General features: G+C 68.4%; 49 protein-coding genes. 31 read left to right on the top strand and 18 right to left on the bottom strand.

The window, feature by feature from the left end; genetic code table 11:
* Positions 1-33: 33 nt before the first annotated feature.
* Positions 34-1,230 carry a GGDEF domain-containing protein gene (locus tag UK23_RS20840; RefSeq protein ID WP_045313256.1) on the bottom strand — a complete coding sequence of 399 codons (1,197 nt, stop codon included), beginning with the start codon at positions 1,228-1,230 and terminating at the stop codon, positions 34-36.
* 133 nt (positions 1,231-1,363) lie between these two features.
* Here UK23_RS20840 and macS point away from each other — a divergent pair, with 133 nt between their 5' ends.
* The 10 genes from macS to UK23_RS49730 all read left to right on the top strand — a co-directional run bounded on the left by macS (position 1,364) and on the right by UK23_RS49730 (position 9,450).
* Positions 1,364-2,515 carry a MacS family sensor histidine kinase gene (macS, locus tag UK23_RS20845; RefSeq protein WP_045313257.1) on the top strand — a complete coding sequence of 384 codons (1,152 nt, stop codon included), beginning with the start codon at positions 1,364-1,366 and terminating at the stop codon, positions 2,513-2,515.
* A complete protein-coding gene (locus UK23_RS20850; protein WP_045313258.1) occupies positions 2,512-3,174 on the top strand; it encodes a response regulator in 663 nt (220 codons plus the stop codon). The genes macS and UK23_RS20850 overlap by 4 nt, the downstream gene beginning before the upstream one ends.
* A 20-nt stretch (positions 3,175-3,194) precedes the next feature.
* Positions 3,195-3,704, top strand: coding sequence for a DUF1707 SHOCT-like domain-containing protein (locus tag UK23_RS20855; protein WP_231114597.1), 510 nt, complete (start codon positions 3,195-3,197; stop codon positions 3,702-3,704).
* Between the two features lie 88 nt (positions 3,705-3,792).
* Complete coding sequence (tdh, locus tag UK23_RS20860) at positions 3,793-4,824, top strand: L-threonine 3-dehydrogenase (RefSeq protein ID WP_045313260.1); 1,032 nt, start codon at positions 3,793-3,795, stop codon at positions 4,822-4,824.
* Entirely contained in the window at positions 4,824-6,002 is a 1,179-nt protein-coding gene (locus tag UK23_RS20865; RefSeq protein ID WP_045313261.1) for a glycine C-acetyltransferase, read from the top strand. The genes tdh and UK23_RS20865 overlap by 1 nt, the downstream gene beginning before the upstream one ends.
* Positions 6,003-6,069: 67 nt before the next feature.
* On the top strand, positions 6,070-6,546 hold the full coding sequence (locus UK23_RS20870) for an RNA polymerase sigma factor (RefSeq protein WP_052684859.1): 477 nt from the start codon (positions 6,070-6,072) through the stop codon (positions 6,544-6,546).
* Complete coding sequence (locus UK23_RS20875; protein ID WP_045313263.1) at positions 6,531-7,541, top strand: hypothetical protein; 1,011 nt, start codon at positions 6,531-6,533, stop codon at positions 7,539-7,541. The genes UK23_RS20870 and UK23_RS20875 overlap by 16 nt, the downstream gene beginning before the upstream one ends.
* Positions 7,538-8,386 carry a LysR family transcriptional regulator gene (locus UK23_RS20880; RefSeq protein WP_045313264.1) on the top strand — a complete coding sequence of 283 codons (849 nt, stop codon included), beginning with the start codon at positions 7,538-7,540 and terminating at the stop codon, positions 8,384-8,386. The genes UK23_RS20875 and UK23_RS20880 overlap by 4 nt, the downstream gene beginning before the upstream one ends.
* A gap of 70 nt (positions 8,387-8,456) precedes the next feature.
* Entirely contained in the window at positions 8,457-9,272 is an 816-nt protein-coding gene (locus tag UK23_RS20885; protein ID WP_082114831.1) for a helix-turn-helix domain-containing protein, read from the top strand.
* Between the two features lie 13 nt (positions 9,273-9,285).
* Positions 9,286-9,450: a DUF397 domain-containing protein gene (locus UK23_RS49730; RefSeq protein WP_231114598.1), complete on the top strand. Its 165-nt coding sequence runs from the start codon at positions 9,286-9,288 to the stop codon at positions 9,448-9,450.
* Here the strand turns inward: UK23_RS49730 and ptsP are convergent.
* Both ptsP and UK23_RS20900 read right to left on the bottom strand, forming a co-directional pair.
* A complete protein-coding gene (ptsP, locus tag UK23_RS20895) occupies positions 9,427-11,058 on the bottom strand; it encodes a phosphoenolpyruvate--protein phosphotransferase (protein WP_045313266.1) in 1,632 nt (543 codons plus the stop codon). The genes UK23_RS49730 and ptsP overlap by 24 nt on opposite strands.
* Positions 11,059-11,106: 48 nt before the next feature.
* Positions 11,107-11,952: a Dyp-type peroxidase gene (locus UK23_RS20900; protein ID WP_156213267.1), complete on the bottom strand. Its 846-nt coding sequence runs from the start codon at positions 11,950-11,952 to the stop codon at positions 11,107-11,109.
* A gap of 47 nt (positions 11,953-11,999) precedes the next feature.
* On the opposite strand from UK23_RS20900, the gene UK23_RS20905 reads away from it, so the two are divergent.
* Entirely contained in the window at positions 12,000-13,214 is a 1,215-nt protein-coding gene (locus UK23_RS20905) for a right-handed parallel beta-helix repeat-containing protein (protein WP_063778096.1), read from the top strand.
* Positions 13,211-13,882 carry a hypothetical protein gene (locus UK23_RS20910; RefSeq protein WP_045313267.1) on the top strand — a complete coding sequence of 224 codons (672 nt, stop codon included), beginning with the start codon at positions 13,211-13,213 and terminating at the stop codon, positions 13,880-13,882. The genes UK23_RS20905 and UK23_RS20910 overlap by 4 nt, the downstream gene beginning before the upstream one ends.
* Here the strand turns inward: UK23_RS20910 and UK23_RS20915 are convergent.
* Genes UK23_RS20915 through UK23_RS20935 form a run of 5 tightly spaced genes read right to left on the bottom strand, consistent with a single transcriptional unit; the run spans position 13,860 to position 18,955 of the window.
* Positions 13,860-14,738, bottom strand: a complete 879-nt coding sequence (locus UK23_RS20915) for a ribokinase (protein ID WP_045313268.1) — start codon at positions 14,736-14,738, stop codon at positions 13,860-13,862. The genes UK23_RS20910 and UK23_RS20915 overlap by 23 nt on opposite strands.
* Positions 14,735-15,652 (bottom strand): substrate-binding domain-containing protein, encoded by a 918-nt coding sequence (locus tag UK23_RS20920; RefSeq protein WP_045313269.1) that lies wholly within the window; start codon positions 15,650-15,652, stop codon positions 14,735-14,737. The genes UK23_RS20915 and UK23_RS20920 overlap by 4 nt, the downstream gene beginning before the upstream one ends.
* Positions 15,653-15,681: 29 nt before the next feature.
* Positions 15,682-16,587 (bottom strand): ABC transporter permease, encoded by a 906-nt coding sequence (locus UK23_RS20925; RefSeq protein ID WP_045313270.1) that lies wholly within the window; start codon positions 16,585-16,587, stop codon positions 15,682-15,684.
* Positions 16,584-17,993 (bottom strand): sugar ABC transporter ATP-binding protein, encoded by a 1,410-nt coding sequence (locus tag UK23_RS20930; protein WP_045313271.1) that lies wholly within the window; start codon positions 17,991-17,993, stop codon positions 16,584-16,586. Before UK23_RS20930 ends, UK23_RS20925 begins: the two co-directional genes overlap by 4 nt.
* Positions 17,990-18,955: a LacI family DNA-binding transcriptional regulator gene (locus tag UK23_RS20935; RefSeq protein WP_045313295.1), complete on the bottom strand. Its 966-nt coding sequence runs from the start codon at positions 18,953-18,955 to the stop codon at positions 17,990-17,992. The genes UK23_RS20930 and UK23_RS20935 overlap by 4 nt, the downstream gene beginning before the upstream one ends.
* Before the next feature lie 103 nt (positions 18,956-19,058).
* On the opposite strand from UK23_RS20935, the gene UK23_RS20940 reads away from it, so the two are divergent.
* Positions 19,059-20,948, top strand: coding sequence for a DUF2339 domain-containing protein (locus UK23_RS20940; RefSeq protein WP_045313272.1), 1,890 nt, complete (start codon positions 19,059-19,061; stop codon positions 20,946-20,948).
* Between the two features lie 120 nt (positions 20,949-21,068).
* On the top strand, positions 21,069-22,151 hold the full coding sequence (locus UK23_RS20945) for a PD40 domain-containing protein (RefSeq protein ID WP_156213262.1): 1,083 nt from the start codon (positions 21,069-21,071) through the stop codon (positions 22,149-22,151).
* Here the strand turns inward: UK23_RS20945 and UK23_RS20950 are convergent.
* Positions 22,082-24,160: an MMPL family transporter gene (locus tag UK23_RS20950; RefSeq protein WP_231114600.1), complete on the bottom strand. Its 2,079-nt coding sequence runs from the start codon at positions 24,158-24,160 to the stop codon at positions 22,082-22,084. The two genes, UK23_RS20945 and UK23_RS20950, sit on opposite strands and share 70 nt — an antisense overlap.
* Positions 24,161-24,317: 157 nt before the next feature.
* Between UK23_RS20950 and UK23_RS20955 the strand changes: the two genes are divergently transcribed.
* Both UK23_RS20955 and UK23_RS20960 read left to right on the top strand, forming a co-directional pair.
* Entirely contained in the window at positions 24,318-25,040 is a 723-nt protein-coding gene (locus UK23_RS20955) for a TetR/AcrR family transcriptional regulator (RefSeq protein ID WP_045313275.1), read from the top strand.
* 30 nt (positions 25,041-25,070) lie between these two features.
* Positions 25,071-25,808 (top strand): hypothetical protein, encoded by a 738-nt coding sequence (locus tag UK23_RS20960; protein WP_196777803.1) that lies wholly within the window; start codon positions 25,071-25,073, stop codon positions 25,806-25,808.
* A 20-nt stretch (positions 25,809-25,828) separates the two neighbouring features.
* Here UK23_RS20960 and leuS read toward each other — a convergent pair whose 3' ends face one another.
* Entirely contained in the window at positions 25,829-28,606 is a 2,778-nt protein-coding gene (gene leuS, locus UK23_RS20965; protein ID WP_045313276.1) for a leucine--tRNA ligase, read from the bottom strand.
* A gap of 250 nt (positions 28,607-28,856) precedes the next feature.
* Between leuS and UK23_RS20970 the strand changes: the two genes are divergently transcribed.
* A complete protein-coding gene (locus UK23_RS20970; RefSeq protein WP_052684865.1) occupies positions 28,857-29,261 on the top strand; it encodes an SdpI family protein in 405 nt (134 codons plus the stop codon).
* Positions 29,262-29,290: 29 nt separating this feature from the next.
* Here the strand turns inward: UK23_RS20970 and UK23_RS20975 are convergent, their stop codons facing one another.
* The gene (locus tag UK23_RS20975) at positions 29,291-29,863 is read right to left on the bottom strand and encodes a YqgE/AlgH family protein (RefSeq protein ID WP_045313277.1); all 573 of its coding nucleotides are present in this window, start codon (positions 29,861-29,863) and stop codon (positions 29,291-29,293) included.
* A 237-nt stretch (positions 29,864-30,100) separates the two neighbouring features.
* Between UK23_RS20975 and UK23_RS20980 the strand changes: the two genes are divergently transcribed.
* Positions 30,101-31,441 (top strand): MFS transporter, encoded by a 1,341-nt coding sequence (locus UK23_RS20980; protein WP_082114833.1) that lies wholly within the window; start codon positions 30,101-30,103, stop codon positions 31,439-31,441.
* Here UK23_RS20980 and UK23_RS50415 read toward each other — a convergent pair.
* Together UK23_RS50415 and UK23_RS20985 are read right to left on the bottom strand one after the other, a co-directional pair.
* A complete protein-coding gene (locus tag UK23_RS50415; RefSeq protein ID WP_196777804.1) occupies positions 31,370-31,624 on the bottom strand; it encodes a helix-turn-helix domain-containing protein in 255 nt (84 codons plus the stop codon). The two genes, UK23_RS20980 and UK23_RS50415, sit on opposite strands and share 72 nt — an antisense overlap.
* Before the next feature lie 85 nt (positions 31,625-31,709).
* A complete protein-coding gene (locus UK23_RS20985) occupies positions 31,710-33,146 on the bottom strand; it encodes a CCA tRNA nucleotidyltransferase (protein WP_045313278.1) in 1,437 nt (478 codons plus the stop codon).
* A gap of 42 nt (positions 33,147-33,188) precedes the next feature.
* Here UK23_RS20985 and UK23_RS20990 point away from each other — a divergent pair, with 42 nt between their 5' ends.
* The 9 genes from UK23_RS20990 (at position 33,189) to UK23_RS21030 (ending at position 43,396) form a co-directional block, all read left to right on the top strand.
* Positions 33,189-33,707, top strand: coding sequence for an NUDIX hydrolase (locus tag UK23_RS20990; protein WP_045313279.1), 519 nt, complete (start codon positions 33,189-33,191; stop codon positions 33,705-33,707).
* The gene (locus UK23_RS20995) at positions 33,704-36,001 is read left to right on the top strand and encodes a DUF6049 family protein (protein WP_156213263.1); all 2,298 of its coding nucleotides are present in this window, start codon (positions 33,704-33,706) and stop codon (positions 35,999-36,001) included. Before UK23_RS20990 ends, UK23_RS20995 begins: the two co-directional genes overlap by 4 nt.
* Positions 35,998-37,647, top strand: coding sequence for a murein biosynthesis integral membrane protein MurJ (murJ, locus tag UK23_RS21000; RefSeq protein WP_045313280.1), 1,650 nt, complete (start codon positions 35,998-36,000; stop codon positions 37,645-37,647). Before UK23_RS20995 ends, murJ begins: the two co-directional genes overlap by 4 nt.
* 37 nt (positions 37,648-37,684) lie before the next feature.
* Entirely contained in the window at positions 37,685-39,211 is a 1,527-nt protein-coding gene (locus UK23_RS21005; RefSeq protein WP_052684870.1) for a protein kinase family protein, read from the top strand.
* A gap of 56 nt (positions 39,212-39,267) precedes the next feature.
* Positions 39,268-39,885, top strand: a complete 618-nt coding sequence (sigM, locus tag UK23_RS21010) for an RNA polymerase sigma factor SigM (RefSeq protein ID WP_045313282.1) — start codon at positions 39,268-39,270, stop codon at positions 39,883-39,885.
* On the top strand, positions 39,882-40,619 hold the full coding sequence (locus UK23_RS21015) for a hypothetical protein (RefSeq protein WP_045313283.1): 738 nt from the start codon (positions 39,882-39,884) through the stop codon (positions 40,617-40,619). Before sigM ends, UK23_RS21015 begins: the two co-directional genes overlap by 4 nt.
* 81 nt (positions 40,620-40,700) lie before the next feature.
* The gene (gene trxB / locus UK23_RS21020) at positions 40,701-41,681 is read left to right on the top strand and encodes a thioredoxin-disulfide reductase (RefSeq protein ID WP_045313284.1); all 981 of its coding nucleotides are present in this window, start codon (positions 40,701-40,703) and stop codon (positions 41,679-41,681) included.
* A 28-nt stretch (positions 41,682-41,709) separates the two neighbouring features.
* Positions 41,710-42,039: a thioredoxin gene (trxA, locus tag UK23_RS21025; RefSeq protein ID WP_045313285.1), complete on the top strand. Its 330-nt coding sequence runs from the start codon at positions 41,710-41,712 to the stop codon at positions 42,037-42,039.
* Between the two features lie 217 nt (positions 42,040-42,256).
* Positions 42,257-43,396: an N-acetylmuramoyl-L-alanine amidase gene (locus UK23_RS21030; RefSeq protein ID WP_045313286.1), complete on the top strand. Its 1,140-nt coding sequence runs from the start codon at positions 42,257-42,259 to the stop codon at positions 43,394-43,396.
* Positions 43,397-43,444: 48 nt separating this feature from the next.
* Here the strand turns inward: UK23_RS21030 and UK23_RS21035 are convergent, their stop codons facing one another.
* Positions 43,445-44,077 carry a GNAT family N-acetyltransferase gene (locus tag UK23_RS21035; protein ID WP_156213264.1) on the bottom strand — a complete coding sequence of 211 codons (633 nt, stop codon included), beginning with the start codon at positions 44,075-44,077 and terminating at the stop codon, positions 43,445-43,447.
* Between the two features lie 134 nt (positions 44,078-44,211).
* Here UK23_RS21035 and UK23_RS21040 point away from each other — a divergent pair, with 134 nt between their 5' ends.
* From UK23_RS21040 to UK23_RS21050, 3 genes are all read left to right on the top strand, one after another.
* Complete coding sequence (locus UK23_RS21040) at positions 44,212-45,528, top strand: PLP-dependent aminotransferase family protein (RefSeq protein WP_045313288.1); 1,317 nt, start codon at positions 44,212-44,214, stop codon at positions 45,526-45,528.
* A 16-nt stretch (positions 45,529-45,544) separates the two neighbouring features.
* Positions 45,545-46,489, top strand: a complete 945-nt coding sequence (locus tag UK23_RS21045) for a D-alanine--D-alanine ligase family protein (RefSeq protein WP_045313289.1) — start codon at positions 45,545-45,547, stop codon at positions 46,487-46,489.
* A gap of 70 nt (positions 46,490-46,559) precedes the next feature.
* Positions 46,560-46,898, top strand: a complete 339-nt coding sequence (locus UK23_RS21050; RefSeq protein ID WP_156213265.1) for a hypothetical protein — start codon at positions 46,560-46,562, stop codon at positions 46,896-46,898.
* Positions 46,899-46,983: 85 nt separating this feature from the next.
* On the opposite strand, the gene UK23_RS21055 is transcribed toward UK23_RS21050, so the two are convergent.
* The 3 genes from UK23_RS21055 to rsmG all read right to left on the bottom strand — a co-directional run bounded on the left by UK23_RS21055 (position 46,984) and on the right by rsmG (position 49,558).
* Complete coding sequence (locus tag UK23_RS21055; protein ID WP_045313291.1) at positions 46,984-47,943, bottom strand: ParB/RepB/Spo0J family partition protein; 960 nt, start codon at positions 47,941-47,943, stop codon at positions 46,984-46,986.
* The gene (locus UK23_RS21060; RefSeq protein ID WP_156213269.1) at positions 47,940-48,815 is read right to left on the bottom strand and encodes a ParA family protein; all 876 of its coding nucleotides are present in this window, start codon (positions 48,813-48,815) and stop codon (positions 47,940-47,942) included. The genes UK23_RS21055 and UK23_RS21060 overlap by 4 nt, the downstream gene beginning before the upstream one ends.
* Positions 48,816-48,910: 95 nt before the next feature.
* Positions 48,911-49,558, bottom strand: coding sequence for a 16S rRNA (guanine(527)-N(7))-methyltransferase RsmG (rsmG, locus tag UK23_RS21065; RefSeq protein WP_045313292.1), 648 nt, complete (start codon positions 49,556-49,558; stop codon positions 48,911-48,913).
* Positions 49,559-49,769: 211 nt separating this feature from the next.
* Here rsmG and UK23_RS21070 point away from each other — a divergent pair, with 211 nt between their 5' ends.
* Positions 49,770-50,228, top strand: a complete 459-nt coding sequence (locus tag UK23_RS21070; RefSeq protein ID WP_196777805.1) for a protein-tyrosine phosphatase family protein — start codon at positions 49,770-49,772, stop codon at positions 50,226-50,228.
* Between the two features lie 236 nt (positions 50,229-50,464).
* Here the strand turns inward: UK23_RS21070 and UK23_RS51760 are convergent.
* On the bottom strand, positions 50,465-50,669 hold a 205-nt coding region (locus UK23_RS51760; RefSeq protein WP_231114599.1), incomplete at its 5' end, for a hypothetical protein.

The raw sequence follows: 50,669 nt of genomic DNA on the forward strand, positions 1-50,669 counted from the left end.
GGTCCGTGGCTGCGGACCCTTGGAATCAACCGTCTAGGCCATCGACACGAGGTTGCGGCCGTACGCCTTCGCCGCCAGCAGCGCCGCGTCGGCCGCCACCAGCAGGTCCGGCAGCTCGTAGCCGAACCGCGTCGTGGTCGCCACGCCGATCGACACGGTCAGGCCGCGCAGCTCGTGCGGATTGCCGTCGGTGGCCATCGTCGGCACCCGCAACGCGGCCACGGCCTTGCGGACGCGTTCGGCGACCGACTCCGCCTCGTCCGGCGAAGCCTCTGGCAGCAGGACGACGAACTCCTCGCCGCCGAACCGGCCGACGAGATCACCGCGCCGGACCGTGCCGCGCAGGAGCAGGGAGATGGCGGCGAGGGCGGCGTCACCTGCCAGGTGGCCCACCTCGTCGTTGACCTTCTTGAAGTGGTCGAGGTCGAGCAGCATCACGGCCATCGGCCGGGTGCGGCTGGAGCCCTTGGTGAGTTCGTAGCGGGCGCGGCTGTCCCAGTGCACGGCGTTGGCCAGACCCGTCTTGGCGTCGCGCTGGGCCGAGCGGCGCCACTGCGGGAGCTGGGCCGCGCGTTCGAGCAGCAGCAGGGGCGGGCCGGCGATCAGGGCGTGGATGGAGTTCGCCTCGGCCACGCAGCCCATCAGGCCGCCGATCGACACCGCGACGATGCCGAGGATCACGTCGATCGGTTCGCCGACGTTCTCCTCGAAGGACGCGGCGGGGCGGCGGAGTTTCAGGCCGAGCGCGATCAGGGCCGCGCGCAGGGTCAGCAGCACGGCGGCGCCGAGGACCATGACCGGGAGACCGGCGTGCGGGTTCGACCAGCCCAGCAGGTAGCGGGTGGCGAAGACGGCGAGCGACGTCGCGCTCAGGGTGAACAGCCAGCGGTGGGTCTCCGGGCGTTGCGCGAGCAGGCAGTGCAGCGCTGGGCCGAAGAGCAGGAGCACCAGGAGGTTCGGCGGCAGGGCGAGGATGCCCGCCGTCAGATAGGAGAGGTGTGCGGCCCACGGGTTGCGCTCGGTCTCGCCGAGGCGGTGGCTGTAGATCGAGCTGCCGATGATCACCGCGCCCGCCGTGCCCGCGATGGCGGCGAAACGGCCGATCTCGGAGGGTTCCGGAGTAGGCGTGGAGATGATCACGTAGGTGACCATGCCCAGGGCCACCAGGTCGATGAACAACCAGTAGCAGAGCGCGGGCCGCCGCAGTGTCCACACCGGCCAGTCGCGCACCTGTATGCCCTCCCCACCTGAACCCGGAGAGCGTCGCACATTCCTCCGTTCGGCAGAAGACGGCCACCTGGGGGTTAGCCAGCGCACGTTCACGCGGCAGGATGGTGTCCGAAAGGAGCACAGCGTGCCCAGAATGCCTGCCGAACGTGTGACGAAGGTGATCGACGACCCGGCCACACCGCTGTGGCGCGGGGCGATTGCGCTACGGATAGTCACATTCCTCTTCGCGGCGGCGAACGTGATCGCGAACCAGGCCTGGTACATCCGGCCGTGGCTCGCGTGGACCACGCTCGGGGTGATGGCGCTGTGGTCCGTGTTCACCAGCCGCGCCTACAGCACGACGTGGGGCAGGCGCTGGCCGTTCGTGCTGGTCGACCTGGCGCTGACGTGCGGGCTCATGTCGTTGTCGCCGCTGATCATGTCGAGCCACCAGCTGCTGACCCTGAACGTGCCGCTGATCACCACGATCTGGGCGTGCGTTCCAGCGGTCGCGCTGGGCGCTCTGGGCGGAGCCACGGCCGGGTTCGCCGGTGGCCTGACGGTCGGCCTCTTCACCTACCTGTCGAAGGGTGTGCCGAGCCTCGACCTGCTGCGGGACGTCGTGTTGCTGGCCGGAGCGGGCATGGTCGTCGGCATGGCGTCGGCCACCGCACGGCGTTCGGCGGTGCTGCTCGCCCAGGCGTTGCGCGCGGAAGCGGCCACGGCGGAACGGGAGCGGCTCGCCCGTTCGATCCACGACAGCGTCCTGCAGGTGCTCGCCCGCGTGCGCAAGCGCGGGCTGGAAGTCGGTGGCGAGGCGGCGGAACTGGCCAAGCTGGCCGGTGAGCAGGAGGTGGCGCTGCGGAACCTGGTGGCCGCCGCACCGACAGACTCCACTGTGGACGGAGAGATCGACCTGCGCCCCGGCCTGCAGCTGCTGGCCACACCTCGCATTCAGGTGTCCACGCCGGCCACCCAGGTGATGATCACCGCCGCCACGGCGGGCGAGCTGCACTCGTTGGTCCGCGAAGCACTGTCCAACGTGGACAAGCACGCCGGTGACGACGCGCGGGCGTGGGTGCTGCTGGAGGACTTGGGGGAAGAAGTCGTGTTGAGTGTCCGGGACGATGGACCAGGCATCCCGGACGGCCGCATCGCCTCCGCCGCGGCGGAGGGCAGGATGGGCATCGAGAAGTCGATCAAAGGCCGGGTGGAGTCGCTCGGCGGCACCCTCGAACTCCAGACCGGGCCGGGGGAGGGCACGGAGTGGGAGGTTCGGGTGTTCAGGAAGGGGGCGGCAGGATGACGGTCTCGGTGATGGTCGTGGACGACCACCCGATGTGGCGCGAGGGCGTGGCACGCGACCTCCAGGAGCGCGGTTTCGAGATCGTGGCGACCGCGGGTGATGCCGCGTCCGCCGTGCGCATCGCGAAGGCCGTGCGGCCCAACGTGGTGCTGATGGACCTCAACCTCGGTGAGCTCTCCGGTGTCGACGCGACGTTGATGATCACCAGCGAACTGCCGGACACCCGCGTGCTGGTGCTGTCCGCGTCCGGCGAGCACGACGACGTGCTGCAGGCCGTGAAGGCGGGCGCGTCGGGCTACCTGGTGAAGTCCGCGTCCTCGGAGGAACTGGTCGAGGCTGTTTCGCGGACCGCCGCGGGTGACGCCGTGTTCACCGCCGGACTGGCCGGCCTCGTGCTGGGCGAGTACCGCCGCATGGCCGCCGCGCCCGACGACTCGAAGGACAAGCCCGAACTCACCGAACGGGAGACCGAAGTACTCCGTTTGGTGGCCAAGGGACTGACCGCACGCCAGATCGCCAACCGCCTGGTGATCTCCCACCGCACGGTCGAAAACCACGTCCAGTCGACATTGCGGAAACTCCAACTGCACAACCGGGTGGAGTTGGCGCGTTATGCCATCGAGCACGGTCTCGACGCCGAACCGGAGGCAGAGCAATGACAGACCCCAGGGACTTACGCGTGTCCGACCCCGAACGCGAGCACGTCGTCAGCCTGCTGAACAAGGCAGTGGGCCGCGGCATGATCACGCTCGACGAGTTCACGACGCGCACCGACACCGCTCTCGCCGCTGTGACCAGGGCAGACCTGAACGCCGTGCTCATCGATCTGCCCGGCATGGTCAACAACGAGCTTGCCCACGCGCGGACCGAGCTGAAGAACACGATGGGCACCACCGTGCGCAAGGGCCACTGGGTCGTCCCGCGCGAGCTGGTCATCCGCAACACGCTCGGCTCGACCAACCTCGACTTCACCCAGGCCGAGGTGCCGCCGCTGGTCAACGTCGACCTCGACGTGTCGCTGGGCTCGGTGAAGCTCGTGCTGCCCGCGGGGTCGTCGGTCAACGTCGACGGCGTGGAGATCACCGCGGGCGAGCTGAAGGACAAGGTCCACAACGCCGTCGGCAACCCTCACTTCCAGCTCAAGGGCGCCGTGCGCGGCGGCTCCGTGGTGATCAAGCGGAAGCGCTGATCCGCACGTTCACCTGTGAAGGTGAACTGCACAAGGACTTCAGAAAGTCCTGATGGACTGCACAAGCGGGGAGGGCGACACTTCCCGCATGAAGGCTCTCGTCAAGGTCGCCGCTGGGCCTGGCCTCGAACTGACCGACGTTCCCGACCCCACGCCGGGTCCGACCGACGTGGTCGTCCGAGTGCTGCGCACCGGCATCTGCGGTACCGACCTGCACATCGACTCGTGGGACGACTGGGCGGCGCAGAACATCAAGGCGCCGCTCACGCTCGGGCACGAGTTCGTGGGCGAGGTCGTCGAGACAGGCGCGTCCGTCACCGGTGTCAAGATCGGTGATCTGGTCAGCGGCGAGGGCCACCTCGTGTGCGGGACCTGCCGCAACTGCAAGGCCGGGCGCAGGCACCTGTGTGCCAACACCAAGGGCCTCGGCGTGCACTCCAACGGCGCGTTCGCGAAGTACGTCGTGCTGCCCGAGCAGAACGCGTGGGTGCACCGGACGCCCGTCGACCTGGACGTGGCCGCGATCTTCGACCCGTTCGGCAACGCCGTGCACACCGCGTTGAGCTTCCCGGTCATCGGCGAGGACGTGATCATCACGGGCGCCGGGCCGATCGGCATCATGGCCGCCGCTGTCGCCAAGCACGCGGGTGCGCGCAACGTCGTGATCACCGACGTCTCCGAGCACCGGCTGGACCTCGCGCGCAAGGTCGGCGTCGACCTCGCGGTGAACGTCGCCGAGAAGACGATCGAGCAGGCGCAGGCCGACCTGGGCATGGCAGAGGGCTTCGACGTCGGCATGGAGATGTCCGGCAAGCCGTCCGCCCTGCAGAGCATGATCGCGAACATGGCGCACGGCGGTCGCATCGCGATGCTGGGGCTGCCGGCGGAGGAGTTCCCGGTCGACTGGAGCAGCGTCGTGCTGAAGATGCTGCACCTCAAGGGAATTTACGGCCGCGAGATGTTCGAGACCTGGTACTCGATGACGGTGCTGCTGCAGCGCGGCCTCGACCTCGCGCCGGTCATCACCCACCGGTACGACTACACGCAGCACGCGGAGGCCTTCGCCACCGCGCGCGAGGGCAAGTGCGGCAAGGTCATCCTCGACTGGAGTGGAGCCTGATGTACGGCGAGCTGAAGAACGACCTCCTCAAGACCATCGAGGAGATCCGGGAGGCCGGGCTCTACAAGGCCGAACGCGTCATCGGCACCCCGCAGAACGCCGCCGTGAGGGTCGGCCAGGGTGACGAGGTCCTGAACTTCTGCGCCAACAACTACCTCGGGCTCGCCGACCACCCGCGCCTGATCGAGGCCGCGAAGACCGCGCTCGACGAGTGGGGCTTCGGCATGGCGTCGGTGCGGTTCATCTGCGGCACCCAGGAGCCGCACAAGGAACTGGAGCGCAAGCTCAGCGAGTTCCTCGGCACTGACGACACGATCCTCTACAGCTCGTGCTTCGACGCGAACGGCGGTCTGTTCGAGACGCTGCTCGGCGCCGAGGACGCGATCATCTCCGACGAGCTGAACCACGCGTCGATCATCGACGGCGTGCGCCTCTCCAAAGCGCGCAGGTTCCGGTACAAGAACCGCGACATGGACGACCTGGAGCGCCAGCTCAAGGACTCGGCCGACGCGCGCTACCGGCTGATCGCGACCGACGGCGTGTTCTCGATGGACGGCTACCTCGCGCCGCTCGACGAGATCTGCGACCTGGCCGAGCGGTACAACGCGCTGGTCATGGTCGACGACTCGCACGCCGTGGGCTTCACCGGCCCGACCGGCCGCGGCACCCCGGAGCTCTTCGGCGTGCAGGACCGTGTCGACATCGTCACCGGCACGCTCGGCAAGGCGCTCGGCGGTGCGTCCGGCGGCTACACGTCCGGCCGGAAAGAGATCGTCGAACTGCTGCGCCAGCGCTCGCGCCCGTACCTGTTCTCGAACTCGCTCGCGCCGTCGATCACCGCCGCCGCGATCGCCACGCTGGACATGCTGTCGAACTCCTCGGAGCTCCTCACCCAGCTGCGCTCCAACACCGAGCTCTTCCGCCGGCGCATGACCGAGGAGGGCTTCGACCTGCTCCCCGGCGAGCACCCGATCATCCCGGTGATGATCGGCGACGCGGCCGAGGCGGCACGACTGGCCGACCTGCTGCTGGAACAGGGCATCTACGTGATCGGCTTCTCGTACCCGGTGGTGCCGCACGGCAAGGCTCGTATCCGCACGCAGATGTCCGCCGCGCACACGACGGAGGACGTGAACCGGGCGGTCGACGCGTTCGTCGCCGCACGAGCCAAGATGTGACCCCGGTCACTCGCCGGTAAGAATCGGCACGGTCGGCGCACTACCTCGTGAAGAGGGAGGGGCGATCGTGGAGGACTTCTCGGCTGTCTACCGCGAGTGTTACCCGCGTGTGCTCGCCTATGCCGCGAGCCACGCGGGTGCGCAGCGAGCGGAGGACATCACCAGCGAGACCTTCACCATCGCCTGGCACAAGCTCGACCAGATGCCGTCCAACGCACTGCCGTGGCTGCTCGGCATAGCCCGCAACCTCGTGCGCGCAGCCCGCAGGCAGGTGCGGCACGACGAACTCGACGACGTGCCCATCACCGACGACTTCGTGCGGGTGGTGGAGTTGCGGGCGGCGCTGTCGAGCCTGTCCGAGGCCGACCAGGAGGTGCTCACGCTGGTCGCGTGGCACGGGCTGGCGGCTGCCGAGGCCGCGCAGGTGCTCGGGTGCACGACGGCGACGTTCTTCGTGCGTCTGCACCGGGCGCGACGACGGTTGCAGGCCGCTCTCTCGTTCGCGAACTTCGACCGTGCGAGGGAGTCATGGAAGACCTCCTGAAGGAACTGGCTCAGGCCAAGCCGCCGGCGCTCCCGGTCGACCGGGAGCGGATGGAGAGCGACCTCGCCCGGATCATCGCGCTGCCGCGGACGCAGAGCCGCCGGTCGTTCAAGCGGTTCGCTCCCGTGCTGGTGGCGGCCGCCGTGATCGCGCTCGTGGTCGTTCTGCTGCCGAAACCGACCCAACCCGTGCAGCCCGCCGCGTCCGCACCCTGGTGGCACGCGCTGACGCAGGAGTGGTCGCTGATGGTCGTCGGCAACTCGGCGAACCCGTACATCGTGCGCCTCGACTCGAAGACGGACCGGTGGCAGTCCAGGAACAGCCAGGTCACGGTCCTGCAGAAGGACGGGACGGTAGAGCCCTTCTCTCAGGACGACGACGCGAAGTGGGAGGCGGCGGGCAAGCCGGCGACGGTGCCCCAGGCCTACGGCAGCCACGCGGTGCGCATCGGGCCGATGAAGCCTGCGGTGCAGCAGTCCTACGTCTCCGGGTTCCAGATGTCCCTGCACAGCCCGGTGCGCCTCGACTCGTTCGACGCGCTGCCTGCCGACCCGGTCGAGCTGAAGAAGACGCTCGCCACCCTCACCAGCGAGAGGACCGACTACCGAATCGCCTCGCTCGCCATGGACGTGATGACGTCGAACGTGCGGGCCGACCAGCGGCAGGCGGCGTTCGAGCTGCTCAAGACGCTCGACGGGGCACGGGTCCTCAACAACGTGTTGCTCCGCAACGGCCGTTACGGCATCGGGGTGGCGATCACCGCACCTGCCCCGTTCCAGTTCTACCAAGCCGAGACCCAGTTCGTGATCAACCCCGAGACCGGCATGCCGATCCTCAGGCGGGACGTCCTCACCGTGCCTCAGTTCGGCATGCCCGCCGGCGAGCCCATCTCGGAGGAGGAATACCTCCTGCTCGAAGCGACGAACATCGACCCGATCGTGCCTCAGGACGTCCCCGTGAACGGCGAAGTCGAATCCCCCATCATTGAGCGGTGATCGACCCACGACGGCTCCGCGTGCTGCGCGCGTTGGCTGACCACGGCACCGTGACAGCCGCTGCTGCTGCGCTGCACCTCACGCCGTCAGCGGTGTCGCAGCAGCTCGCCGCCCTGGAGTCCGAAGCGGGCCACCCGTTGTTGCTCCGCAAAGGACGCAGGGTCTCGCTGACTCCCGCCGGTGAGCTGCTCGTCGCGCACGCCCATGTCGTGGCAGCCGAACTGGAACGCGCACAGGCCACTTTGGACGCTCTTGCCTCCGGCTCAGCCGGACGAGTCGCCGTGGCAGCCTTCGCGTCGGCGATCACGCAGGTCGTCGCACCCGCGCTCAAGGCGTTGCGGGAACGGTCGATCGAGCTGTCGGTGCGGGACGCCGAGGGCCACGAGAGCGTCCGGCTGCTGGTCGACGGCGAGATCGACGTGGCGATCACCGAGGAACACCGGACCACGGATCGCCTCACGCGCTTCCCGCTCTACACCGAGCCGTTCGACGTCGTGCTGCCGCCGGGGCACGCGCTGTCGGGCGGACCGGTCGAGCTGCAGGCGCTGGCGGACGAGGACTGGGTCGTGACGCTGCCGGGAAATCCTCTGCGGGACGTCGTGGAGATGGCGTGCGCGCAGGCCGGGTTCACGCCGCGGATCCGGCACACGTCAGACGATTTCCGCGCGATCCAGGCGTTGGTCGCAGCGGGCGCGGGTGTGGCATTGGCGCCTCGTAATGCCGTGCGTGGCACACCAATTGCAGGAACACCACCACTCAGGCGCGTTGTCGCGGCCGTACGTCGTGGAACGGAAGACCACCCGTTGATCCAGGTTGTGTTCGAAGAATTGAACCGCCTCCAATAACTACTTCCTTCAGGGATATTCGGACGGAAACGATGGATCGAAGGGGATCCGTACTTCTAGCTTCATCGCCATGCCACGACGAATCTCCAGCGTGGTGGGACGGGAGTTCGGCGAGGGCGTCCGGCGCGCCATCGAACAGACCCGCCTGACCCACCGCGAACTCGCTGAAGCACTGGACTGGGACCCCGCCAAGCTCTCCGACCTGGTGCGGGGCAAGGGCGGGGTCAACGAGAGCGACCTGAAACAGCTGCTCGGGTACTGCCGCGTCAAACCTGACGAAGTCCGGCGGTTGCTGAGGCTGTTCCACGAGACGCGGGAGAACGGATATCTCCAGATCCCGGCCCAGATGCAGAGTCTGATCACTCAGGAACGGCTCGCCAACGCCATCACGTCCCTGTCGCTGAACCTCATTCCCGGCCGACTCCAGACCGTTGACTACATGCGTGCCGTTATCGCTGCGTCAGCTCGTTCGAAGGAGATCGACTGGGAGGAGGTCATCGCCGCAAAGCTGGCTCGCCGCGAGTTCTTCCACTGGAGTCGGCAGTTCGTCTTCTACATCCACGAACAGGCCCTGCACCTCCCGGTGGGCGGCCCGGATGTCATGAAGGACCAGCTTCTCCACCTGCTGGGGATGGCCCAGCGCACCTACATCACTTTGCGCATCGTGCCCACCGCGATCGGCGCGCATGCCGGAGTGTCGGGCGCGTTCATGCTGCTCGAGTACGAGAAGTTCGAGCCAGTCGTCTACCTGGAGAGCAAGAACTCCAGCCTGTTCCTCGAAGACAAGGCAGTTCTGGACACCTACACCGCGGTGCTGAAGCTCCTCGACCAGCAGGCGTTGGATGCGGAACAATCGAAGGAGCTGATCACCAGCATCCTGATGTGAGGAGATGTTCCGCATGCCGGTCTGGCACAAGAGCAGCTACAGCGCCGAAGGCAACGACTGCGTCGAGGTCGGTCGTGGCATCGGCATCCGGGACAGCAAAGCGCCGACCACGCACCTGCCGGTGTCGGACAAGGCGTGGTCGGCGTTCCTCGAACTAGTGCGGGGCGCGAGCAGCTAGCTTCGCCGTCGCGGGGTCCGGTGCGGCCAGGGCGCCACGGGCCGCGAGCTGGCAGATGTCCATGCTGGACGTCGCGAGCTTCGCGCCGACATCCGCGAGAGCCGTGTGGTTCATCGACAACGACGTCACGCCCATGCCGATGAGCACGCACGCGAGCAACGGGTCGGCCGCCGCCTCACCACACACACCGATCGGCTTGCCCGCAGCCGTGGCCGCCTCACCGACCTGCGCGATCAGGCGCAGCAACGCCGGCTGCCACGGGTCGTTCAGCGCAGCCACGCCACCGAGCTGGCGGTCGGCGGCGAAGACGTACTGGGCCAGGTCGTTGGTGCCGATGGAGATGAAGTCGACGACCTGCAGGATCTCGCGCGCCGACAACGCGGCGGACGGAACCTCGACCATCACGCCGGCGCGGGCGATACCTGCCTGACGAGCACGCGCGACGAACCACGAGGCCTCGGCAGCAGTCGCGACCATCGGGGCCATGACCGAGACGTCGGCGCCGGACGAGGCAGCAGCGGCGGCGATGGCCTGGAGCTGGCGATCGAGCACCTCAGGGCGGTCGAAGGCCACGCGCAGACCGCGCACTCCGAGGGCCGGGTTGGGTTCGGGGTCCGGGCTCAGAAACGCCAGCGGCTTGTCCGCGCCCGCGTCGAGGGTGCGCACCACAACCGGCTTGCCCTTAAACGGCGCCAGCACAGCCGCATAGGCAGCAGTCTGCTCAGCAACACTCGGTTCCTCCGCCGCGTCGAGGAAGCAGAACTCCGTGCGGAACAGGCCGACGCCCTCCGCACCGGCGGCGGCAGCAGCGGCAGCGTCCGCGGGGGAACCGACGTTGCCGAGGACCTTCACGCGGTGGCCGTCCTTCAGCACACCGACGCCGTTCCAGGTGGCCTTCTTGCCGGTGCCGGCCGCACGGACCTTGCCGTCCGACTCGCGCACGTGCCCGGTGTCGCCGTCGACCTCGAGAGCTGCGACGTCCAGCGCCAGCACGCCACGGCACGCGACGACGGCCGGAATGCCCAGCGACCGCGCCAGAATCGCGGTGTGCGAGGTGGGACCACCCTCCTCGGTGACCAGCGCGAGCACCTTCGACGGGTCGAGACCGGCGGTGTCCGCGGGCGCCAGATCACGCGCCACCAGCACGGACGGGGAAGCCAGGTCCGGTACGCCTGGCGCGGGCAGGCCCAGCAGCTCGGCCACCACGCGGTCGCGGACGTCCTGGACGTCGCGGGCCCGTTCGGCCATGTAGCCACCGGCGGCCTGCAGTGCGGAGATGAACTTCGCGGCGGCCTGGTGCACCGCACGGGCAGCCGGAAGAGCCTCGTCGACGACCAGCTTCTCGGCCGACTTGATGAGCGACGGGTCGCCCGCCATCGCCGCCGTCGTCTCCAGCACGGCGCGCGCCTCGCCCTCGACGGTCTTCGCGCGCTCCATCAGGCGCTGCGCGACGACCTCGGTGGCCGGGCGGATCCGAGAGGCTTCTTCTTTTGTATCCGCAGGTCGCGGACCCAGCGGAGGTTCCGGCAGGGCTTCAGCGACCCTGACCACTGGGCCGGAAGCCCGGCCGCTGCTGACACCGACACCGCTCAGCCGCGCGCTCGACATGGTCTAGACCATACCCTTCCACCGGGAACCGACGACAGCTCAGTGTGACTAATCCAGCGGCGGAATGCGGAAAGCAGCGGAGGCGGTTGTCGTGGCGTAACGCAGAAGTGCGTCTCCATCGACCATCCGATACATCGTGTTCACAAACGTCCTCAGCTCGCGCTGGTACGAGATGAAGAGCAGGCCGTCGGCGAAGTTGTAGGAGCGGCGCAGCATCAGGCCCGCCCCCGCCATCAGCGGATGCGCCCGCCGGACGTGCGCGTCGGCCGGGATGACGTACTCGCCGTCCGGTGTCTTTGCCGACAAATCGACCTCTTCGCCGCCGGACAACGGCACGGCGTCGTGCTTCCTGCGCCCGAAGACCCGTTCCTGTTCAGCGACGGACAGCACCTTGAAGGCCGCGAAGTCGAGCTTGATCCGGCGCACGACCGCGATCGTCGACCCGTCCGGCAGCCAGACCTCCTGCTCGAACTCGTCCGGCGTCTTCGGCACGACGATGCCGTCCTTGAAACCCAACCCGTTCGTGCGATCAGCGTTGCAAAAGCCCTGTTCACGCCACCGCAACTGGCCATCGGGCCGCAACCGCGCAGCCGCGTCGCTCACCGCATCGACATCGTCTCCGCAGATCTGCAGGAAGAGCTTCCCGCCGAGCTCCCGCGGCCGGACCGCGTCACCGGGGAACTCCGGCAGCCCGTCGATCCCGTGCCCCCACGTCACCGTGACCGACGAGCTGACCTGCGCAGATGGCACGGCAGTCGCGTCCCACACGGAGACGTCGGCGTGCAGCTGCGGCGGCGTGACGACACCGGGCTGACGTTCAGGCGAGCCGCATGCGCCGAGTAGCCCAAGAGCAGCAGCGCCGTACAGCAGACGGCGGCGTGAGAGTTGGCCCACAGGGGCAGTGTGACAGTAGGCCGAACGGCGCAGTACGGTGACCGGCTGTGCGCGCTCCGTACACACTGACAGCACTGCTTCTGGTCGCCGGTTGCTCGTCGGCGGCGCAACCGAAACTCGGCGGCGAGATCGCCGTCCCGGCGCAGCTGGGCACCATCCAGGCCGCCGTCGACGCGGCGCGGGAAGGCGCGACCATCGTCGTGTCGCCCGGCGTCTACAAGGAGTCCGTGCAGGTCAGGACCAAGGGTCTGACGATCAGGGGCACCCAGCGCGGCAGCGTGATCATCGACGGCGAGGTCAAGCGCGCCAACGGGATCGTGGTCACCGCGCCGGAGGTGTCGGTGCAGAACCTGACCGTCCGCAACCACACGCTGAACGGCGTCCTGGTCACCGGGCTGAGCGAGAACGGCGGGATGGGCCGTGGCAGCAACGGCTACACGAAGCTCGACACGCAGAAGTTCCCGCCGTTGCAGGGCTTCCGCGTCTCGTACGTGACGGCGAGCAACAACGCGCTGTACGGCATCTACGCGTTCGACGCCCAGCACGGCGTGATCGAGCAGAGCTACGCGAGCGGCAGCGCGGACTCCGGTTTCTACGTCGGCCAGTGCAAGCCGTGCGACATCGTCGTGCGCGGCAACGTCGCCGAGCGCAACGCCGTCGGTTACGAGGGCACGAACTCGTCCGGCCAGATGTACGTGCTGGGCAACAGGTTCAGCGGCAACCGGGTCGGCATGACCTCGAACTCCGACTACCAGGAGGCGTTCGTGCCGCAGGAGGACGCCACGTTCGCCGGCAACCTCGTGTCGGACAACGCCGAAGCCCTCTCCCCGGCTCAGGCCGACGGCGCCTTCGGACTCGGCATGGGCATTGCGGGCGGCACGCGGAACCTGGTGTCCCGCAACCTGATCACCGGCAACCCCGGCATCGGCGTCGCCCTGGGTTCCAGCGAGGACATGGCACCGCTCGACAACCTCTTCGAGGGCAACGTGATCACGCACAACGGCCTGGACGTGCTGTACGCGGCCTCGAAACGGGCACCCGGCAAGAACAACTGCTTCGCCCGCGAACGCTGCTACGACGGCGTCGGCGACCCGTTGCCGAAATCCTCTGCACCTCGCGGGATCCCGTTCAACCAGGTCGCGGCTCCTCCGCTGCAGCCGGAGATGCCGAAGGACCCGTTGCCGGACAAGGCACCGAACGTCGAGAAGTACGGGGTTCCGACCGAGGACCTGTTCGAAGACCGTGCGGCGGTGCGGTCGTGAAGAAAGCCCTCGCGCTGTTGCTGGTGCTGTCGGCCTGCAGCGCCACGCCAGATCCGCGGCCTCTCTCGATCCCAGAGGCAGAACGCCTGGCGCTCGTCAGGTTCTCCAACTACACGACCGGGACCAGCGGGTTCACCGCGTCCGTGCCGTCGCCCGGCGGCAAGCTCGTGCTGGACGGCCGCGTCGACTTCGTGAACCACCTCGGCTACGCGGGCATGCGCACGGACGGCCGCGACGACCAGTTCTCCAGGGGCCTGGTGCAGTGGAACCTCGGCCGGATGGCGTTCGCGATGAACCCGTCCACCAAGCCGGTCGACCCGATTCCCGTGGTCGACTGGCAGATCCGCGACCTGCGCGAACGGGGCTCGGAGCTGGACGGCGCGTTGAGGCTGCTGGTGAACCTCGGTTCCGACCGGCCGGAGAACCCTCAGCTGCTGCTGCAGAGTTCCGCGCGCTGGTTGCGTTCGGACAGGATCGGCGAGACGGCCGTCGACATCTTCGAGGGGCCCAAGAAGGACAACGCGGACGCGAGGCTGCGCTACTGGCTCGACCAGGACGGCAAGCTCCGCAGGCTGGAAGCCAAGCTGGGCAACCAGGAAGAGCTCGCCGTCTTCGACTTCACCGGGTCGGGCGACCCCGTGAAGGTCATCCCGCCACTGGCGAGCTGACCTCGGCTGCGGTCGGGTACGAGGGCTGCGCGCCGGCCTTCGTGACGGACAACGCGGCGACCTTCACCGCGTACTCGGCGGCGACCACGACCCGGTCGCCCTCGGCCAGTCGCGCGGAGAAGGCGCCGGCGAACGCGTCACCGGCACCGGTCGTGTCGACGACCTTGTCGACCTTCACCCCCGGGATCTCCTTGACCCCGGCGGGCAGGACCACGGCCACCCCGCGTTCGCCGAGCGTCACGATCGCGGTGTGCGGGCCGAGCCGGAGCAGGTGCCGCCAGTCGGACGCGAGCTGTGCGGCCTCGTGCTCGTTCACGATCAACGTCGTGAGCTGCTTGAGCGTCTCGGCGGGCAGTTCCGCGACCGGCGAGAGGTTCAGCACCGTCTTCACGCCGGCCTTCGAGGCGGCGTCGATCGCGTGGATCACCGTCTCCAGCGGCACTTCCAGCGAGCACGTCAGCACCTGCACGCCGTCGAACGACAGAGCGTCCACATCGGACTCGGCGACGTCGGCGTTGGCGCCGGGGGAGACGACGATGGAGTTCTCGCCGTCCGGGGTCACGGTGATGTAAGCGATCCCGGTAGGGCGCTGTGACGTCTTCACCAGCGCGGTGTCCACGCCCGAATCCTCGAGCGAAGAACGCAGCAGCGAGCCGTATCCGTCATCACCAAGAGCGCCGACGAGTGCCACGGAAGCACCCACCCGAGCAGCGGCAACCGCCGTGTTCGCGCCCTTGCCGCCGGGCAGCACGACGGTGTCGCCGCCGAGCACGGTCTCACCGCCGCCGGGCCGCCTGCCGACCTCGACCACGAGGTCGGCGTTGGCGGACCCGAGCACGAGCAGAGGCTTCGTCACTTGTTGAACTCTGCCACGTTCTGCTTCGTGATGACCTTCACCTCGACGTCGACGACCTGCTGAACGGGCTCGCCCTTCGCAGCCTTGACCGCCTGCTCGACGGACTTGGACCCGAGCAGCTTCGGCTGCTGCGCGATCGTCGCGACCATGGTGCCGTCCTGGATCGCCTTCAGACCGTCCGGCGTGCCGTCGAAGCCGACGACCATGACGTCCTTGCCGGCACGGGCGCCGAGCGCCTTGATCGCACCGAGCGCCATCTCGTCGTTCTCGGCGAAGATGCCCTTGAGACCGGGGTGACCCTGCAGCAGGTTCGTGGTCTCGTTGAGGCCCTTGGCGCGGTCGAAGTCCGCGACGGCCGTGGCCGCGACCTTGATGTTGCCGCTGTTCAGGCCCTGCTCGAAGCCCTGCCCGCGGTCACGCGACGCGGACGCGCCCGGAATGCCCTTGAGGTGCGCGACCTCGCCGGACGTGGCGCGGCCGAGCTCGATGGCCGCGAGGCTGCCGCCGGAGACGTTGTTCGAGGCGACCTCGGCGGCGACCTTGCCCTCGACCGCGCGGTCGACCGAGATCAGCGGGATGTTCGCCATCTCCGCTGCCTTGGCGGCGGGCGCGGACTGCTTGGAGTCCACCGGGTTCAGGATGATCACCTTCACGCCCTGGGTCACCAGCGTCTGCACCTGGTTGACCTGGTTCGTGGCGTCGTTCTGCGCGTCGACCACGGTCAGCTTGGCGCCGAGCTGGTTCGCCATCTCCTGCGCGCCCTGCTGCAGCTGCACGAAGAACGGGTTGTTCAAAGTGGACACCGCGAGGCCGATCGTGATGCCGCTTCCTCCGGACGCCCCTGTACCGCTGCACCCGGTCGCCAGCAGAGCAGCGGCGCCGAGCGTCAGCGCGATCCGTCGGGTCACCTTCATTGGTGTTTTCCTTACCTGTTCGGGATATCTCAGCGACGGCGAAGTGAGTCGAGCAGCGCGGCGAGAGCGATCACCACACCGATGACGACCTGCTGCCAGAACGGCGGCACTTGCAGCAGGTTGAGGCCGTTGCGCAGGACGGCGAGCACAAGTGCGCCGACCAACGTCCCGGTGGCGCGGCCAACGCCACCGGACAACGACGCACCGCCGATGACGACCGCGGCGATCGCGTCGAGCTCGTAGCCGACCGCTGCCTGCGGACCGGCGGACCCCAGCCGTCCCGCGAGCACGAGGCCCGCGGCGGCGGCGAACAGGCCGCTCAGCGCGTAGATCCAGAGCTTCTGCTTCCGGACGTCGATGCCGCTGAGCTTGGCTGCTTCCTCGTTGCCGCCGATCGCGTACATGCGGCGGCCGAGGTTGGTGCGGGTGAGGATCAGGCCGGTGACGCCGAAGAACGCCAGCATCAGCAGCAGCGGCAACGGGACCATCGGCGCGAGGTTCGAGCCGAGGAACGTCACCGCGGCGTCGGTCTCGTGCGGCTGACCTCCGGCAATGACCACCGCCAGGCCACGCGCGATGCTCAGCGTCGCGAGCGTCGCGATGAACGGCGGCAGCTTGCCGTACGCGATCAACACACCGTTGAGGAGGCCGCAGATCACCCCGAAGACCAGGCCGACCGGACCGGCGGTGAGCGCACCGACCATGCCGGCGAACGCGGCGACGCTGCCCACCGACAGGTCGATGCCGCCGGCGACGACCACGAACGTCATGCCGAAAGCCATGATCGCGATGACCGCGGTCTGAACACCGACGTTGAGCAGGTTCTGCACCGACAGGAACGCCGGCTGCATGACCGTGATCACCGCGGCGAGCAGGACCAGTCCCGCCAATGCGCCGTTCTCGCTGGTGAACTTGCGAATGTTGATCGTGCTCACGCTGAGATCTCCTGCACGGCGAGTGCCATCACCTGGTCTTGGGTCGCGCCCTTGGGCAGCTCGCCCGCGACTTTTCCGTGGGCCATCACGACGACGCGGTCGCTCATCCCGATCACCTCGGGCAGGTCGCTGGACACGAGCAGCACGGCCCGGCCCTGCGCGGTCATCCGGTTGATCAGCTCGTAGATCTCGACCTTCGCGCCGACGTCGACGCCGCGCGTGGGCTCGTCGAGGATCAGCACCTTCGGGTCGGCGAGCAGCCACTTGCCGATGACGACCTTCTGCTGGTTGCCGCCGGAGAGCTCCTTCACGGGCTGCTCGACGCGGCCCTTGATCCGGAGCTTGCCCGCGATGTCGTGCAGGCGTTTCCGGTCGCGGTTCTCCAGCGTGGCCAGCTCCAGGTTCTGTCCGACCGTCGCGGTCAGCACCAGTCCCTGGCCCTTGCGGTCTTCCGGCACGAGGCCGAGTCCTGCCTTGATCGCGGCCTGGACGTTCCCGCGCGGCAACGTTTTCCCGTCGACCTGCACGCTGCCGCGGTCGTAGTCGTCCACACCGAACGCGGCCCGCGCGACTTCCGTCCGTCCGGCACCGACCAGACCGGCGATGCCGACGACCTCGCCCGCGTGTACCTCGATGGAGATGTCCTCGAAGACACCACGCTTCGTGAGGTTGCTGATCTGCAGGAGCGGCTGGCCAGGACGTTGCCGTGCGCGCGGGTACTGCTCGTTGATCGGACGGCCGACCATGAGCTCGATCATGTGCTGAGTCGTTGCCCGCGGCCCGAGGACGCCCACGCTGCGGCCGTCGCGCAGGACCGTGATGCGGTCGGCGATCCGCTGGATCTCGTCGAGGTGGTGCGTGATGAAGACGAGGCCGACGCCGTTCTTGCGCAGCTGAGCCATGATCTGCAGCAACCGGTCGGTCTCGGTGTCGGTGAGGACCGCGGTCGGTTCGTCGAGGATCAGGACGCCTGAGTTCTTGTCGAGCGCGCGGGCGATCTCGATCATCTGCTGCTGCGCGATGCCGAGGTCCTTGACCTTGGCGTTCGGGTCGACGTTGAGCCCGACCCGTTCCAGCAGCTTCGGGGCCCTGCGGCGCATCTCGGCGCGGTCGACGAACCCGTACTTGCGCGGCAGCCGGTTGAGGAACAGGTTCTCCGCGACTGACAGCTCGGGGACGAGCGCCAACTCCTGGTGGATCACGGCGAGGCTGGCTTTGCCCTCGATCGTGCCCGCGTCGTGGCTGTGGATGCCCGCGAGCACCTTGACCAGCGTGGACTTGCCGGCGCCGTTCTCGCCGAGCAGGACGTGGACCTCGCCCGCGTTGATGTCGAGGTCGACGCCGTCCAACGCTTTGGTGGCGCCGAAGTGCTTGGTGATGCCGCGAGCGGTGATGAGCGTCTTCACAGCTCGGCCTCCCCGCACGAGCCGCGCAGCACGAGCTTCGCGGTGAGGCGGACGTCGTCGGGCTGCTGGCCGTTGATCAGGGCGAGCAGGCTGCGGGCGGCGGCCCGGCCCATCTCCACGGTCGGCTGGGCGATGACCGTGATCGGCGGGTCGAGCAGCGGGAACCACGGCTGGTCGTCGAACACCGCGAGCGCGATGTCGTGCGGAATCTGCAGGCCACGGGCCCTGATCTCGCCCAACGCGCCGAGGCCCATCAGGTTGTCCATCACGACGAGCGCAGTGACTCCGTCGTCGATCAGCTTCGCGGCGGCCTGGCTGCCGCTCTCCTGCCGGAAATCACCGTGCACGACCCGCGCGACGCCACCGAGAGCGCCGGTCAGCACGTCGGTTCGTTCTCTTCCAGTGGAGGTGTTCGGCGGTCCCGCGATCACACCGATGCGGGAGTGGCCGGCGCCGACGAGCCGCCGGGCGAGCGCGGTCAATGCCTCGCTGCCGTCGGCGCGGACGACGGGGCATGTGGCGCCCCTGACCGTCCGGTCGAGCAGGACGAGCGGTACGCCGCCTGCGCTCACTTCGCGAACCAGGCTCGGGTCGTCGGTCGCGGGGCACAGCAGGAGGCCGTCCACCCGGCGGTCGAGCAGGGTGCGCACGTACGTGGCTTCCTGCTCGGCGCTCTCGTCGGCGTTCCCGATCACGACGCAGTAGCCGTGTGACCGGGCTTCGTCCTCGACCGCTCGCGCGATCTCGGCGAAGAACGGGTTCAGCAGATCGCTGATGACCAGACCGAGGGTCTGGGTGCTGGTGGTCCTGAGGGATCGCGCCAGGGCGTTGGGCCGGTAACCGAGCTCCTCGATCGCGGCGAGCACGCGCTCACGGGTCTCCGGGGTCGGTGCGGCATGGCCGTTGAGCACGCGCGACACGGTGGCCGTGGAGACGCCGGCGTGCTGCGCGACGTCCTTCATGGTCGTCACGGCGCAGAAGTTAATCGATTACACACCTATGTAGTCAAGCCGGATGAGTAGGTGTACGGATGTCACTGGGCGTGCTCTGCCTCACTCTGATCACATGGACGGACAGGATCGCCTCGGGTACGAGCAGCGCCTCGCGCTGGAGCTCGCGGCCATCGGGCAGCGGCTGACGATGATCAGCTCGGAGATGCGGGAGCACTCCTCTTCGGTCGCGACCGCGGCACCTCCCGTCCCGCAGACGGCGCAGGCGCCGGTCGTGGCTCCTCCTGTGGCGGTCCCGATGCCGCCGCCGAGCCCTTGGGCGCAGCAGGCACCGATGCAGCACCAGATGCCCCAACCCCAGGTGCAGTGGCCGCAGCCGCCGCCTCCGCAGCACTGGCCCGTGCAGCCGCCGCCACCTCGCGAAACGTTGTTCGAGAAGCTCGGCAAGGACGGCGCGGGCTCGAAGCTGCTGGCCTGGGTCGGTGGCGCGATCACCGTGCTCGGGTTCGTGCTGCTGCTGATCCTCGCGATCCAGCGCGGCTGGCTCGGCCCGATGCCGCGCGTCATCGGCGGTGCGGTGTTCAGCGGCGCGTTGGTCGGCATCGGCATGTGGCTGCACCGCAACCCGGCCGGCCGCACCGGGGCGTTCGCTTTGGCCGCCACCGGTTTCGCGGGCCTCTACCTCGACGTCATCGCCGCCACAAGCCTCTACGAGTACTTCCCTCCCGGCGTGGGTCTCGTCGTCGGGCTCGCGGTCGCGGCGAGCGGTGTCGTGCTCGCGTTGCGGTGGGAGTCGCAAACGCTCGCGGTCGGCGTTGTCGCAGCGTGTGCCATCTGCTCGCCGATATTGACGGACGGCTTCACGGTGTTGCTGGTCGGCTTCCTGCTGGTGCTGAAGATGGCCAGCACGCCGGTCCAGATCCAGCGCAACTGGCCGGGTCTCGCGATCGCCGGTGGCTTCCCGCCGATCATCGCCTCGCTGCTCGCGACCGCTCAGGCCATCCCGGCCGACTTCGAGTGGACCGTCGTCGGAGTCGCCGGCGCCACGACCGTCGTCGGCATCGTGGTCGCGCTGCTGACGATCCGGAAGCGTCCGGACGACGTCGTCGCGATCGCGATGATCGCGGGCTCGGCGTTGCCCGCGATGTTCGCGACCACGCTGCTGCACGACCCGGCCAACTCGATCCTGGCCGGTGCCGTCGCCGCGGTCCTGCTGGCGATCTGGATGGTCCCGGACCTGCCGCGCGCGTTCACGACGGCGGCCGGCGCGACGGGCATGCTCGCGTTGTTCCAGACGACGGTGATCGCGCTGGACGGCAACGTGCGGACGGCGATCGTGCTTGCCGAGGCGGTGCTGCTGGCGTTCCTCGCGGCCCGGTTGGACAAGAGGAGCGCGCTGGTCGGGTCGATCGTGTTCGGCGCCGTCGGGTTCCTGATGACGGTCGGTCAGGCCGTGCCGATCTCGTGGCTGATCGAAGAACCCCGCTACATCGTCGTCACCCAAGGCGACTACGCGGCCGGGCTGGTCACGGCACTCGTGCTGGGCATCTACGCGGCGGTCGCGCCCTGGGCCGCGCTGAAGATGCAGGTGCTGCGCGAGCCGGCCAGGCACCCGTTCCCGTGGATCATCTCCGGGCTCGTGCTGCTCTACGGCGCGGCGGGTGCGGTGCTGTGCGCGGCGCTGCTGGTCTCGCCGGACGAGAGCGGGTTCCTGTTCGGACACTCAGTCGTCACGGTGTCGTGGACCGTTGCCGCCTTGTTCTTGCTGGTCAGGGGCATCAACAACAAGGCGCTGCGGATCTCCGGCCTGATCCTGGTCGGCGCGGCGGTGATCAAGCTGGTGCTGTTCGACCTCGCGGCGCTCGACGGTGTGGCGCGTGTGCTGGCGTTCCTCGGCGCCGGTCTCGTGCTCCTGACCGCGGGCACCCGTTACGCCAAACTGGTGGCTTCTGCGAAGAATCCGGATTCATATGAATCCAAACCAGTAGCTCCGCCGTCTTACTAGGTATGGCCGTCGCCCGCGCCGCCGTCGCGGGCGACGGTCGTACTACAACCAGGCAAAGATTTCCCTCTGAAGAGTGACGGAAGTAGATCGAAAGCACCCGGAAGTGGTCCCATCGGGCGTATGGCAAAGCCACGCCTCGTGGCCGCGGTTCTAGCGCTCTCAGCGGCTTTCGCGGCGACTGGTGTTCATCAAGGGCACGAGTACACGACCACTTCCACCGCCTCGTTGTCCCCGCGCGCGTTCGTGGTGGGCAAGACGGGCCTCGTGCAGGTCGTCGACACCAGGAGCGGCGCGGTTCTCGCGCGGGCGGACACCGGGGGCCGCGCGACCGGCGTCGCGGTGTCCCCGGACGGGCAGCACCTCTACGTGATCAACGGGTGGACCGGCGCGATCACCGTGGTCGACACGACCACCGGCGCGGTCCTCGACCGGATCTTCACGCAGGTCCAGCTCTCGCACGCGGCGATGCGCCCGGACGGCAAGCGCCTTTACGTCTCGGCCAGCGGCGGCATCGCGGTCGTGGACCCGGAGAACTTCCGCCTGGTCGCGGCGGTGAAGGTCAACGGGCAGCCGCAGGGGCTGGCCGTGCACCCCAACAACCAGGTCCTGTACGTGGCCAACGCGCAGGACGGCACGGTCGGCCTGGTCGACACGGCGACGGCGTTCCAGACCTCGGCGGTGCAGGTCGGAGGGCTGCCGCAGTTCCTCGCGATCTCCCCGGACGGCAAGCGCCTGTACGTGAGCAGCATGCGCCTCGGTGAGAAGACGCCCGGCACGGTGTCGGTCCTCGACACGACCACGAACCAGGTCGTCGGCTCGCTGAGCGTCGGCAGGGGAGCGGGCAGCCTCGCGGTCACCCCGGACGGCGCCACCGTCTACCTGACACTGCCGAAGGAGAGCTCCGTCGTGATCATCGACGCGACGACCATGACGGTGCGCGACCGGCTGCACATCGACTCACCGAGCGTCGCCATCGCGCCGGGCGACCCGAGGGTCTTCCTCGCGACCGGCGCGACGACGACGGTGCTCGACAGTTCGCACGCGGTGCTGGCCACGTACTGGATGAAGTCGAACGAACTGGAGGAGACGAGGTCGCGCCAGTTCGACGCGACCATGATCACCTTCGCCTCCGGTCAGCCGACGGCGACCGGCTCGCGGATCTCGTCGTCCCAATCGTCGAAGTCGTCCACCGGCTCGTCGTGAAGCGCGAGGCGTTCCTGGATCCGCTTCAACGGACCGGGTGACCACCACGCGGCGTTGCCGAGGAGCTTGAGCACGGCCGGCACGAGCAGCATCCGGACGACTGTGGCGTCGAGGGCCAGCGCGAGGATCATGCCGACGCCGACGAACCGCATCATCGCGACCTGCGAGAACGCGAACGCGCCGGTGACGACGATCAGCAGCAGCGCCGCCGAGGTGATCACCCGGCCGGTCTTGGCCAGGCCGGTGCTCACCGCCTCCTCGGTCGTCGCGCCCTGTCCGCGCGCCTCGACCATCCTGCTGAGCAAGAAGACCTCGTAGTCCGTCGACAGGCCGAACACGATCGCGGCCATCAGCACGACGATGCCGGACTCGAGCGGTCCCGGCGTGACGCCGAGCAGGTCAGCCCCGTGGCCTTCCTGGAAGATCCACACCAGCACGCCGAACGTGGCGGACAGCGACAGCGCGCTCATCACGACCGCCTTGATCGGCAGCACGACCGAGCCGAACGCCAGGAACATCAGGATCAGCGTCGCACCGACCAGCAGCCCGATCATCAACGGCAGTCCGTCCGCGATGGCGTCGAGCGAGTCGGTGACGATGGCGGTGTTGCCGCCGACCAGCACTTCTGAGTTTGCCGGCGGCGTGATCGCGCGGACGTCCTTGAGCGCCTGCTTCGACTCACTGCTCAACGCGTCGTGTTCGAGCCCGGCGGCCGCGGCCGTGACGCCCTTGTCGGCGCCCATCGGCCTTGTGTCGCCGATGCCCGGGACGTCCTTGACCTTGTCGAGGTACTGCTGGACGGCGGCTTGGTCACCACCCTTGATGACGATCTTGAGGCCGGTGTTGGAGAGCGCGGAGAAGTTCTGGTTGATGTTCTCGGTGGCGACGCGCACGGCGTTGCCCTCTGGCAGGACCTTCTCGGTGACCTGGCCGAACTGGACGTTGAGGAACGGCGCTCCGAGCGCACCGAGGACCGCGATCAACGGGATCGCGAACAGCAGCGGCCGCTTCATGACCTTGCCACTGAGCGTGCGCCAGCCGCGTTCGCTCGGCTCCTTCTTGCGCCACGGCATGGCGAGCTTGTCGACCCGGTGGCCGAGCACGCCGAGCAACGCGGGCAGCAACGTCAGCGACACGAGCGCGGCGATCGCGACCGACGACATGCCGCCGTACGCGAGGGACTTCAGGAAGCCGTGCGGGAAGATCAGCAGTCCGGCGAGTGCGATGACCAGCAGCGTTGCGCTGAACATGACGGTACGGCCGGCGCTCGCCACGGTGCGGCCGACCGCCTGCTCGGTGGTGCGGCCTTGTGCCAGCTCCTCGCGGAACCGGCCGACCATGAACAGGCCGTAGTCGATCGCCATGCCCAGCCCGAGCAGCGACGCGACGTTGACCGCGAACGAGTTGACGCTCGTGAAGAGCGCGATGCCGTGCAGCACGCCGAGCGCACCCATGATCGCGAGCCCGCCGACGACGACGGGAAGACTTGCGGCCACCAGACCGCCGAAGATGATCACGAGCAGCAGCAGGACCAGCGGCAGCGAGAACATCTCGGCGCGCGTGAGGTCGTCCTGCGACATGTCGTTGATGGCCTTCTGGGTGGGCACGAGCCCGCCGACCTGCTGGGTGAATCCTTCGACGTTCAGCTGCTTCTGAACGTCCTCGAACTGCTTGATCTGCTCGTTCGAGTCACCGCTGGTCAGCGTGATGGCGACCAGCGCCTGCTGCTTGTCGTCCGACGGCACCGGCCCGGTGGCCTTGAGCACGTCGTGCGTCGGGAAGCCGCTGATGTGATCGGCGATCTTCTTGAGCTCGAGCGGGTTGGCGAAATCGCCGCGGTAAATGACGATCACGTCACCGTTCTGCCGCCCGAACGCCTCCTCGGCTACCTTGTCGGCCCGCGCCGCCTCGCTGGAAGGAGCCTCGTAACCACCCTGGCTGAGCTTGTCGAACACGCCCAGTCCCCACACGCCGCCGAGCACAGCGAGCAGTACGGTCGCGATCAACACCACCCACCGGCGGCGATATGCGATAGATCCCCACTTCGCGAACATCGACGACGGCCTCCTGGGTTACCGTGCTGTGAATCCCGTGAACTCTTGTAAACACCGTTCACTGAAACCGTACGGGGCCGTGGACGGGGTCTACAACCCGATGGAGTGACATATGACCGAGGCCACTCGCCGAGAACGACTCCGCGCAGAAACCGAGCGTGAGATTCGGCAGGCGGCCCGCGCCCTTTTGGTGGAACGCGGCCGCGACGCAGTGACCCTGCGTGCGATCGCACGCGAACTGGGCATCACCGCACCCGCCTTGTACCGCTACTACGACTCCCACGACGCCCTGTTGCGGCAGCTCTGCGACGACATCTGCGCCGACATGGCAGCGGCCTTGTACGCGGACCTCGCCGCGGAGCCTTCGGGCCACGTGGGATGCAAGGTCAGGGCGGTGTGCCGAGCCTTCCGCCGCTGGGCGCTGGCCCACCCCCAGGAGTTCGCGCTGGTCTTCGCCTCACCCCGGGACCCGCTGGGCGCCGACCAGTTCGGCTCGGTCTTCCTGCAGCTGGCCGGGCAGCTGATCGCCTCGAACCTGGTCGCCACGCACGCGGACGACGAGGTGCCCGAGGTGCTGCACGAGGACCTGGTGAGGTTCCAACAGGTCCTGGTGGACGCGGTGTCGGTGCACGGGGTTCAGATCGGCGAGGACGTCCTCAACCTGGGCAAGATCTACCACGTGGTGCAGTCGTGGGTGCGGCTGTACGGGCACGTGGCGCTGGAGGTGTTCGGGAGGTTCCCGTTCGCGGTGAGCAACCCGGAGCCGATGTTCGACAGCATGCTCGACCAGATGCTCACGGACATCGGCTTCCAGGAGGACGACTCTGCGATGTAGCGCGGATCGGGTATTGCGCGACATAGGACCATGGTCGACGCCAAGAACTCGGCAACATCTGCTGATCTACCTGCCACCCTCGAGGAACCGGAGTCGTCGGGCGGACCGGGCCAGGCCATCCTCGACCTGCTGGACAAGGCCATCGGCCTGCAGTCGGCGATGGTGCGCAAGAACATCGCCCGAGCTCGCCAGCGCAACCCGGAGGCGACGCCGGCAGAGGTCATCGGCACCCTGGAGAAGATGTACGTCAGTGCCCTGACCAGCACGGGGGCCGCGGTCGGAGGTGCCGCGGCCGCGCCTGGTGTCGGTACCGGGATCTCGCTGGCGTTGTCTGCGGGCGAAGCTCTGTCCTCGCTCGAGCTGAGCACCCTGTACGTGCTCTCGGTCGCCGAGGTCCACGGGGTCCCGCTCGACGAGATCGAACGCCGCCGGACTCTCGTTCTCGGGATCCTGCTCGGCGAGTCCGGTTCCAAGAGCATCGGCAAGGTCGCCGAGCGCACCGGCCAGTACTGGGCCCGCCAGCTCGTCGGCGCGGTGCCCACGGCAACGCTGAAACAGATCAACAAAGTCCTGGGCAAGAACTTCGTCACCAAGTACGGCACCAAGCAGGGGATCATCGTGCTCGGCCGGGCAGTCCCGTTCGGCATCGGTGCCGTGATCGGCGGCGCCGCCAACGCCACCGTCGCCACCCTGGCCGTCCGGGCCGCTCGACGAGCATTCGGCCCGGCACCCGAGTCGTGGCCGGAGGCAGAGTCGGCGCAGCCGTAGCCACGCCGACTCTTTCGTTGCTACAGAACGACGTTCACCAGGCGGCCGGGGACCACGATCACCTTGCGCGGCTCGCCACCGGCGACCAGCTCGGCGATCTTCTCCTCGGCCAGCGCCGCGGCCTTGATCTCGTCCTGCGAGGCAGCAGCCGAGACCACGACCCGCGAGCGGACCTTGCCGTTGACCTGGATCGGGTACTCGACCGTGTCCTCGACCAGGTACTGCTGGTCCGCCTTGGGGAACGGGCCGTGCGCCAGCGAGTCGCCGTTGCCCAGCCGAGTCCACAGCTCCTCGGCCACGTGCGGCGCCTGCGGGGCCAGCATCAGCACCAGCGGCTCGGCCAGGGCCCGAGGGGTCCCGCCCGAGTAGTGCTTGGTGACGAAGTTGTTCAGCTCGATCAGCTTCGCGCCGGCCGTGTTGTAGCGCAGGTTCGCGTAGTCGTCGTGCACGCCGGCGATCGTCTTGTGCAGCAGCCGCAGCGCCTCGACCGAAGGCTCTTCGTCCACGACGCGCAGCGAGCCGTCGGTCTCGTCGACCAGGTTGCGCCACAGACGCTGCAGGAACCGTTGCGCGCCGACGACGTCCTTGGTCGCCCACGGACGGGACACGTCCATCGGGCCCATGGACATCTCGTAGAACCGGAAGGTGTCGGCGCCGTAGTTCTCGCACATCTCGTCCGGCGTGACGACGTTCTTCAGGCTCTTGCCCATCTTCCCGTACTCGCGGGAGACCTCTTCGCCGTTGTAGAAGTACTTGCCGCCGTCCTCGATGACCTCGGTCGCCGGCACGTACGAGCCGCGGGCGTCGACGAACGCGTACGCCTGGATGTAGCCCTGGTTGAACAGGCGGCGGTACGGCTCGTCGCCGGTCAGGTGGCCCAGGTCGAACAGGACCTTCTGCCAGAAGCGCGAGTACAGCAGGTGCAGGACCGCGTGCTCGACGCCGCCGATGTACAGGTCGACGCCACCGGGGTCGGTCGGGCCGTGCTCGGCCGTGCGCGGGCCCAGCCAGTACTTCTCGTTCTCCGGGTTGACGAACCGCTCGGTCTCGGCCGGGTCGACGTAGCGCAGCTGATACCAGCACGAACCCGCCCAGTTGGGCATCGTGTTCGTGTCACGGCGGTAGGTCTTGACGCCATCGCCCAGGTCCAGCTCGACGGTCGTCCACTCAGTGGCGCGCGACAGCGGCGGCGACGGCTCGGTGTCCGCGTCCTCCGGGTCGAAGGTGCGCGGCGAGTAGTCGTCGACGTCCGGCAGCTCGATCGGCAGCATCGACTCCGGCAGCGGGATCGCGGTGCCGGCCTCGTCGTAGACGACCGGGAACGGCTCGCCCCAGTAGCGCTGGCGGCTGAACAGCCAGTCGCGCAGCTTGAACTGGACCGTGCCGTGGCCGTGGCCGTTCTCCTCCAGCCAGCCGATGATCGTCTTCTTGGCGTCGTCGATCGCCATGCCGTCCAGGAACCCGCTGTTCACGGCGGGTCCGTCGCCGGTGTAGGCGTCGCCCTCGAAGCCTTCCGGCGGCTGGACCGTGCGGATGATCGGCAGGTCGAACTTCTTCGCGAAGTCCCAGTCGCGCTGGTCCTGGCCGGGGACGGCCATGATCGCGCCGGTGCCGTAGCCCATCAGCACGTAGTCGGCGATGTAGACCGGGATTTCCTTGCCGTTCACCGGGTTCGTGGCGTACGCCCCGGTGAAGACGCCGGTCTTCTCCTTGTTCTCCTGACGGTCCAGTTCGGACTTCAGGGACGCGGCGCGCCGGTACGCGGCGATGTCTGCCACGCGATCGGGCGTCGCAATCTGGTCCACCAGCTCGTGTTCCGGTGCCAGGACCATGTAGGTCGCGCCGAACAACGTGTCCGGCCGGGTCGTGAAGACCTCAATGTTCTCGTCTCCCACCGCGAATCGGACTCGGGCACCGTGCGAGCGCCCGATCCAGTTGCGCTGCATGGCCTTGACCTTGTCCGGCCAGTCCAGCCGGTCCAAGTCGTCGATCAGCCGGTCCGAGTACGCGGTGATGCGCATCATCCACTGGCGCAGGTTTTTCCTGAACACCGGGAAGTTGCCACGCTCACTGCGACCGTCCGCGGTGACCTCTTCGTTCGCCAGCACAGTACCCAGTCCCGGGCACCAGTTGACGGGCGCCTCCGACAAGTAGGCCAGCCGGAATTCGCCCAAGATCCTTTGCTGGTCGGCAAAAGACAGCTCAGACCACTTGCGACCGTCCTCGACGGGGCGTTCGCCGGACTCGAACTGCGAGATCAACTCGGCGATCGGACGGGCTCGCTTCGCGTCCGCGTCGTACCAGGAGTTGAAGATCTGCAGGAAGATCCACTGGGTCCACTTGTAGTAGCCCGGGTCGATCGTCGAGATGCGGCGACGCTCGTCGTGGCCCAGCCCCAGCCTGCGGATCTGGCGCAGGTAGGTGTTGATGTTGGCTTCGGTCGTCTTGCGCGGGTGCTGACCGGTCTGCACCGCGTACTGCTCGGCGGGCAGGCCGAACGCGTCGAAGCCCATGGTGTGCAGGACGTTGCGGCCGTTCATGCGGTGGTAGCGCGCGAAGACGTCCGTGCCGATGAAGCCCAGCGGGTGGCCGACGTGCAGGCCGGCGCCACTCGGGTACGGGAACATGTCCTGCACGAACAGCTTGTCGTTCGGGACGTCGCCCTTGAGCGCACCCACGGGGTTCGGCGCGTGGTAGGTGCCGTGGTCCTCCCAGTACCGCTGCCACCGCTCCTCGATCTGGTTCGCCAGCTCTGCGGTGTAGCGGTAGGCGGGGATCTCCGCCGCGTCCGTGCTCATCTCAACGTCCCTCTCAACATCGTTCCTGCCCCTGACATGACGAAACCCCCCAGCCCAGATGGGCATGGAGGGCGGCCGCGCCGACCGTCTTGCGATCAGGTCGTCGCGGCTAGATAAGGAGCAGGCGGGCCGTGCTCATGTCCTCAACGGTATCAGCGCACCGCAAGCGGCATGCACGGGGCGGTGGCGCTGAGCACACCAGAGCGGGGTGAGTGCGAGGTGAAGCGCGGATCCGTCTTACCCTCATGGGGTGAACATCGTGCTGTCGGTCGTCCTGGGTGTGCTCGGCGTCGCTCTCGGCGCGGTCGGTCTGCTGGGTCTGCAGGGCAAGCTGCGCCGCAACCGCTACGTCGGCGTGCGCACGGCGGCGGCACTGCGCGACGAGGAGACGTTCGCGCTGGCCAACCGCGTTGCCGGGGTGCCGAACGTGGCGGCGGGCGTCGTCGCGATCGTGTCCGGCGCGATGTCGTTCGTCATGGCCGACCTGGCCGTCACCGCTGGGATCATCGGACTGGTGGGTGCGCTCGCGATCGCCTTTGCCGGCGGCATCGTCGGTAGCCGGGCGGCGGCGCTGGTGCCGGAGCCGGTCAAGCCCAAGGGGTGCGGTGGCTGTGCCTGCGGTGGTGGCGGTTGCTCGCCGCTCGCCGGTCTGTAAACCGAAGTTTCACGTGAATCAGTTCTGATTCAGTTCTCGCGGACGTCCTTGGGATAGGTGGACAGCAGCGCCAGCGGCATGCCCTGCCGGCGCAGCACCCGGCCCCACAGGTCGACGTTCGCGCCGACGAGCACGTCGTCGGCCAGTCCGGTCACGACGATCCAGTCGCCGCGCTCGATCTCACCCGCGAGCTGGCCCTCGCCCCAGCCCGAGTAGCCCGCGAACACCCGCAGGCCGCGCACCAGCGGCATCAGGTCTTCCGGCTCGGCGTCGAGGTCGATCAACGCGACCGGGCCCTGCACGCCGACCAGACCCTCCACTGCGGACGGGTCGGTGCCCGCCTTCAAGGCCGCCAGGCACAGCGCCGTCTTCTGCTCGACCGGGCCGCCGATGTAGATGCACTGCGGCTTCGTCACGTGCGGGCCCCACGGCGGCAGTACGTCGTGCACCGCCACGTCGGACGGGCGGTTCAGCACGACGCCGAGGGTCCCCTCAGGACGTTGGTCGATGATGTAGACGACCGTGCGCGTGAAGTTCGGGTCGTTCAGGCTCGGGGCGGCAACCAACAGGGAGCCTGGCTCGACCTCGGCATCGGGACGCACGTCACCATGAAATCATCCGTGATCGCCGGAACAACTCAGGGCCGCGCCCCGTTAGACTCAGGTGTCGGATGTCTTTGTGTCCCCCGGGCTCAACAGACAACCGCCTTCGCGGAATACCGTACGGCTGGAGCCGCGTAGTGCACCGCGCCGTGAGGCGACCTGGCATCCGATCCAGGGGAGCCGGACCGAGAGGTCCGGCTTTCGTGGTTTTCACCCCGGCGCGCCTAGAGTGCAACGGTGACAACGCTTGCGGTGGAGAGACACCACTGGGGATCACGCCGCTTCCTCGGCATCCCCGAGTACCGCAGGCTCCTCGCCACCCGGCTCGCGTCCCAGTGGGGTGACGGACTCTTCCAGGCCGGGCTCGCGGGCGCGGTTCTCTTCAACCCAGAGCGGCAGGCCGATCCCGCGGCGATCGCTGCTGGGTTCGCCGTGCTCCTGCTGCCGTACTCGCTCATCGGGCCGTTCGCGGGTGCGCTGCTCGACCGGTGGGACCGCAAAAAAGTCATCGTCGTGGCGAACGTCTCACGCGCGGCGTTCGTCCTGTTCACCGCTCTCGCGGTCGGTGCCGGGCTGAGCGGGCTGCCGCTCTACGTCTCCGCCCTCGTCGTCATGGGCATCGGCCGGTTCGTCGGTTCCGGCCTGTCGGCCTCGCTGCCGCACGTCGTCGACGAGAGCCATCTGGTCGAGGCGAACGCGCTGGCCACGACGGCGGGAGCGATCACAGCGGTGATCGGTGCCGCCTGTGCGATCGGGTTCCGCACGCTGCTGGGTGCCGGTGACGGCGGCTCCGGGTGGACCACCAGCATCGCGCTGATCGGCATGCTGACCAGCGCGTTCATCGCCAGCAGGTTCAAGGCGGGCGTGCTCGGGCCGGACGAGGTCGACGAGCCGCACAGCGCCTTCAAGGCCGTCGCGCGAGGTCTGCTGGACGGCGCGAAGGCCACCTGGCACACCCCGAGCGTCCGGGCCGGGCTGGCCGCACTGCTCGCGCACCGCGCCGCGTTCGGCGTGAGCCTCATGGTCACGCTGCTGCTGATGCGCTACAGCCTGCACGACGTCGGCATCCTCAAGGCCGGCATCGGCGGGCTCGGCGAGATCGCCGTCGCGGGCGGAGCCGGCATCCTGCTCGCCGGCATCCTCACCGACCGGATCGTCGACAGGTTCGGCGTGAAGACCACGATCTGCGGCGCGCTGCTGCTCACGGCCGCCGCCCAGATCGGGCTCGGGCTGCCGATGACGCTGCCGACCATCCTCGCGGCCGGGTTCGTGGTCATCTTCGCCGGTCAGATCGTCAAGCTGTGCGTGGACACCGCGGTGCAGCACGACGTCGGTGACGAAGTGCGCGGCCGGGTCTTCTCCCTCTACGACACGCTTTTCAACGTCGCTCAGGTCACCGCGGTGTCCATCACGGCGACGGTGGTCCCCCTGGACGGGCGTTCGCCCGGTCTCCTGCTCACCGCCGCCGGCCTCTACCTGATCGGGCTGGGCGCCTACCTGTCCCTGCTACCGCGGAAACGGCAGGTGCAACATCCCGGCCTCGTGCGCGAAGACGACGGCAGCCACCCGATCGGGTAGATCCAGGCGCCGGAGGATGTCGGCCACCTCGGCGGCCACCTGCTGCTGCCCGATGCCGAGCACCCGCGCGATCTCGTGGTCGGCGTGACCACGCGCGAGACACCGCAGCACCGCCCGTTGGTCGTCGGTCAGCACTTCCAGGTCGCGCACGTCCGGACCTGCGGAGAGTCCCCAAGTGAACATCTGCATCACCCCCATGAGCACTGCCCATGGTGCAGCCCCGCGCTGTCAGTTCGCTAACGCGGGGATTTCATTCGCTCACCATGCGTCACGCAGATGGCGGAGTGATGCCCTGTTCACGCGCCCAGTCGAGGAGAGCGGCCTCGGCCTCGTCGCGGTCCAGCGGCCCGCGGTCGAGCCGCAGTTCCTTGAGGAACTTCCACGCCGCACCGACCTGCGGACCAGGTGGCAGGCCCAGCATCTTCATGATCTCGTTGCCGTCGAGGTCCGGCCGCACGCGCGCGAGGTCTTCCTCGGCCGCGATGCGCGCGATGCGTTCCTCGAGAGAGTCGTAGGTCCGCTTCAGCAGGTTCGCCTTGCGCTTGTTGCGGGTCGTGCAGTCGGCGCGGACGAGCTTGTGCAACCGCGTCAGCAGGTCACCCGCGTCCGTCACGTACCGGCGCACGGCCGAGTCGGTCCACTCGCCGTTGCCGTAGCCGTGGAACCTCAAATGCAGGTAGACGAGCTTGGCGACGTCCTCGGTGATCTCCTTCGAGTACCGCAACGCCCGCAAGCGCTTGCGGACCATCTTCGCGCCCACGACCTCGTGGTGGTGGAACGAGACACCGCCGCCGGCCTCGAACTTCCGGGTGGCCGGCTTGCCGATGTCGTGCAGCAGCGCCGCGATCCTCAGCACCAGATCGGGTGATTGATCAACATCTTCAAGATCAATTGCCTGCTCGAGCACAACCAGCGAGTGGTGGAAGACGTCCTTGTGTTGATGATGTTCGTCGATCTCCAGCTTCATGGCCGTGAGCTCGGGCAACACGATGTCGGCCAGCCCGGTCTCCACCATGAGCTCGATGCCGCGGCGGGGGTGCGCCCCGCACAGGAGCTTCGAGAGCTCCACCTGCACTCGCTCCGGCGTGATGCGGGCGAGTTCGCCTGCCATCGACCGCATCGCCTCGATCACCCGAGGCGCCGCGGTGAAGCCGAGCTGGGAGACGAACCGGGCAGCGCGCAGCATCCGCAACGGGTCGTCGCCGAACGACTCCTGCGGGGTCGCCGGTGTGTCCAGCACGCCGTCCCGCGCGGCCTGGAGGCCTCCGGTCGGGTCGACGAACTCGCGGGCCACGACGTCGAACGCCATGGCGTTGACCGTGAAGTCGCGCCGGACCAGGTCGCCGTCGATGCTGTCGCCGAAGGTCACCTCCGGGTTGCGGGTGACGCCGTCGTAGACGTCCGCGCGGAAGGTCGTGATCTCGATGATCTCGCCCTTCTTCGAGGCGCCGACCGTGCCGAACGCGATGCCGGTGTCCCACTGGGCGTCCGACCAGCCGCTGAGCAGCTTCTGGATCTCCGCGGGACGCGCGTCGGTGGTGAAGTCGAAGTCGTTCGTCGGGCGCCCCAGCACGGCGTCGCGCACACTGCCGCCCACGAGGTAGAGGCGCTTGCCCTCGGCGGCGAACCGAGCGGCGAGCTCGGCGACGACTGGAGTGATGGTGGGCTCTTCCACCACCGCATTCTGCTGGAGCGATCGAGACACGAGAAACCAGCGTACTTAAGGTTCGTAAGTACGATCGGCCGTATGCCCCCGTCAGCCGCAAGATCCGGAGGAGGTCCCAAGCCGGGCCGCCGGAAGAGGCGCAGGGGCCGCAGGCTCAAAACCGTCGACGAGACGTCGGCTGGTGGCCTGGTGCTCGACGGTGAGCAGCGGGCCGCGGTGATCGGCAGACTTGACCGGCGTGGCCGGTTGCTGTGGTCTTTGCCGAAGGGTCACATCGAGGCCGGCGAGACCGCGGAACAGACCGCGGTGCGCGAGGTCGCCGAGGAGACCGGTATTCATAGCAGGGTGCTTCGCCCGTTGGGGTCGATCGACTACTGGTTCGTCGCTGACGACCGCCGGGTGCACAAGACGGTTCACCACTTCCTCCTCGAAGCGCTGGGGGGAGAGCTTTCCGACGAAGACGTGGAGGTCACCGAGGTGGCGTGGGTGCCACTCGGCGAGCTGGACGAGCGACTCGCGTATGCCGATGAGCGCCGTCTGGTCCGCCGAGCCGCCGAACTGCTCGCCGACCGCTGCCGGGACGGGGCTGAGTCGGCGTGAGCGTGAGGAAGCTCGTCTGCACAGCCGCCGTCGCCGCGTTCCTGGTGACAGCCACGCCGCTCGCGGGCGCCGTGGAGCAGTCCCAGCCGGACCAGACCGACGCGCTGCCGTTCCTGCCCGACGGTCCCCAGGTGTGGGCGACCAGAACCCTCGCCGCCCAGCCGGGCCAGCCGCAGCCGCAGTTCCTGCGGCTCGACATCGCCCAGCTCACCCCCCGGTTCGTCACGAGCGACTCGCCGGGCACGGTCAAGATCACCGGCAAGATCGTCAACGTCGGTGACCGCAAGGTGTCCGACATCGTGCTGCGCCTGGAGCGCGGCGAGTCGCTCGACACCGAGGACGACCTGCGCAAGGCGTTGCGGGAGCCTGCCGCGGCCGAGTTCGTCCAGCCGAACTTCACCAAGGTCGCGGACGAGCTCGAGGCCGGTCAGCAGAAGGACTTCACGCTCGAGGTGCCGTTGCGCGGCACCGAGCCGACGTCGCTCGCGATCGACCAGCCCGGCATCTACCCGATCCTCGCCAACATCAACGGCCGGCCGGACTACGGCGGCCAGGCGCGGCTCGCGGCCCTCTCGACGCTGCTGCCCGTGCTGGGAGTGCCCGGCGGCGAGACCAAGGGCAGGCCGGGCGCACCGAGCAAGCTGACCGTCCTGTGGCCCATCGCGGACCGGCCGCGGCTGGTCAGGACCGGTGGCGAGGGCGAGTCCGAGCTGGTCGACGACGACCTCGCGGCGTCGCTCTCGGCCACCGGGCGGCTGTACGGCCTGCTGCAGGCCTACGAGCAGGCGATCCCGGCGATGAGCACCTCGATGTGCCTCGCGATCGACCCGGACCTGCTGCGCACGATCCAGGCGATGAGCACCGGCTACAAGATCCGCGGCGGCATCGAGGGCAAGGGCAAGGCCGAGGCGAAGCTGTGGCTCGACCGGCTCAAGCTCGCCGTCACGGGCCGTTGCGTCGTCGCGCTGCCGTACGCCGACGCCGACCTCGTGGCGTTGAACAGGGCGAAGCTCCCGAACATGCGGACGCTCGCGCTGAACGACGGCTCGAAGCTGATCCAGCAGATCCTCGGTGTGCAGCCGCTGCCGGACTTCGTGTGGCCAGAGGACGGCGTGCTGGACCAGTCGACGTTCGACGAGCTGGTCACGCCGCAGCCCGACCAGAAGTACACCGGTATGAAGTCGGTCCTGCTCGACCCGACCGGCCTGGCCGACGCGCCGGGCACGGCTCCGGTCGGCATCGGCGGCAAGCACCCGGTGACCGCCGTGAAGATCGACTCGATGGTCTCGGACGCGCTGCAGGGCAGTGCCTCCAAGCCGCGCACGCTCTCCGGAGTCACCACGCCGGTCGAGAGCCAGCCGGTGTCCGTGCAGAACGCGCTGTCCGTGCTGGTGTTCCGCGCCGGCTGGCAGGGCGACGGGCGGAACGTGCTGGTCACGCCGCCGCGCCGGTGGAACGCGCCGCTCGCGGAGATGACCGAGTTCCTGAGCGCCGCCCAGAAGCTGCTCGGCAGCGGCTACGCGACCCAGACCGGTCTCGAGGAGCTGACCACCGCCACCCCGGCGACGACGAACGCCAAGGTCTCCTACCCGCCGGAGGCCGGCGCGCGCGAGGTCTCGACCACGATCTCCGACGAGGTGACCAAGCAGAGCCTCGAGCTCGGCGGCCTGGTCGCGTCCATGCAGCAGGAGGACAAGGAGCACACCGCTCCCGCCGACCTGGCCGACCCGTTGTGGCTCGGCCTGCTGCGCGCGATGTCCGGTGCGTGGCGGCAGAACGAGGAGGGCGCGCGGTCCGCCGCGTACATCAGCCAGGACGAGCTGAACTCGCTGACCGGCATGGTCGGCGTGACGCCGCCCGCGAGCCCGATCCTGCTCGGCTCCGGCGACAGTCCCATTCCAGTGACGATCACGAACAAGCTCGACGTCCGCGTCACCGTGCGGATCGTGCTGGCCGACACGCCGGGAATCCGCAAGCTCGACCTCGCTGACCAGGTACTTCCCGCCCGCGGCGAGCGCGTCGTGCGGGTGCCGGTCGAGGTGCTGCGGTCCGGCCGGTTCCCCGTCAACGTCCGGCTGACCACTCCCGAGGGCGTCGCTCTCGGTGACACTGTCAAGCTGGAGGTGTCGTCGTCCGCCTACGGCACCATCACGGTGATCGTCACCGTGATCGCCGCGATCGCGCTCGTCCTGCTCTCCGGACGACGCATCTACAAGCGGGTTCGCGCTCGCAACGGCGAGAACGGCGGCGCACCGTCCATCGAGAACGTCACACCGGAGAAGTCGAGCGCGTGAGCGAGACAGCCACGACCACCGAGCCAGAGCAGCAGAAGCAAGCACCGTCGGTCGCGAAAGCCAGCGGCTCGATGGCGATCGCGACGATCGTCAGCCGGGCCACCGGGCTGCTGTCGAAGGTGCTCCTGGTCGCCGTCATCGGCGGTGAGACGCTTGGTGACTCTTACCAGGCGGCATCGACGCTGCCCACCATGATCAACGAGCTGCTCCTCGGCGGCGTGCTGACCAGCGTGGCGATCCCGCTGCTGGTCCGCGCCGAGAAGGAGGACGGTGACGGCGGTGAGTCGTACGCACAGTGGCTGATCACCATGGGCACGCTGATCCTCGGTATCGGCACGGTCCTCGCGATGGTCTGCGCGCCGCTGCTCACGGACGTCTACATCTCCGACTCGCCGACCGCGAACGCCCCGCTGGTCACGGCGTTCGCGTACCTGGTGCTTCCCGGCATCGTGTTCTACGGCTTGACAGCACTTCTCAGCGCCGTGTTGAACGCACGGCACGTGTTCGGCATCCCGACGTGGGCGCCGGTGCTGAACAACCTCGTCGTGATCGTCGTGCTGGCCGTTTACGCGATGCTGCCCGGCGAAATGACGCTCAACCCGGTCCGGATGACCGACGTGCACCTGCTGGTGCTCGGTCTCGGCACCGCGCTCGGCGTCGCCGTGCAGGCATCCGTGCTGGTCCCGGCGCTGAAGAAGACGGGTTTCCACTTCAAGTGGCGGTTCGGCTGGGACTCGCGGCTGTCGGAGTTCGGCAACCTCGCGTTCTGGGTGCTGCTGTACGTCGGGCTCGGCCTGGCGAGCATGACGGTGCTGACGAACGTCGCGACGAACGCCAAGGGCACCCTGACGGCGTTCAACTACCAGTGGCTGATCGCCCAGGTGCCCTACGGCGTGCTGGGTGTCTCGCTGCTGACCGCGCTGATGCCGAAGATGAGCCGGGCGGCCGCGCACAACGACAACGACTCGATCGTTCGCGACCTGCTGTTCGGCAACCGCATGTCGTCGATCCTGCTGATGCCGTTCAGCGCGCTGATGACGGTCTCCGGTGTGTCCATCGGTCTCGCCGCCTTCGCGTACGGCGAGGCGGGGGTCGTGACCGGTACCCGGATCGGCCTGGCGCTCTCGCTCTCGGCGTTCAGCCTCGTCCCGTACGCGGTCACGCTGCTGCAGCTGCGCGTCTTCTACGCGATGAAGGACGCCCGCACGCCTACGTACATCCAGGCGATGATGGTCGCGGTCCGCATCGGTCTGCTGTACCTGTTCCTCGCGGTGGCCGAGCCGGGTGACGCCACCCAGCTCGCTGTCGGCGTGTCTCTCGCGATGTCGCTCAGCTTCGTCTTCGGCGCGGTGGTTGGTCAGGTTTGGCTGCGGATCCGGCTCGGCCGGCTGCGGACGGGCTTCACGATCTGGACGGTCTGTCTGACCGTGGTGGCGTCCTCGCTGGCGTTCGCGGTGGCCAAGGGCGTCAACTGGCTGATCCAGAACGGGTTCGGAATCTCGGACGTGCATGTAGCCAGTTGGGTCGAGGTCGTTGTGGTGACGTTGATCGGTCTGCCACTCGCGTTCGGCCTTTTGGCGGCGTTCCGGGTACCCGAGATGAAGCCGGCCATCGACAAGATCAACCGTTTGGTGCGGCGGCGGTGACGCCGGGCCGCGAGCGTCGTCCCGTACCCTCGTGCCTGTGAGTAGCGGAGTTAGCGCCGCCCTGGTCCCCGGTGGCGTCATCGGCAACGGCCGGTACCGGCTGCTCGCGAAGTCCGGCGCCGACGACAGGTCCCGCGCGGAACTGTGGCGCGCCAGGGACGGTCAGCTCAACCGGGACGTGGCGCTGACGGTGCTGCTGGGCGATCTGGCGGACAACGACGCCGCCGCCCGTGCCCGCCGGACGGTCGAACGCGCGATGCACGCGGCCTCGTTCACGCACCCCGGCGTCTCCAGGGTCATCGACGTCCTGACGCCCGGCACCGGAATCCGGCCGGACGAGGGCATCCTCGGCATGGTCATCGCCGAGTGGACCCAGGGCACGGACCTGATGGACCTGATCGCGGAGGGCCCGCTGCCCGCCGGCGCCGCGACCCGCCTGCTCGAACCGCTGGGCGCCGCCATCGAGGGCGCGCACCACGCCGGTCTCGTGCTGGGCGCCGACCACCCGCAGCGCATCCGGGTCACCTCGGACGGCCGGCTGCGCCTCGCGTTCCCCGGTCCTCGGCCGGACGCGATCGCGCGCGACGACGTCAAGGGCCTGGGCGCGATCCTGTACCTGCTGCTCACCGGCCGGTGGGCGCTGCCGGGCGGCCCCAGCAGCGTGCCCGTCGCGCCGACCGGGCCGGACGGCTCCGTGGTGGCGCCGAACGCGTTGCACCCGTACCTGCCGCACGAGCTGTCGTCCGTCGCGGTGCGGTCGCTGGAGGACACGTCGGTCGGCGGCATCCGCACGTCCGCCGCGATCCTGCAGGTCCTCGACCAGATCGCGGCCGAGGAAGCCGAGACCTCGCTCATCTCGCCCGTGTCGTCGTCCCGCTCTCGTGATGACGATGACGACGCCGTGGTGTGGACGACGCAGCGGCCGAGGCAGGACAAGCAGCAGAAGAAGAAGCTGTGGATCAGCGTCGGCGTGCTCGCGCTGGCCACGCTGACCGTGATCGTGTGGCTGAGCGTGCAGATCGTCGGGTTCTTCAGCGACGAGCCCTCGCGCGGCGGCGGCCCGACCGTGGTGATCAACCAGCCTGGTTCGAACGGGCAGAGCGCACCCGCGGCCTCGCCCGCGGGACCTGTGCAGCCGGGCCGGATCGGCGTCTACGACGTGACGAACCAGCCGGACAACGCGAACCAGGCGAGCCGCGCGGTCGACAACAACGCGAGCACGTTCTGGCGCACCGACAACTACTTCCAGCCGTTCCCGACCCTGAAGCCGGGCATCGGCCTGATGGCGTCGTTCGCGGAGCCGGTGCGGCTGGCGTCGATCACGATCACCTCGCCCAGCAAGGGCACTCGCGTCGAGATCCGGGTGGCGTCCGCGCTGGACGCGCCGCTCGAGGAGACCAAGAGGATCGGCGTCGCGGAGCTGTCGGACGGCCAGACGCAGATCCAGCTCAACGAGCACGAACCGACCGGTCACGTGCTGATCTGGATCACGCAGCTGACCAACTCGGGCGGCGGCAAGAACCAGTCGGAAATCCGCGAGATCCTCTACACCCGCGCCCAGTAACCGCACGCGTGGTCCCGACCGGATGATCTGTGATCAGCCTCGCTAAAGTGCTTGCCGTGACCGCCGCAGCCAGCTCGGACGCCGATCTCATCTCGGCCCACGCCGCAGGTGACCCGTACGCGTTCTCGGAGCTGGTCAAACGGCACCGCGACCGGATGTGGGCGGTGGCGTTGCGCACGCTGCGCGACCCAGAGGAAGCCGCGGACGCGCTGCAGGAGGCGTTCATCTCGGCCTTCCGCGCCGCCTCGTCGTTCCGCGCGGAGTCACAGGTCACCACCTGGCTTCACCGGATCGTGGTCAACGCGTGCCTCGACCGGATGAGACGACGACAAACAAGACCGACAGTGCCCCTGCCCGAGGCCGGTCCCGGCGAGCCCGTCGCGCCCCGTGACGCGATGAGCGACCGCGAGACCAGCCTCATGGTGCAGGCAGCGCTGATGGAGCTGCCGGAGGAGCAGCGGGCGCCCATCGTGCTCGTGGACGTCGAGGGGTACTCGGTCGCCGAAACGGCGCAGCTCCTGGGCATCGCGGAAGGCACGGTCAAGAGCAGGTGTGCGCGGGGTCGCGCCAAGCTCGCCAAAGTTCTCGGGCACCTCAGGAACCGAATCGCAGATGCGAACGTCCCAGCTGACGGTGTGAATGTGCAAGAGCAACGTCAGTGGGAGGGCCGATGACCGGCATGGAGCGCGTGCCGATGGGTCCGCCGTGGTCGGTAGACCTCATCGCGGATCTGCACGCGGGCGTGCTGCCCCCTGAGGTCGCCGCACAGCTGCGCCCGAGGGTCGAGGCGGACCCTGACGCCAGGGAGATCCTGCAGGCGCTGGACGCCACGCTGGAGGACCTGCAGGCGTTGCCGCCGATCCCCATGCCCGACCACGTGGCGGCACGGATCGACGCGGCGCTGGCCGCGGAGGCTCGTCCCGGCATCGCACCGGTCGTGTCGCTCAACGACGCCCGCAAACGCCGCAACCGCAGGCTCGGCCTCGGTGGGGCGGGCGTGCTGGTCGCGGCCGCCGCGGCGTTCGGCATCGTGCTTGCCGTTTCCCCTGGCGGGCAGCAGCCCTCGAACCAGGCCAAGCCCGCTCCGACGACCTCGTCCCAGAACGCCGCCCCGCCGCTCGCGCTGAAGAGCGACCAGCTCGGCTCCGCGGTCGGTGACGTGCTCAAAGCCCAGAACTTCGGCCCGCTGGAGACCCCGGACCGCCTGGCCGGCTGCCTCAAGGGCGGCGGCATCACCAGTTCCGGCAACCCGCTCGGCATCAGCCCGATCACGCTGGACGGCAAGGACGCCGTGATGGCGATCCTGCCCGCCGGTCTGGGCCAGTACCGCCTGGTCGTGCTGGATCCGAAGACCTGCGGACCGGACAAGCCGGAAGGCGTTCTCGCGAACACGACGATCGGCCGCTAGGTAGTCGTTCAAGTCACGGAATTAGCTGCACCTACGATCCGTTGAGCCAGTCAGACGACGAGATCGAGGAGTTGCAGAGCCGTGAGCGTGCGCAACGTGATCATCATTGGATCGGGACCGGCGGGCTACACCGCGGCGGTCTACGCGGCACGCGCGCAGCTGGAGCCCCTGGTCTTCGAGGGTTCGCAGTACGGCGGCGCCCTCATGACGACGACCGAGGTGGAGAACTACCCCGGCTTCCGCGACGGCATCATGGGCCCCGAGCTCATGGAGCAGATGCGCGAGCAGGCGCAGCGCTTCGGCGCCGAACTGCGTGCCGAGGACGTCGAGTCGGTCGAGCTGACCGGTGAGATCAAGAAGGTCGTCGCGAACGGCGTCGAGTACGAGGCCAAGGCCGTCATCCTCGCGATGGGTGCCGCGGCCCGCTACCTGAACATCCCCGGCGAGCAGGAGCTGCTCGGCCGCGGTGTGTCGGCCTGTGCGACGTGCGACGGCTTCTTCTTCCGCGACCACGACATCGCGGTCGTCGGTGGCGGTGACACGGCGATGGAGGAGGCGACGTTCCTCACCCGCTTCGCCAAGTCGGTCACGGTCATCCACCGCCGTGAGGAGTTCCGCGCCTCCAAGGTCATGCTCGAGCGCGCCCGCGCCAACGAGAAGATCAAGTGGCAGCTGAACACGCAGGTCACCGACGTGCTGGGTGACGGCACCGTGTCCTCGATCAAGATCAAGGACACGCAGACCGGCGCCGAGTCCGAACTGCCCGTCACCGGCTTCTTCCTGGCGATCGGCCACGACCCGCGCTCGGCGCTGGTCAAGGGCCAGGTCGACCTGGACGCGGAGGGTTACGTCCTGACGAAGGACAAGTCCTCGTACACGAACTTGGACGGCGTGTTCGCGGCCGGCGACCTCGTCGACCACGAATACCGCCAGGCCATCACCGCCGCCGGCTCCGGTTGCAGCGCCGCGATCGACGCGGAACGGTGGCTCGCCGAGCACGGCGAAGAGCACGCCGAGATCGCCGCCGAGGCTGTCGGCGGCGGCTACGGCAAGAGCATCTGAAATTTCTTCACGTTTTTAGGGAGAGAACATGGCAGGCGCCACCGTCACGGTGACCGACAAGTCGTTCGCGGACGACGTGCTGACCAGCGAGAAGCCCGTGCTGGTCGACTTCTGGGCGACCTGGTGCGGCCCGTGCAAGATGGTTGCGCCGGTGCTGGAGGAGATCGCCGCCGAGCACGGCGAGAAGCTCACCATCGCCAAGGTCGACATCGACGCGAACCCGGCGATCGCCCGCGACTACCAGATCATGTCCGTGCCGACGCTGATCCTGTTCCAGGGCGGCCGTCCGGTGAAGCAGATCGTCGGCGCGAAGCCCAAGGCCGCGCTGCTCAACGACCTGCAGGACGTTCTTGCGTGACCTAGAAAGTTGTAACGGCTAACAAGTCGAGTGCAACGCGCAACGTGACCCGCCCGTCTATCGATAAGACGGGCGGGTCACGTTCGTTTCGTACCGGGACGTGATCTCGGAACGACTGTGAGTAGCCCTGCATCGATCACTCTGCGGAGCAGGGCACAATGAGGACTTCCCAACTGACGCGCCGACCAAGTTCGGCGCCCTAGTCGAGCGAGGGTGCATGCAGCTGCTCCGCCGCGGGGACGTCGGAAGTGATGTTGCCGAGATCCGGTCGACCCTGACCAGGCTCGGAATGCTTCCGCCGGCCGACCCCCAGGCGCCGCCGGTGTTCGACCAGCAGGTCGAGCACGCCGTGCGCGCGTTTCAACAGCAGCGGGGGCTGATCATCGACGGCATCGTCGGCCCGGCGACCTACCGCGCGTTGCGCGACGCGACGTTCTCACTCGGCGACCGCCCGCTGGCGTACCTGATGTCGCAGCCGACGACCGGCGACGACGTGCTGATGTTGCAGGAACGCCTGCTGGAGCTGGGCTACGACGCGGGCCGTGCGAACGGCGTGTTCGGCCAGCAGACCGAGCAGGCGCTGAAGAACTTCCAGCGCGACTACGGCCTGATCGTGGACGGCATGTGCGGTCCCGACACCGTGCGCGCGTTGCGCCAGCTGCAGCCGAAGGTCCGCGGTGGCCGTCCGGTGCTGCTGCGCGAGCAGGAGCGGGTCCGCAGCGCGGGGTCGCGCCTGTCCGGCAAGCGGATCGTCATCGACCCAGGCCACGGCGGGCAGGACCGCGGTGTGGTCGTCGACGGCGTGTCCGAGGCCGACCTGATGCTGGACCTGGCCAGGCGGCTCGAGGGCAAGATGGCCGCCACCGGCATGGAGGCGCTGCTCACGCGCGGTCCGGCGAACTGCCCGGACGAGGCGGAGCGCGCCCGGTTCGCGAACGAGGCCGGCGCCGACCTGATCCTGTCGCTGCACGCCGACGGCAACTCCTCGCCACACGCGCAGGGCGTGGCCACGTTCCACTACGGCACGGGCAACGGCACGTCGTCGACCGTGGGTGAGGCGCTCGCCGGGTTCATCCAGCGCGAGGTCGCCGCCCGCACGTCGATGCGGAACTGCGGCTCGCACCCGAAGACGTGGGACCTGCTGCGGCTCACCCGCTGCACGGCCGTCCGCGTCGAGGTGGGCTACCTGACGAATGCCGAGGACCGCGCGCGGCTGGCCACGCCTGGTTTCCGCGACATCGTGGCCGAGGGCATCCTCGTCGCCGTGAAGCGCCTCTACCTGCTGGGCAAGGACGACCAGCCGACGGGCACGTTCACGTTCAACGACCTGCTGCGCTACGAGATGTCGAAGAGCTGACCCGTTCCACGAAAAAGGCCCCCTCTCGCGAGGGGGCCTTTTTGCTGCTCAGACGGGGCGGAAGCTCGGTTCCGCGGTCGAGACGGTGACGCTGTTGAGGAGGCGTTCGAGGGCGGCCTCGACGTCTTCCTTCCACGTGATGGAGCTGCGGAGTTCCATGCGCAACCGGGGCCAGCGCGGGTGCGGCCGCACGGTCTTGAAGCCGACGCTCGTGAGGAAGTCGGCGGGTGTGACGCAACTCGGCTCTTCGTCGTCCGGCCGCATGTCGCCGAACGCCTCGATGGCCTTCACGCCACGACGCGTCAGATCCTTCGCCACGGCCTGCACGAGCACTCGCGCGAGTCCTCCCCCTCGGAACTCGGGAAGAACGTCCAGCGACGTCATGAGGACCGCGTCCGGGCTCACCGGGGACGTGGGGAAGGCGGCACTGCGCGGAACGGCGGCGGGCGGTGCGTAGAACACCGAACCAGCGGGAATCCCGTCGCAGTAGATGAGGCGGCCGCACGACCCCCATTCGAGCAGGACGCTGGAGACCCAGGCTTCCTTCTCGAACTCGGTGTCGCCGTACTCCTCGGCCTGTTCTCGCAGGTGAGGCGCCAGTTCCCAGAACACGCACGTCCTGCTGTGCTTGGAGAGATGCTCCAGGTTGTCCAGCGTGACGCCCACAACGCGTCGCGACACCCCGACCTCCACCCCTAAACACGCACAGTAGACCCGTACGAGGGTAGGCGAATGTGACGGAACCGGGAAGGTACGTGCCCTGAACGGGACGACGGTTACACTCGCTCGGGACATTTCCCATACAGGAGTCCCACATGACTGTGCCCGGACAGCCCGCCAAGCAGGGCCCCAGAAGCCTCGACCCCCACCTCCGCCGCTACGCAGCGCGCACGGCAGGGATGACGGCATCGGAGATCCGGGCACTTTTCGCAGTCGCGTCCCGTCCTGAGGTCGTATCGCTGGCCGGCGGCATGCCGCACCTGGCCGCGCTGCCCCTGGAGTCGTTGTCCGCGGAGATCGGTCAGCTCGTCGCCACCGAGGGCCTGGTGGCGTTGCAGTACGGCTCGGCGCACGGTGTTCCGCTGCTGCGCGAGCAGATCTGCGACGTGATGGCGATGGAAGGCATCAACGGGCACCCGGACGACGTGGTGGTGACCGTCGGCTCGCAGATGGGCCTCGACATGGTCACCCGGATCTTCTGCGACCCCGGTGACGTGGTGATCGCGGAGGGGCCTTCATACGTCGGCGCTCTCGGGTCGTTCACGGCGTACCAGGCGCATGTCGTCCACGTGGCGATGGACGCTGACGGGCTCGTGCCGTCGTTGCTGCGAGAGGCTCTCGAGGCTTGTAAACGCGCTGGTCAGCGGGTCAAGTTCCTCTACACGATCCCGAATTTCCACAACCCGGCCGGCGTGACGCTGGCGGTGTCGCGGCGCGCCGAGATCCTGGAGATCTGTCGTTCGTACGGCGTTCTGGTCGTCGAGGACAACCCGTACGGCCTGCTGGGGTTCGACGGTCAGACGTACCCGGCTCTGCGGTCGATGGACCCGGACAACGTCGTGTACCTCGGGTCGTTCTCGAAGACGTTCGCGGCCGGACTGCGGGTCGGCTGGGTGCTGGCACCGCACGCGGTGCGCGAGAAGCTGGTGCTGGCGGCCGAGTCCGCCACTCTGTGCCCGCCGACGCTGAACCAGATGATCGTCTCGCGGTACCTCTCGACGCAGGACTGGAAAGGTCAGATCAAGACCTACCGAGAGGCGTACCGGGAACGCCGGGACGCGGCGGTGTCGGCGCTCGAGCAGCACATGCCGCAAGGTTCCACGTGGAACATTCCGAACGGCGGCTTCTACGTCTGGGTGACGGTGCCGGAGGGCATCGACACGAAGGCGATGCTGCCCCGCGCCGTGACCGCCCGTGTGGCGTACGCGTCGGGCACCGGTTTCTACGCGGACGGCTTCGGTTCCCGCCAGCTGCGGATCTCGTACTGCTACCCGACGCCGGAGCGCATCCGGGAGGGCGTCCGCCGCCTGGCGAACGTCATCGAGGAAGAGATGCAGCTGCACGCGACGTTCGGGGCGACGCCGGGCCGTCAGCTGTCCGGTCCGCAGACCCCGTCGCCCGACACCGCCTGATCCTTGGAGTTTTGCTGTGGCTGACCGCATGGTCGCTGTGCTGTCCGGTGGGCTCTCCCACGAACGCGAGGTCTCGCTCCGCTCCGGCCGCCGGTTGTCGGCTGCCCTGCGGTCGGTGGGCGTGACAGTGGAGGAGTGGGACGCCGACTCGACGTTGCTGACGCGTCTCCGGTCCTCCCGCCCGGACGCCGTCGTCGTCGCTCTGCACGGCGGCGAGGGTGAGAACGGGTCGGTGCAGGCGATCCTCGAGATGCTCGGGGTGCCGTACGTCGGGACCGACTCGCGGGCGTGCCGTCGTGCGTGGGACAAGCCGACCGCGAAGGCCGAACTGGCTCGCGCCGGACTGATGACGCCGGAGTGGGTCGTCCTGCCGCACGCGACGTTCCGGGAGCTGGGCGCACAGCCCGTGCTGGACGCGATGGTCTCGACTTTGGGGCTGCCGTTGATGCTCAAGCCGGACCAGGGCGGGTCGGCGCTCGGGGCTCAGGTCGTGCGTGACGCCGCCGAGCTGCCGGCCGCGATGGTCGGGTGCCTGGCGTACGGCGACACCGTGCTGGCCGAGCAGTTCATCTCCGGGGTGGAGGTGGCGGTGACCGTGGTGGACGGACCTGATGGCCCTTACTCCCTGCCCGCGGTCGAGATCGTCGCGGAGACCGGGGTGTACGACTACACCGCTCGGTACACGGCGGGGCTGACGGACTTCCACGCGCCGGCTCGGCTGGACGCTGTCGCCGCCAAGGCGGTCGGGGAGCTCGCGGTGGCGGCGCACCGGTTGCTCGGGCTGCGGGACGTGTCGCGGACCGACGCCGTGGTGGCTGAGGACGGCACAGTCTACTTCCTCGAAGTGAACGTGTCTCCGGGACTCACCGAGACGTCGCTTCTGCCGATGGCGGTCGAGGCGGCGGGGCAGTCGTTGGGCGAGATCTACGCCGGCCTGATCGAGCGCGCCGTCGCTCGTTGAGCGTGACCAAACAGTGAGCCGCTCACTGCACTCTGGGTTGAGTCCGAATGATTTGACTCTGGGGGAGTGCATGAGAGCTCGCATGGTCATCGCAGGCGTGGCCGCCATCGCGGCCACCCTCGGCGTTGTCGCGCCGGCGTTCGCGGCTGAGCAGATCGACTGCTCGGCCGGGAGTGCCGCGGTGAAGATCCACTGGACCGACGCGTCCGGCGCTCAGCAGATCAACTGCTACGGCGGCGCCGGCGCTCTCCACGTCGGCCTCCCGCGCTCGTCGAGTGTCGAGGCGGGGCGCAACAGCGGTTGGGTCGAGGTTGCGGATCCGGTCGGCGCGACCACCCGGCGCTTCTTCGGCCCCGGTGAGGTCGTCGCCACCGGCTATCAGACGCTGACGAAGATCTACGTCGGCTGATCAAAATAGGTGACGCCCCGTATCCGTTTCGGATGCGGGGCGTCATCGTCACCGTGACATAAGGCCCGTGGGTGATCCTATGGGCCTACTCCGATGCCCGAATTGTCGCTTCTGGGCTCATCAGTCCGATGATCCTTTCAAGATCGTCAACTGACCCGAATTCGACGACGATCCGGCCCTTCCGCTGCCCGAGTTCGACCTTCACGCGGGTGTCGAAGTTGTCCGAGAGGCGCTCGGCGAGCTCCTGCAGACCCGGCGCGTGCATCTGCTTGCGCGGAGCGGCCTTCTCCTTCTTCGGCTTCTCGTTCTTGGCGAGCGTCACCGCTTCCTCGGTCGCGCGGACCGACATGCCCTCGGCAACGATCTTCGCCGCGAGGTCTTCCTGCGTGCCGGGGTCGTCGAGCCCGAGCAGCGCCCGTGCGTGGCCGGCGCTCAGCACGCCTGCCGCGACCCGTCGCTGGACGGGGAGGGGGAGCTTGAGAAGGCGGATCGTGTTCGTGACGACGGGACGGCTGCGGCCGATGCGGTCGGCGAGCTGCTCGTGCGTGACGCCGAACTCCTCGAGCAGCTGCTGGTAGGCCGCCGCTTCTTCGAGCGGGTTGAGCTGGACGCGGTGGATGTTCTCCAGCAGCGCGTCGCGCAGCATCACGTCGTCGGCGGTCTGCCGCACGATCGCCGGGATGGTCTTGAGCCCGGCTTGCTGCGTGGCCCGCCACCTGCGCTCGCCCATGACGAGCTCGTAGGTGTCCGCGGTGAGCTCACGCACCACGATCGGCTGCATGAGCCCGAACTCCTTGATGGAGAACGACAGCTCGTCGATCGCGTCCTGGTCGAACACCTGGCGCGGCTGCTTCGGGTTCGTCTTGATCGCGGTGACCGCGACCTCGCGGTAGACCGCCCCGGCGATCTCACCGATCGCCTGGGTCTTCGTTGCCCCGTTGCCGGCCGCGGCAGGCCGGATGGTGCTGGGCGCACCGGGCGGAGGACCCTGCGGGATCAAAGCGGCCAGGCCGCGCCCGAGTCCGCCCTTGCGCTGCTCCGTCATGCGCCCTCCTCCTTGGCCCCGCGGATCGCGATCTCCTTGGCGGCGTCGAGGTAGCTCATCGACCCGCGCGAGCCCGGGTCGTACGTCAACACCGTCTGACCGAATCCTGGTGCCTCGGAGACCTTCACGCTGCGCGGAATCACCGTCTTGAGGGCGACGTCGCCGAAGTGGCCGCGCACCTCGCTGGTCACCTGGTCGGCGAGCTTGGTGCGACCGTCGTACATCGTGAGGAGGATCGTCGAGATGCCGAGGTCCGGGTTGAGGTGCTGCTGCACGAGCTCGATGTTGCGCAGCAGCTGGCTCAGACCCTCCAGCGCGTAGTACTCGCACTGGATCGGGATGAGCACCTCCTGGGCGGCGACCATCGCGTTGACGGTCAGCAGGCCGAGGCTCGGCGGGCAGTCGATGAAGACGTAGTCGGGGTTGATCGCGTCGAGCGCTTCCGGGCTCAGCGCTTCCTTGAGCCGCGACTCGCGGGCCACCATCGAGACGAGCTCGATCTCGGCACCGGCGAGGTCGATCGTCGCGGGCACGCAGAACAGGTTCGGGGACGTCGGGCTGACCTGAGCCGCCTCGGCGATGGAGATCTCGCCGATGAGCACCTCGTAGACGCTCGGCGTGCCACTGCGGTGCTCAACCGCGAGCGCCGTGCTGGCGTTCCCCTGCGGGTCGAGGTCGATCACGAGCGTCTTGAGCCCGTGGATGGCGAGAGCGGCGGCGAGATTAACCGTGCTCGTCGTCTTGCCGACGCCGCCCTTCTGGTTCGCGACCGTGATCACCCGTCGGTGAGTCGGCCGGGGGAGCAGTGACTCGTCGGGGTGCAGCACGCTTGCCGCACGAGCCGCCTCTTCTGCAATCGGGGTCCACACCACGGCGCTGTCATCTCCGTTGTTGGTCGGCTTCGCTTTGGTTTTGGGAGGCTCGGTTTCACGTGGAACATCGGCTGACTGGAACTCCGGGTACACGCTCACCGATCCTTCCTCGTCTGGCGCTCGACGATCAGCACCGTCGTAGGCACCTCAAGTACGTCCGCTCCCACGACGACGACTGTTCCGTTCACGCCCCCCAGGCGTCGGACGGCAGTCCCATCGCGGTCCAGCTCTTCCTGCGCGCGCTCACCCTTGAGCGCCACCATCCGCCCGCCACCCTTGAGAAGCGGAAGGCACCACTTCGCCAGCTTCTCCAGCGGAGCCACCGCACGAGCCGTGGCCACGTCGCAGTTGAGGAGCTGCTTCCGCACCGGCCCTTCTTCGGCACGCCCGCGGAGGACGGTCACGTTGTCGAGCGCCAGCCGCTCCTTCACTTCCTCGAGCCACGCGATGCGGCGCGCCATCGGCTCCAGCAGCGTGATCCGGAGATCCGGTCGAGCGATCGCCAGCGGCACGCCCGGCAGCCCGGCACCCGAGCCTACGTCGACCACGCGCTCGTTCTGTCCGAACAGCTCCTCGATCACCGCCGAGTTGAGCACGTGGCGATCCCAAATCTTTTCGACTTCGCGGGGCCCAATGAGCCCCCGCTCGACGCCGTGCTGTTGTAGCAGCCAGACGAACTCGGCAGCACGGTCAACGTGCTCACCGAAGACGAGCTTCGCGTTGTCGGGCAACTCCCCGGCCATGTTCTCCGTCCGTGAGCGTTTCACGTGAAACCACGCGGCGGCTGCAACGTACGGCGGCCGGTGGAAAAGCTGGCGAATGCCAGGGCACCATCATGACGGATCGACCGTGCGCTCCGCCAAATCCTGAGCGCCGTTTCACGTGAAACTTGGGGGAAAGTTGCGTCCAACCATCTACACGGTCGCTCATCCGGGCCCCGGCGTCGTTTCCACGATGGCTCACCCGGTCGGCGGGGCGTTTCTGGAAGCCAAGATGCGCGGGCTGCGTCACCTCGGCGTCGACGTCCTCGTGTCGGCTCAGACCGACAGCGAGCGGGCGGAGTGCGATCTCGTGGACGAGGAGCGGGTGGCGGTGGCTGCCGGTCTTCGCTACGTCTGCTTCCCGATCGAGGATCGGACGGCGCCGTTGGTGGCTGACGCGGCGGCGTGCGTTCGGCCGCTCCATGCGCTGTACCGGGAGGGGGCGCATGTGGTGTTCCACTGCTGGGCGGGGATCGGGCGGTCGTCGTTGTTGGCGGCGATGTTGTTGGGGATGGATGGGGTGGAGCCGGCTGCGGCTTGGGGGTTGATCGCGGCAGCTCGGGGATTTGCGGTACCGGATACGCGGGCGCAGGAGGAGTGGCTGGATGGTTGGTGGCGGGGGAGGGAGGGTTTGTTTCACGTGGAACGGTGAGGGAGCGGTGTGGGGGCGGGCTCTTCGGCTGGCTTCTCGGCCTTCGCCTGCCTCGCCCTCCGCCTGCCTCGCCCTCCGTATGCCTGGCTCTCCGTATGCCTGGCTCTCCGCGACTGATGCCTTCCGCATGGCAACGCGCCAGCAGTTACTAGCGCGCCAGCCGCAAGCGCGCGAGCTTCCTGCGCCCGTCCTGTTGCCGGCTGGCTCATGGCACCGCCTTGTCGTCACACGACTTGTCAGGCATCGGTCTGTCGATCACCGATTGCCATCCGGCGGCCGAAGCCGTTGGTCGGGGGCTTCGGGTGGTCCTGCGGCGTGGGCTGGTCGCGTTCCAGCGGAGGGGTCACCTTGCGGGCGATCGGTCGCCGTGCGTAGGTGGGCGTGTAGGTCGCATACGGGCCGGTGCCGGTCATCGCCGCTTCGCGACGATGGCGATCGGGC

It is taken from the genome of Lentzea aerocolonigenes (genome assembly GCF_000955955.1).
Lineage (GTDB): Bacteria > Actinomycetota > Actinomycetes > Mycobacteriales > Pseudonocardiaceae > Lentzea > Lentzea aerocolonigenes_A.

Coding starts and splice junctions, on each gene's coding strand:
- macS (WP_045313257.1), top strand. CDS start 1,364: ATGCCTGCCGAACGTGTGACGAAGGTGATCGACGACCCGGCCACACCG.
- UK23_RS20850 (WP_045313258.1), top strand. CDS start 2,512: ATGACGGTCTCGGTGATGGTCGTGGACGACCACCCGATGTGGCGCGAG.
- tdh (WP_045313260.1), top strand. CDS start 3,793: ATGAAGGCTCTCGTCAAGGTCGCCGCTGGGCCTGGCCTCGAACTGACC.
- UK23_RS20865 (WP_045313261.1), top strand. CDS start 4,824: ATGTACGGCGAGCTGAAGAACGACCTCCTCAAGACCATCGAGGAGATC.
- UK23_RS20875 (WP_045313263.1), top strand. CDS start 6,531: ATGGAAGACCTCCTGAAGGAACTGGCTCAGGCCAAGCCGCCGGCGCTC.
- UK23_RS20885 (WP_082114831.1), top strand. CDS start 8,457: ATGCCACGACGAATCTCCAGCGTGGTGGGACGGGAGTTCGGCGAGGGC.
- UK23_RS49730 (WP_231114598.1), top strand. CDS start 9,286: ATGCCGGTCTGGCACAAGAGCAGCTACAGCGCCGAAGGCAACGACTGC.
- ptsP (WP_045313266.1), bottom strand. CDS start 11,058: ATGTCGAGCGCGCGGCTGAGCGGTGTCGGTGTCAGCAGCGGCCGGGCT.
- UK23_RS20920 (WP_045313269.1), bottom strand. CDS start 15,652: ATGAAGGTGACCCGACGGATCGCGCTGACGCTCGGCGCCGCTGCTCTG.
- UK23_RS20935 (WP_045313295.1), bottom strand. CDS start 18,955: ATGAAGGACGTCGCGCAGCACGCCGGCGTCTCCACGGCCACCGTGTCG.
- UK23_RS20940 (WP_045313272.1), top strand. CDS start 19,059: ATGGACGGACAGGATCGCCTCGGGTACGAGCAGCGCCTCGCGCTGGAG.
- UK23_RS20945 (WP_156213262.1), top strand. CDS start 21,069: ATGGCAAAGCCACGCCTCGTGGCCGCGGTTCTAGCGCTCTCAGCGGCT.
- UK23_RS20955 (WP_045313275.1), top strand. CDS start 24,318: ATGACCGAGGCCACTCGCCGAGAACGACTCCGCGCAGAAACCGAGCGT.
- UK23_RS20960 (WP_196777803.1), top strand. CDS start 25,071: ATGGTCGACGCCAAGAACTCGGCAACATCTGCTGATCTACCTGCCACC.
- leuS (WP_045313276.1), bottom strand. CDS start 28,606: ATGAGCACGGACGCGGCGGAGATCCCCGCCTACCGCTACACCGCAGAG.
- UK23_RS50415 (WP_196777804.1), bottom strand. CDS start 31,624: ATGTTCACTTGGGGACTCTCCGCAGGTCCGGACGTGCGCGACCTGGAA.
- UK23_RS20990 (WP_045313279.1), top strand. CDS start 33,189: ATGCCCCCGTCAGCCGCAAGATCCGGAGGAGGTCCCAAGCCGGGCCGC.
- UK23_RS21015 (WP_045313283.1), top strand. CDS start 39,882: ATGACCGGCATGGAGCGCGTGCCGATGGGTCCGCCGTGGTCGGTAGAC.
- trxA (WP_045313285.1), top strand. CDS start 41,710: ATGGCAGGCGCCACCGTCACGGTGACCGACAAGTCGTTCGCGGACGAC.
- UK23_RS21030 (WP_045313286.1), top strand. CDS start 42,257: ATGCAGCTGCTCCGCCGCGGGGACGTCGGAAGTGATGTTGCCGAGATC.
- UK23_RS21040 (WP_045313288.1), top strand. CDS start 44,212: ATGACTGTGCCCGGACAGCCCGCCAAGCAGGGCCCCAGAAGCCTCGAC.
- UK23_RS21050 (WP_156213265.1), top strand. CDS start 46,560: ATGAGAGCTCGCATGGTCATCGCAGGCGTGGCCGCCATCGCGGCCACC.
- UK23_RS21055 (WP_045313291.1), bottom strand. CDS start 47,943: ATGACGGAGCAGCGCAAGGGCGGACTCGGGCGCGGCCTGGCCGCTTTG.
- rsmG (WP_045313292.1), bottom strand. CDS start 49,558: ATGGCCGGGGAGTTGCCCGACAACGCGAAGCTCGTCTTCGGTGAGCAC.
- UK23_RS21070 (WP_196777805.1), top strand. CDS start 49,770: ATGGCTCACCCGGTCGGCGGGGCGTTTCTGGAAGCCAAGATGCGCGGG.